The following is a 57,029-nucleotide window of genomic DNA, read 5'->3' on the forward strand; positions in this document are numbered from 1 at the left end:
AACCTTGCCGCCGGCCACGGATTGGCCGATGTGCTGGCCGGGCGCGCCGGCCTGGAGCCGCTCGCCGTGGCCGAATCGTTCGCCGACCTGTCGTTGCTGCCTGCGGGAGCTGCGGTGCCCAACCCCCAGGAATTGATCAACCGCTCCAGCTTCAATGCCTTGAACCAGACCTTGCGCAGCCGCTTCGACGTCATCCTGTACGACACGCCGGCCAGCGCCAGCGCGGCTGACGTGCTGACCATCGCCGCCCGCGCCGGCGGCGTGCTGCTGGTGGTCCGCAAAGACCATACCCGGGTAGCCGATCTCAATGCTTTCAGCGATCAGCTGCGGCGCAGCGGCACGGAAGTGGTCGGATCGGTCCTGGTGAGCTTCTGACAAGGGAGACGGAACACATGCAGAGCTTTGCCAGCATCAGGGATTTCATTTTTCCGCGTTCTGTCGGCGTGTCGGTGCCGGCCGAACGGCTGACGTTCTGGATATTGATTGCGGCGCTGCTGTACCAGGCTGTCCTGTGCGCGATCCATACCAACGTCCACGCCATTTCCACCGCCGGCGTGGTGTTTTCGGAATTTGTCATCTACCTGCTATGCATGGTGGTGCTGAGCAAGAGCATCCGGCTGGAGCTGGTCGCCCTGGCGGCCCTGGCGGCGGCTTACCTGTTCTTGCTGGCGATCATGCGCAACCAGCTGGACCCGAAAGGATTCCGGGATGTGATGATTCCCATCCTGTTCTACGGGCTCGGGCGGCAGATCGGCGATATCAAGTATGCCGACCGTCTGCTCAAGCTGGCGGCGCTGCTGGTGCTGGCTTTCGGCTTCATGGAGTGGTTTTTTCTCGATTTCTATTCGCGCATCTTCAATATCTTTTCCTACTACGTCAACCAGGGCGGCCTGGCCGCCGGCTCCAACTGGGCAAAAGACAGCGTGCTCGGGCTGAACGGGATGCGGCCGGAGGGGATAGGGCGGACGATATTGCCGGCGCTGCTGGGCAGCCACCGTATATCCTCGATTTTCCTGGAACCGGTGTCGCTCGGGAATTTTGCGGTAATCCTCGCAGCCTGGGGCCTGGCGAAGCCGCGCGAAGAGATCAAGGACATGCTTTTCTTCCTGCTGGCGGCGGCCGTCATGATTGTCATGAGCGATTCGCGCTACGGCATGATCACGGTCGCGCTGCTGATCGTGCTGCGCTGTTCGCCGCTGGCCAGGAGCCGCAATTCCTGGCTGATCGCGCTGCCCTTGCTGAGCGCGCTGATGCTGCTGCTGATCGGAGCGTTCTTTGGCGGCGGCTATAGCGACAGTTTCATCGGCCGGCTGTACGCCAGCGGGCGCGTGCTGCTGAATCTGGATGCCGGCATGTTGCTGGGCCTGGACGGCTACAACACCACTTTCGGCGACATGGGCTATCCGTCTCTGCTGACGCGGCTGGGCCTGCCGCTGTGTTTCCTGCTGTGGTGTCCATTCTGGATGCTAAAGATGGAAGACCAGCGCGGCGACCGCTTCCGCACCTATATCACGCTATACATTTCCCTGATCCTGTGTGTCAGCGGTACTTCGCTGTTTGCGTTGAAAACCGCCGGCATCCTCTGGTTTCTGGTCGGCTGCGCAGTGAGCAAAGCGACCGATTCTTCCTCATTTCCTGCCGGCTCGGCGACGCGGCCGGCGGGCAAAACAAAGGAGTAAAAAAATGCCTATTAAAGTCGTGCACATCGTGCGCCAGTATTCTCCCTCCATCGGCGGCATGGAAGACGTGGTGCAGAATATCGCCAGGCAGCAGCGTGAGCACCACGGCCAGCTGCCGAAAGTGGTCACGCTCAACCGGCTGTTCAGGAATTCAGCCGAATACCTCAGTGCCGAAGCCACGGTCAACGGCGTGGCCGTGGTGCGCCTGCCGTTTCACGGCAGCAGCAGATATCCCGTGTGTCCCAGCGTGCTGGAACATGTCGCCGATGCCGACGTGATCCATGTGCATGGCATCGATTTCTTTTTCGACTACCTGGCGCTGACCCGCCCCCTGCATCGGCGGCCGCTGGTGGCGTCGACCCATGGCGGATTCTTCCACACCAAATTCGCCTCCAGGCTCAAGAAAATCTACTTCAACACGGTCACGCGCGCTTCCTCCATGGCGTATGACAAGATCATCGCCACCAGCGACAACGACGGCGACATGTTTGGCGGGATCGTCAAAGCGCCCAAGCTGGCCGTGATCGAAAACGGCGTCAACGTAGAAAAATACAGCGGCCAGTCGGCGCTGGAGGCAACGCGCACATTGATCTATTTCGGCCGCTGGTCGATCAACAAAGGTTTGCTGGAAACGCTGGCGCTGTTCCAGCAGCTGGCGCAGCGTCAGCCAGGCTGGAAGCTGATTATCGCCGGCCGTGAATACGACCATAGCGCGGACGAGCTGCGGGCGTGGGTAAGCCAGCAGCAACTGGGAGACGCGGTACAGATCGTGCCCAATCCCGCCGATCATGAGCTGGCGGCGCTGATCGCGCAATCGAGTTATTTCATCTGCCTGTCAAGGCACGAGGGTTTTGGCATCGCGCCGATCGAGGCGATGAGTGCCGGCCTGACGCCGGTATTGAGCGATATCCCGCCATTCAGGAATCTGCTTGAGCAATCCGGCGCAGGACTGCTGCTGGCGGCGCAAGACCAGGAACAAAACATCACGCGTCTGCTGGCCCTGCACGAACAATTGCAAGCGAATTACCCGCAGCGGCGCATGCAGATGCAGCAGTTCGTGGAACGCTACAACTGGCGCCACATCGCAGAGAAATATATCGACGTCTACAAGGAGCTGGTGCCTTGAGGCGGTCGCCGAAAGCATCTGGTGCATTCCATGGATAGAGAAAAAATCGATGCAATCACGGGCTTGCGCGGACTGGCGGCCTTGCTGGTGGTGTACGGCCACTCGCTGGACTGGTTTGCGCTGCCCTGGAAAAACCATCTTTCCGGCGAAGTCGGGGTGGCGATTTTCTTTTCATTGAGCGGCTTCCTCATGGCCTATCTCTATCTCGGCAAGAGATTTTCGGCGATCAACGCGGTCGACTATGCGATTTCGCGCTTTTCCAGAATTGCGCCGGCTTATCTGGTAATTCTGTTGCTTTCTTTTTTTATCTACGTCAACGTCGATCCGAATTTTGTCTACGGCATATCGGCGAAGAATATCCTGCGCCACATTTTTTTCTCCGGCAATGTTTCGGTATTCTGGAGCATCACTCCTGAGGTGGAGTTCTATTTCCTGTTTGTGCTGGCCTGGGCCGCGGGCAGTCGCTATCTGAACCGCTCGGATCTGACAGGCTTGCTGTTCCTGGTCCTGGGCAGCATGATCTTGCTGTCGTACCGGGATATTTTCCCCGGCACCTTCATCGGCTCGAAACTGCATTATTTCCTGTTCGGCATGATTGCCGGCCTGATGCGCTCGCACATCCAGAGCCAGGATCAGAACCGCAAGCTGCTTGCCGTCCTGCATGCGCTATCGATCGCCGCGATCATAGCGATGACAGCGGGCTGGCTGCCTCTTCCGTTTTCCAGCAACCAGGATTTTTACAACAGCATCCTGACTGCCGTATTCGGCGCCTTCCTGGTGTTCAGCCTGTCTTTTCCATCCGCTGTCGGAAATCTGTTTTTCGCAAACAGAGCCATGGTCTTGTGTGGCGAATGGAGTTTTTCCATCTACCTGCTGCATATGCCGCTCATCTATCTGTTCAAGAAAATTCATCCGGAACCGTTCCAGATCTTCATCTTGCTTCCTTTGATAGTTCTTGTTCTCTTTTTTTCATGGCTCAACTTTCAGCTGATCGAGAGACCCGGAGCGCGTTTGATCAGATCCGTCGGTGCTGTATTCAAGCGGAAATTCCTTGCAGTGTCTCCGGCGGCGGCCAGCCCTCGGGCCATGCCTTTAGGAGGTGATACCAGATGAATAAATTCCTGTTTTCGATCGTGACCCTGTTTGCGGCCTTGTTTTGCCTGCCGTCGATGGCGGCTTGCCTGGACGGCAAGCCGCTGGCCGGCGTCAACCTCAGCGGCGCCGAGTTCGCCGCGGAGAAACTGCCCGGCAAGGTGTTCACCGACTACGTGTATCCGGACCTGGACGAAATGCGCCTGTTCCAATCCATGGGCATGAATACCTTCCGCCTGCCGTTTCTGTGGGAGAGAGTGCAGCCGCAGCTGTTCGGCGAGCTTGACCAGGCCGAGCTGCAGCATATCAAGGATAGCGTTGCGGCCGCCAGTTCAATCGGCGTTTGCCTGATCCTCGATGTGCACAACTTTGGCCAGTATCGCGGCAACCCTATCGGTTCGCAGCAAGTGCCGCGCGCTGCCCTGATTGACCTCTGGCAGCGCCTGCTGGGCAATTTCCAGGATCCGTCCAACGTCGCTTTCGATCTGATGAACGAACCGGCCAAGCTGCCAACAGCGGAATGGGCGGCAACCGCGCAGGCGACCTTGAGCGCCTTGCGCAGGAAAGGCTCGCGGCATCTGATCATGGTTCCCGGCGGCAGCTGGAGCGGCGCTCATTCCTGGTACGCAAAAGACGGCCTGGTGTCGAATGCCGAAGCCTTCCGCTTCTTTCACGATCCCCTCGACAACTACATGATCGAAGTCCACCAGTACGCAGACGCGGATTTTTCCGGCACCGGCAACGATTGCGTGGCCCCGGCCCGCCTGAGTGCAATCATGGCCGACGTCGCTCTCTGGGCGACCTCGACCAGGCGGCGCCTGTTCCTGGGCGAATTTGGCGTGCCGGCCAATCAGCCGTGCCTGGCGGCCTTGGCGGCGATGACGGATGCAATCAAGGGCAATCCCGCCTGGGGCGGCTGGACCTATTGGGCAGCGGGGCAGTGGCTGGCGACCTATCCGTTCAGCGTACAGCCTGACGGCAACGGCGAACGGCCGCAAATGTCTGTCCTGAAAAAAGCCATGCCGTCGCAGGACAAACAATGAGCAAGACTGAAAGGAAGGCAATGAAATTTTCGCTGGTGTTAGCTACGGTAGGGCGGTTTGAGGAAATCGTACGGTTTCTGGAATCGCTCGACGCACAGGATTACCGCAACTTCGAATTGATCGTGGTCGACCAGAACGGCGACGACAGGCTGGTAGCGTTGCTGCTGCGCTACCGCCAGAAATTCTCGCTGCGCCATGTGCGGGCGCCGGCGCGCGGCGTATCGCGTGCGCGCAATCGCGGCCTGGAACTGGTGGACGGCGACGTGATTGCCTTTCCCGACGACGATTGCTGGTATCCGGCCGGCTTGCTGCAGAAAGTCGCAACTGTACTGAACAGCAATCCGGAACTGGATGGCATTACCGGCCGTTTCACCGATGGCGAGGGCAACACCGAGGGCCGCTGGCTGGAAAGCAGCGTATTGCTGAATCGCTATAACGTATGGCGCGGCGCGATTGAATTCAGCATCTTCCTGCGCCGACGCGTGGTCGATGCGGTAGGGCCGTTCGACCAGACGCTGGGCGTCGGCGCCGGTACGGTGTGGGGCGCCGCCGAAGGCACCGATTATCTGCTGCGCAGCCTGCAGCATGGCTTCAAGCTGAAATTCATGGCTGACATGACCTTGCATCATCCGGTAAAGACCAGCCACTTCGATGCCAACGCCTGTCTCCGCCAGCAGAAGTATGAGGCCGGGATAGGGCGCGTGATGCGCATCAATCACTATCCGTTCTGGTATTTCCCTGTCACTTGCATGCGGACTTGCTGCGGCGTCCTGCTGGCGCTGGCGGGCGGTAATTTTCTCAAGGCCAGGTTCAAGTACCTGAGCGTGCTGGCGCGCATGCGCGGCTGGCGCGCTTAGCAAATGACTATGGAAATGCTATGAATCAGAAGAGCAGTGGGCTGGCGTCCGGATCGATGTGGTCGATCGTCGACAATCTCGCCCAGCAAGCCATTTCATTCGTGATCTTTGCAGTGCTGGCGCGCTTTCTGGCGCCGGATGCGTTCGGTTTGCTGACCGTCGCCCATCTCTTCATCCTGTTCACCCGGCTGGTGGTGTTCGACGCCATCGCCATGCCGGTGATACGCGGCGGCGCCCCGGACGACAGGCTTTATTCCTGGGTGTTTACCTGCTGCGCCGTGATTGCCTTGCTGCTGACCGCGCTGATGTTTTTTTCCGCGGGCGTGGTTTCTTCCATGTACCGGGCGCCGGAACTGAAGCCGGTATTGCAGGGCATGAGTCTTTCGGTGCTGTTTTTCGGCTTGATGCGAGCCTACGAAGCGAGGCTGGTGCGCAAGATGATGTTCCGCCAGCTGGCGCTGCGTTCGATCGGTTCGGTAGTGACCGGCGGCGTGGTCGGCATTACGCTTGCCGCCAGCGGCTGGGGGCCGACGTCGCTGGTGGTGCAGCAGGTCACCGCCTCCGGCCTGGCGCTGATGCTGGTGGTGGCGCAAAGCCGCTGGCTGCCGCGCATCGTGTTCGACCGCGGGCTGAGCAAAAAATACTGGAATGACATCCGCCAGGTCGGATTGAGCGGCGTTCTCAGCTTTGCCAATACCAATGGCGATTCGCTGCTGGTGAGCATTTTCCTGGGGCCGTACGCCACCGGTCTGTATAACCTGGCAAAAAGAGTGACCTCGTCGGTGTACCTGGTGATCGCCAGCTCCATGCAGAAAGTCGCGTTGCCGGTATTTTCCGATGCCGGCGCCGACCTGCCGGCGCTCAGCCGCGGCTACCTGAAGATTGTCGGCATCACGCTGTTTTGCGTGGCGCCCTTGCTCTGCTTCCAGGCCGTGCTGGCGGAACCTCTGGTGGCAGCCGTATTCGGCGCCAAATGGCTGCCGGCGGCGCCGATAGTCGGCGTGCTGGCCTTGCTGTACCTGCTGTCGTCCATCGTCCATCTGAATGACTACCTGTTTTTCTCGCTGGGCAGGAATCGCGTGCCGGTGCTGCTCGGCATCGCGCAACTGGCGCTGGCGACCCTGTTGGCGGTCAATTTCTATCGCTTCGGCCTGTTCGGCATGAGCTTGTCTTTCTGCGGCGCCTACCTGCTGGTGTTTCCGGCGTCCCAGATCCTCTTGAACCGCGCCCTTGGCCTCAACCTGCGGGCGATGTGGTACGCGCTGGCGCCGCCGCTGGTGGGCAGCTTCATCCTGGTTTTGGGGCTGCTGCTGTATTTGTCGCTGATTCCGCCAAGTCTTGGCAACGCAGCGCTGGTTGCGGGCGGTGTTTTTATTGCCTGTTTTTTATACCCGTTCATGGTGGCCGTCACCGGCTGGCGGATCAGGACGGTTAACGCTTCCTGGCACGGCTTGCTGCTGTCAGCCATGCGCCTTGGCCGTATGCGATAAGCAGCGGCACATTGCAGCCATGAGCATTCCCGCGTTGTCAGAGCGCGTTTTAGGAGAATTTTTCATGAACACAAAGAAGACAATTCCGATTGCTGGCTTTCCTATAGTGACCACCACGTCTCCTGTGCTGGCCAGGTATCTGCTGTACGCGATGTGGCTCAACAAGAAGATCACGCTGTTTTTCGCCAACACGAATTTCATCGTCCAGTGCAACCACCTGCTGGACAAGATGAAGAACAGTTCGGTGACGATCGTCAATGACGGCGTCGGCATGGATATCGCCGCATTCCTGTTCCGCCGCCACGCCTTCAAGGAGAACCTGAACGGCACCGATTTCATACCGCAACTGCTGTCCGGCGCAGACGGCCCCAAGCGCGTGTTCATGGTGGGCGGAAAGCCGGAGATCCTGCCGAAGGCGGTCGAGCATGTGCGTGCGACGCTGAAGCAGATAGTGGCCGGCAGCTGCGATGGCTATGCAGGCATGAAACAGCGGCGCGCCGGCCTGGTTGAGGAGATCAACCGGGCGCAGACGGATATCGTGCTGGTCGCGCTTGGCAATCCGTTGCAGGAAGAATGGATACTCGCCAACCGTCAGGCGCTGGATGCAAAAGTCGTCATTGGCGTCGGCGCCCTGTTCGATTTCTGGGGAGGCTACAAGCCGCGGGCGCCGCAGCTGGTGCAGAAGATGCGGCTTGAGTGGCTGTATCGCCTGTGTCTTGAACCGCGCCGCCTGCTGCGCCGCTATACCGTCGACATTCTGAAATTCCTGCTGTTGTGCCGCAAATATGACAGCAAGAACGCAAAAACCTGAAGCAAATCCCCGGCAGGGCTGCCGCAGGGCAGCTGTCCGGCCAAATTTTGATGACATTCATGCGAGGTAAAAAATGAAAGCAATGATTCTGGCAGCAGGCAAAGGAACACGTGTCCGTCCGCTGACCTACGACCTGCCCAAGCCCATGATACCGATCCTGGGTAAGCCAGTGATGGCCTACCTGGTTGAGTACCTGGCCAGCTACGGGGTGCGCGAGATCATGGTCAACGTCAGTTACCTGCATCACAAGATCGAAGAGTATTTCGGCGACGGCAGCCAGTACGGCGTGCAGATCGGCTATTCCTTCGAAGGCTATACCAACCAGCGCGGCGAAGTGGTGGCGGAGCCGCTGGGATCGGCCGGCGGCATGAAGAAGATCCAGCAGTTCGGCCATTTTTTCGACGACACCACCATCGTCATCTGCGGCGACGCCTTGATCGACCTGGATCTCAGTTCTGCGCTGTTCGAGCATAAGAACAAGGGCGCCATGGCCAGCGTGATCACCAAGGAAGTGCCTTGGGACAAAGTCAACAACTACGGCGTGGTAGTGATGGACCAGGACGGGCGGGTGCAGTCGTTCCAGGAAAAACCGCAGCAGCATGAAGCCTTGTCGAATTTCGCCAGTACCGGCATTTACATTTTTGAACCGGAAGCAATCGACCTGATTCCGGCTGACACGATGTTCGATATCGGCTCCGAACTGTTTCCGCTGATGGCGCAGAAAAACCTGCCGTTCTATGCCCAGCAACGGTTTTTCAACTGGACCGACATCGGCACCGTGACTGATTTCTGGAGCGTCTTGCAAAGCGTATTGCAGGGCCATGTCGCGCAGCTGGAGATCCCGGGAACGCAGATCGCCGACGGCTTGTGGGCTGGCCTCAACACCAGCATAGACTGGCATGGAACGACCATCGAGGGGCCGGTGTATATCGGCTCTGGCTGCCGCATCGACGCCGGCTGCAAGATCGTCGGCCCGACCTGGATAGGAAACGGCAGTCATATCTGCAGCGGCGCGCAAGTGGAACGCAGCGTGCTGTTCGAATACACCCGCATCCTCGGCGATGCGCGGCTGGACGAGGTGATCGTGTTCAAGGAATACAGCGTGAACCGTGCCGGCGAGATGCGCCGGCTGGCCGAAGTCGATAACCAGGACTGGGGCGATGCGCGCGACCGCTTGCTGGAACCGGTCACTTCCTTGGAATGAACTGACATGAAAATATATCCTGTAATCCTGGCCGGAGGTTCCGGCACCCGCTTGTGGCCGCTGTCGCGCGAAGCCATCCCCAAGCAGCTGCTGGCGCTGCGCTCGCAATATTCGATGCTGCAGGAAACCTTGCTGCGTCTGTCCGACTGGCCGGAACTGATGCCGCCGCTGCTCACCTGCGGCAACGAACATCGCTTCATGGTGGCGGAGCAACTGCGCGGCATCAGCATCGAGCCGCTGGCCATTCTGCTGGAACCGGAAGCCCGGAATACCGCGCCGACGGTCGCGGTGGCGGCGCACTATCTGGCGCAGCATGACAAGGACGCCATCATGCTGGTGCTGCCGGCCGACCACGTGATCGGCGATCCGCAGGCCTTCCATGCCGCGGTCCGGCAAGCTGCGCAGGCGGTCGAGAAGGGCGCCCTGGCGACCTTCGGCATCGTGCCGACCGCAGCCGAAACCGGCTACGGCTATATCCGCCGCGCCAAGGCTGCGTTCAACGGCATCGATGGCTGTTATGCGGTCGAACAGTTCGTGGAGAAGCCGGACCGCGCCAAGGCCGAGGCTTTTCTGGCCGACGCCGCGTATAGCTGGAACAGCGGCATGTTCCTGTTCCAGCCGGCGCGCTACCTGGCTGAGCTGCGCGAGTACCGGCCGGCCATCGCCGCCAGCTGCCAGCAGGCTTTCGATGCCTCTTACCGCGATCTCGATTTCTGCCGGCTGGATGAGGCTGCTTTTGCCAAGTGCCCGGCCGAATCCATCGATTACGCGGTCATGGAAAATACTCGGCACGCGGTGGTGGTGCCGGCGGCGATCGGCTGGAGCGATATCGGATCCTGGTCCGCGCTGTGGCAGATCATGGACGGCGACGACGATGGCAATGTCTTGCGCGGCGACGTGTATACAGACGGCGTGAGCGATTCGATGATTCGCGCGGAAAGCCGCTTCGTGGCGGTGATCGGGGTCAAGGACACGGTGGTGGTGGAAACCAAGGATGCGGTGCTGGTGGTGCACAAGGACCAGGTCCAGGGCGTCAAGAAAATTGTCGAGGCGCTGCGCAAGAACAGCCGTACCGAGCACATGAATCACATGCGCGTCTACCGTCCGTGGGGCTGTTATGAAGGCATAGATGCCGGCGACCGCTTCCAGGTGAAACGGATTACCGTGAATCCGGGCGGGAAACTCTCGCTGCAGATGCATCACCACCGTGCCGAGCATTGGGTGGTGGTCAGCGGCACGGCGCGCATTGTTTGCGGCGAAGAAGAGAAATTCCTTACCGAAAATGAATCTACGTATATTCCGATCGGCGTCAAGCATCGCCTGGAAAATCCCGGGAAATTGCCGCTGCACCTGATCGAGGTGCAGTCAGGCAGTTACCTGGGAGAGGACGACATCGTGCGCTTCGAGGACATTTATAAACGCTGTTAAGGCATTCATTTTGGGGAATAACATGCTGCAATTATCCAGATCCATTTTCAAGGCTTATGACATTCGCGGCGTCGTCGGCGCCACGCTCGATGAAGGGATTGCGCGCCAGATCGGCCGGGCCTTCGGCATCGCTGCTCGCGCCAAAGGCGAAAGCGTCGTGATTGTCGGGCGCGACGGCAGGTTGTCAGGACCGGAACTGAGCGCCGCCTTGGTCACGGGCTTGCAAAATGCCGGCGTGGGCGTCATCGACCTTGGCGTGGTGGCGACTCCCATGGTGTACTTCGCGACCCATGTACTTGGCGCGCAGTCCGGCATCATGGTCACCGGCAGCCATAATCCACCCGATTACAATGGCTTTAAGATGGTGCTGGCGGGGGAAGCGATTCATGGCGAGACTATCCAGCAGCTTTATCAAGCCATCGCCAATGGCAGCGCCGGGGCGACCGTGGCCGCGTGCAACGGCAGTTACCGGCGGCACGACATCAAGGATGCCTACCTGCAGCGGATTGTCAGCGATGTCAGGCTGGCGCGGCCGATGAAGATCGTGATCGATTGCGGCAACGGCGTCGCCGGTGCGTTTGCCGGCGAGCTGTACCGTGCGCTCGGCTGCGAAGTCGAGGAACTGTTTTGCGAAGTGGACGGCACTTTCCCTAACCATCATCCCGATCCTGCCCATCCGGAAAACCTGCAGGATGTGATTCGCGCCTTGCAGAATTCCGATGCAGAAATCGGCCTGGCCTTCGACGGCGATGGCGACCGCCTTGGCGTGGTCACCAAAGACGGCCAGATCATCTATCCGGACCGCCAGCTGATGCTGTTTGCCGCCGATGTGCTGACGCGCCACCCGGGCCGCGAAATCCTGTATGACGTCAAATGCACGCGCCACCTGGCGCCGTGGATCGCCAGGCATGGCGGCAAGCCCCTGATGTGGAAGACCGGTCACTCGCTGGTCAAGGCCAAGATGCGTGAAACCGGCGCGCCGCTGGGCGGCGAAATGAGCGGCCATGTCTTTTTCAAGGACCGCTGGTATGGCTTTGACGATGGCATGTATGCCGGCGCGCGCCTGCTGGAGCTGCTCAGCCGGGAAAGCGATCCGTCGGCAGTGCTGAACGCCTTGCCGCAATCCTCCAGCACGCCGGAGCTGCAACTGGAACTGGCGGAAGGCGAGAACTTCTCACTGATCGAGAAATTGCAGGACGAGGCGAGATTTCCCGGATCAGAAGAGATCATCAAGATTGATGGCTTGCGTGTCGAATATGCCGATGGCTTCGGCCTGGCGCGCTCGTCCAATACCACGCCGGTGATCGTGATGCGCTTCGAGGCGGAGTCGGAACAGGCGCTGGCGCGGATTCAATCCGAATTCATGCGCGTAATACTGAGCGCCAAACCGGATGCGATCTTGCCGTTCCCTGCCACCGTCTAGATGAAGGTTTTGCCGATGCACGATCAGCGACCGCCCGCCAATGATCCGTCCGGGCGCCATGTATTCATCGACAACGCCAAGGCAATCGGCATCGTCCTGATCGTCATCGGCCATAGCAAGGGCTTGCCGGAGTACCTGACGCGGCTGATATTCAGCTTTCACGTACCGCTGTTCTTTTTCATTTCAGGTTTTTTGCTCAAGCCGGAGAAGCTGCAGCAGAGCGTGCATGGCAATGTAAAGAGAACGCTGCGGACCTTGGCCGTGCCTTATCTTTTCTTTTTCTGTTTCGCCTTCGGCTACTGGCTGCTTACCCGCAATATCGGTGAAAAAGCCATATTGTCGGCCGGCCGCGCCTGGTATCAGCCTCTCATCGGCTTGCTGACCGGCCTGGAGACGGATCTCTATATCGATCCGCCGCTCTGGTTTTTCCCCTGTCTGATCATGACAGCCATCCTGTACCAGCTGGTACGCAAGCGGCTGACGGCGGCAGTTGCGGCTTGCTGTTTCGTCGCGCTCGGGATTGCCGTCACGCTGTTCTGCAATCAGCCGTCCTACAGGCTGCTGCTGGGATTGGACAGCATGTGGGTGGCGCTGTCCTTTTATGCGCTCGGGCAGCTGGCGCGCGAGCATGGCTGGTTCGGCAGGGCCGGGATCGGGCAGCTGATCCTGCTCGGGCTGTTTGCATCGCTGCTGCTGGTCTGGGCCGGCTCCTTGAATGACCAGGTTGACCTCGCTACCATGTATTTCGGTTCCCGGCCGGCGCTCTACCTGCCGGTTTCGCTGCTGGGGATCGGCGCGACGCTGGCAATCGCAAAATTATTGCCAGCATCGAGAATCGCCAACTGGCTTTCGGAAAACACACTGATCATTTTCCCAGCGCATTTCGTTTTCCTGGGACTGGTGCGCGGCATGGCCTTGTCCTTGCACGCCATTCCACGCGACTATCATTACGCCTTGGGCTGGAGCGTTGCCAGCAGCGCCATGGCCATTTTCCTTTGCCTGCCATTGCTGCATGTTTTGCGGGTCTTGCGGATTCGCCTGTAGTGCCACCGGGGGAAGCTGGTGCTGCCCGCCGCTGGACGCCTCCTGTCCGGATGCGCTACAGTACGTCTCATGAACCTCTTGCCCGCCGACCTGGAAAAAATTGCCGCTCTCACGCTGGAGCATTACAACCTGCGCGCCGAAGATTTCCGCGAAGGCACGCGCGACCATGACGTCAGCCAGAATATCGCCGCCTTGCTGCGCCATATCGACGGCGCCGCGCCGTTCACCATCCTCGATGTCGGCTGCGGTCCGGGCCGCGATCTGCGCACCTTCAGCAAGCTTGGCCACACGCCCATCGGCGTCGAGGGCGCTGTCCGCTTCGTCGATATGGCGCGTGCCGATAGCGGCTGCGAGGTCTGGCATCAGGACTTTCTTCATCTGGATCTTCCCGGCGATCGCTTCGACGGTATCTTCGCCAACGCTGCGCTGTTCCATATCCCGAGCCAGGAACTGCCGCGCGTGCTGCTGCAGTTCCATGCCGCGCTCAAGCCCGGCGGCGTGCTGTTCAGCTCCAACCCGCGCGGCAGCAATGAAGAAGGCTGGAATCACGGGCGCTACGGCAGCTATCACGATCTCGCTGCCTGGCAGGGCTTCATGACGACTGCCGGATTCGTCGAACTGGAGCATTACTACCGGCCTGCCGGCTTGCCGCGCGAACAGCAGCCATGGCTGGCGAGCGTCTGGCGCAAGCCGCTGTGAGAGCCGGCTGACGCAACAGCCGGCGGCGCTTTCCTGAGCGCTGCGACGTCACGCGCGTATCCCCTTGGTTCAGGCCGGCGAAGCAGCCGGCGCCTGCTGCTGTTTGTTGCAGCGCAACCGGCAACGATGCCGAAACCGGTATTCATGCGCAGCAAAAATTCATTGGATTGATTGCCGCACCCTGACTACTATCTGCAGTCATCGGGACCGCGTGCCGGCATTGCCATGGGCGCTTGATTGTTACCACGGCGCTGCTGCAGTCTGGTTTTACATTTGCAAGGCATGCGCAGTGTCGCGACAATAAAAAGGAGACCTGCAATGAAGAGAAGAGATTTTCTGGGCTATGCCGTAGTCACTCCCTTGCTGACCGCCTGCGGTGTTGGCGGCAGCGACAGCAGTTCATCTGGCGCGCCGACGGCGAAGGCGCTGGCGGCTGCAGCGGCGGGCAGCGGCAATGCGGTGTTCGCCAGCGGCGGCAATCATTCCCTGAGCTGGAACGGCAGCGGCAACTGGTTCATGGATGGCGCGGCGTTCCAGTTCTTCGGCGGCGAAATCCATCCGGCGCGCGTGCCGTCCCAGTACTGGGACCACCGCATCAAGATGATCAAGGCGCTCGGCTGTAACACGATCTCGCTGTACGTCATGTGGAATTTCCACGAATTGTCCGACGGCACATTCGACTTCACCTCGGCCGACAAGAACATCGGCCACTTCATCGACCTGTGCGCGCAGAATGGCATGTGGGTGCTGTTGCGTCCGGGGCCCTACGTGTGCGCCGAATGGGATTTCGGCGGACTGCCGCCGCGCATGCTGGCCGATCCGCAGTTCCGCGACGGGTCCGGCAATTTGCAGATACGCGGCAATTTCCCCAATTACATGGCGGCGGTCAACAAGTGGAACAGCGCGCTGTACAACAATGTGGTCAAAGGCCGCACGCTGTCGGCCGGCGGCCCCATCATGCTGGTGGCGGTGGAGAATGAATACACTTCCTGGTCACCTGACGATGGCACTTACCCGAACGCGATCGCGCAGCAATTGACGGCGCTGGGCTATGCGGAAAAATTCTGCGTCTGCGACGGTTGGGCCAGCGGCTTCAAGAACAACAACATCACCTTGCCGGCGAATACTGCGTATGGCATGACGGCGGACGGTTCCTCGGCCGGCAACTATGTCACAGCCGCGAGCAATTACGGGGTCGGCGCGTTTGGCGCGGAATGCTATCCGGGCTGGATTTGCGCCTGGGGGGACGCCAAGCAAACCGTGCACGTGGGCGATTTCGTCAACCAGGTCACGTCCCTGACCACTGCCAAATGCTCCTTTGTCTTGTATGTTGCGCACGGCGGCACCAACTTCGGCTTCACCGCCGGCGCCAACGGTGTCAGCGATTCGTCCTGCCAGCCGCCGATGACTTCGTACGACTATGGCGCGCCGGTGTCCGAGTCCGGCGCCGCCAATCCCAACTTCTATCCGATCCAGGGAGCGTATGTCGCCAACGCCTCCTACAGCGTTCCATTTGCCGGCGCGCCAGCTGGCATCGCCCATATCAATGACGGCGACGTGGCAGCGGTGGCAGCCAGCCAGCTGAGTTTCAGCAGTTTGCTGTCCGGCATGAGCCTGAATATCCAGAATGCGCAGCCGCTAACGCTGGAAGCGATGGCGCTGGCGCTCAACAAGAACCAGCCGGCCGGCGCCGGCATCTATCCCTCCGGGGTCGCGGTCTACCAGACCACGCTGCCGGCCGCCGGCGGCAACATCAAGATCACCTTTGACCGCGCGCCTGACTATGCCCTGGCTTTTGTCAACGGCGTGCGGGTGCCCGGGGCGGTGCTCAGCACGATTGCCAATGGCGCGCTGGCGGCGAATACTTCGCTGACGATCAGCAATGCGGCGTCTAACGCTACGCTGCAGATCGTCTGTCTGCCGTTCGGCCGTGTCAACTATGGCGCGGCAGGGATGAATGCAGAGGGCAAGGGCCTGTCCGGCAATGTCTACGCCAACGGCGTCGCACTCGCCAACTGGAGCATGACGCTGTCGCCGCTGTCGGCCAGCCAGATCGCCGCGCTGGCTTTCAGCACGGCGGCGCCGGCGGCTGGCCAGCCCTTTTTCGCCAAGGCCAGCATCAGCATCGCGACACCGCAAGACATGTATATCGACATGTCGGCCTGGGGTACCGGCTATGTATTCGTTAACGGCCGCAACCTCGGCCGCTACTGGCCTGCGGCCGGTCCGCAGACGCGCCTGTACTGCCCGGGCGTATGGCTCAACAGCGGCAGCAATGCCATCGTGGTGTTTGAATTAACCCAGGGCAACGCCGGCGGCCTGAGTTTCTATGGCAGCAGCGCCTTACCGCAGAATATCACCAGCCCGGTCAGCAGCGCCGCGGTGCCGCCGCCGGTCGTCAACACCACTTACTTCCTGCAAAACGTCAACAGCGGCTTGTATCTTGACGTGCTGCCGGCGGTGGCGGGTTCTACTTACACCTATCCCGGCTTGCAGCCGCTCAGCGCGGCGGCCAGCCAAGGCTGGACCGTCACCACTGACAGCTACGGCAACCTGAAGATCGCCAACGCCAGCAGCGGTACGGTGCTGGACGTAGCCAACAACAGTTCAACGGCGGGGTCATCGGTGATCCTGTATGGCGCCAATGGCGGCGCCAACCAGAGCTGGCAGGCGAGCGGCGTCAGCACTGGCATCTACACCCTGACGGTCAAGCAAAGCCGGCTGTTGCTGGATGTGAACGGCGCCTCGAAATCTGCGACCACCATTTCTTCCTCCGGCGCGGTCGCCAATATCGTGGTCAACGCGGCCGACGATCCGACGCAGCAATGGCCGTTCAGTCAGCAGTGGCGCTTTATTCCCGCCCTCGTCAACAATGGCGTGTATACCATCACCAGCGCGATCAGCAGCCTGATGCTGGGAAGCTACCAGGGCGGCACCGCTGCCGGAACCCGGCTTGGCATTGCCGCTGCCAGCGGCGGCCAGGAGCAGCAATGGCGCCTGACCATCGCCGGCAACGGTTCCTGGCAGCTGGCCAATATCAAGAGCGGCCTGGTGATGGACGTGACCGGCCAGCAGACTGCCAACGGCACAGCGCTGGAAATCTGGCAGGGCAATGGCGGCGCCAACCAGCAGTTCGCGCTGGTGCCGCGCCCGGATGGCGTCAGCTACGGCATCCGCGGCGTGCAGAGCGGACGTGTGATCGACGACAATAACTCTGGCACCTCGCCCACCAGCTACGGCAGCAGCAACGTCTCCGCCATCACGCTGTGGGACGACAATGGCGGCGGCAATCAGAGCTGGAAGTTCACCAAGGTAGGCTAAAGGCAGTGGGGTAGGGTGGGCAGGTTTTCTGCCCACGCGTCATGCGGCAAGTCCGCGTGGGCACGCGTGCCCACCCTACGTCCGTTCTTGTTTCAATGCTGGATGGAGATCGCATCCCTCGCCGCGGCTCCCAGCGCCTTCATCATGCGCAGATAGGGATCCGGACCGTAGCTGAGGCGGGCAGCGCCGGCCTCCGCCAGGTTTTTCAATGACGGCGTCCTTTCATTGACCATGAGGTTGAGAGGAAGCGGCGAGGCAGCCGCCAGCCGCGCAATCAGTTTTTCGTCCGCCAGGCCGGGCACGAAGATGCCGTTGGCGCCGGCTTCGGCATAGGCCTGGGCGCGTTCGATTGCGCAGGCTAGTATTGCCTCATTTTGTTCTGCCGGCAGACCCTGGAAAAATACATCGCTGCGCACATTGATGAAGTAAGGCAGTTTCTGGCCGTCGGCGGCTATCCGTGCCTGACGGATCCTCTGCGCCTGTGCTTCGACTGAACGCAATTTCCCGTCTCCTGGCAGACTGTCCTCGATATTGCAGCCGATTGCGCCTGCGCGAATGGTCCGTTCTATCGATGCGGCCAGCTCGTCTGCCGTTTCACCATAGCCTCTCTCGAGATCGATGGTGACCGGCAGGTCGGTGGACAGCACGATTCTCTCCAGGTTGGCGATCACCGTATCGAGAGGAACATTCTCGCCATCGTCGTAGCCGTAGGCGCTGGCCACCGAGTAGCTGCCGGTAGCGATGGCCTTGGCGCCCGCTGCGGCCACCGCTTTCGCGCTGCCGGCATCCCAGATGTTGAACAGCACCAGGGGCTGGCGGGGGATATGCAGCTGGTGGAAGTATTCTGCTTTTTCTTTGTGGTTCATCATCGTTGATCTCTCTTCTGTGAAAATCCGGTTATCGGAGCGAGCTCCAGTGCTCACGCATTTCCCTGTTCAGCTCCCATCTGACCGCTGGGCAGCCTTGGCCGATTGTTCGGCCTGCCGCAGTTTAGTCGCGCATTCCTCGCAACAGACTTCGACCGGTTTGCCGCCGATGTAGACCAGGATCCTGGCATTGTCCAGTGGGTAATCGCATGCAGCGCAGGTTTGTTCGTTCATGATGCGTCTCCAGAAATACCCGAAAGCCGGGTAAGTGCATTGGACTACGCGGGGGAAAAGGCGGCTATCGAATTCTTTAGTGACATGGCGCGGACGAATGTGCGTCGGCCAGGCTTGCGCGCTAACGCTGTGCCACGGTTTGCTTGAAGGCAGACGGCGAGCTGCCGAAGGCCTGGCGAAAGGCCGCGCTGAAATGGCTGTGACTGGAAAATCCGAGGTCGAGGCCGAGGGCGGACAGGTCGTCGTACTGGTGCAGCAGATCGAGCGCGCGCGCCAGCCGCAGCTGCATCTGGTATTTATACAGCGGCATGCCTTCAACCTGCTGGAATACCTGCGTCAGGTAAACCGGAGAACCGCCGGTTTCCGCCGCGATTTCCGCCAACGTCCAGCGCCGCGACAGATCGCTGGTCAGCACCAGCTTGGTTCTTTCGGCCAGCTTGCGCTGCCCATGGCTGGCGCTGGAAGCGTACTTGGCATTCAAGCCCATGGCCCGCCGCACCAGCGTGAACATCAGGGTCTCTGCTTCCAGCGTTTCGATGGCGCCGTTGCGCAAGCTGTGCCTGAGCAGCGCCACCAGCGCCTGGGCGCGTGGATCGATGCGCTGCTGCTGACGTTTGAAGGAAGGCTTTTGCCGTGTTTCCAATAATTCCGCAGGCATCAGCTCCAGCAGCAGGGGGGCATCGATCGAGATCGAGAGGCAGGCGTCGCCGCCGGCCACCGGATGGCTGACCTGGTACTCCTGGCCGGCATTGAAGAACAGCACCTGGTTGGCGTCGGCGATGGCGTTGTCGCTGCCGACATGGCGCATGTAGACGCCGCGGTAGGGAAACACCAGCTGCGTGGCGCTGGCGCATTCCGCTGCGCTTCTGTGCTTGCAAGTGCCGAGGCAGCAAACGTCCCTGACAGCGATCGTCGGCGTATTCAGCAAGGTATCGACGGTGACATCCGGCATGTTTATCCCGCGGCTTTTATCGTGCGTCCGGCCAGAGCGCACATCGATTGACATGTGTTGCCATTCTTGCAGTAAATCTTGCTGGCCGTCCCGATAGATTACAGCATCCCGGCCCGCCGGGAGACAGCATGCCAGGATATTGATGACATGATTGGACTACAGCGGGCGGCAAGCGGCTATCGAAATCTTTAGCGATCTTCCCGCCAGATGAGGCAGGACACGACACTAGAGCGGCTTGCTGCAAACAAAACTGGCGGCATCGTCGCGGCTGCCCTGGCCGCGATACTTTGCTGTCTGCGGATAGGCGCAGATGGGCCGGGTCTTGCCTTGCGCCTGCTCCGGCGCACCGCTCGCCAGGCCGCCGGTGCCATCGGTGGCGGCCGATTTCAGCGCGATCATCTTGGTCGGAGGCTGGCCGCTTTCGACCCATTGATCCAGCGTGCCGATGGCGTCAAATGCGTTCGGTCCGACGCCGCCGCGGCAATGGCCCATGCCTGGCATCAGGAACAGCCGCGCAAAGCTTGGCGCATCGTGGGTCTTGGCTGCCATCTTTTCATAGTAGTTGATGGTGTCGTAGGCGTTGCCGATCGGGTCGGCCCAGCCGTGATAGAGGATCAGCTTGCCGCCATGTTTCTTGAAGGCGCTCAGATCCGGATCGGTCGCGTCCACGGTGCGGCCGATGACGGCGTCGACGATGCCGAGGTCCTTGTCCCAGTCGAAAGTGCGCCAATCCCACTGGCTGTCCTTGAATACCCAGTCGCGGAAAAATTCCAGCCGGAACGGCTGCGGCCCTTCGATGGCATAGCCCCAGCCGCCGGCGTAGCCGAATTCGCTGCCGACCGGCCAGCCCGGATAGACCTGTTCGCCGCTGCGGGCGTTGACCGCGCCGCTGTACATTTTCTTGAGCGTGGCGATCTGCGCGCCGGTCAGGCAGGACGGCCCGTCGACATCGTTCTTGCACTGCATTGCCGCCGGATCGAAGCGGCAGCGGCGCGGATCGTCAATCACGCCGTCGCCGGCGCCGCAGGCAGCGATGGCAGCCTGGTTGATGAAGGGCAGTTTGGCCGGAGGAATATAGCCGGCCGCCGATTTCATGTTTTGCGTCGCCATCCAGAGAAAGCCCTCGTTCAGTCCGCTGCGGCGGAAGCCGGGTGCGCCGGCGATGATGCCGTCGAAATCCTGTGGGTAGCGCTGAGCCGCCATCAGCGCCTGGCCGCCGCCGGTGGAGCAGCCGAAAAAGTAGGATTTGCCGGCGTTCCTGCCTTCAAACTGCTTGACCAGCGCCTTCGCTGCTTCAGCCGCAACGTGGGTGGAACGCTCGGCCCAGTCGGCGATCTTTTCGGGATGGTCGGCGCCCCACTGCAGGGTCTCATGGCGGTAGGCTGAGGTATCGACATGTCCGCTGTCGCTGGAGACGACCGCGTAACCGCGCCGGATGGCTGGCTCCAGTTCGTGATATTGAATTGCGCCGACATAGCCGCCGTTGCCGACTACCAGCAACTTGCCGTTCCACGCCGCCGCCGGCGGTATCCATAGTTCAAAGCCGATGCTTGAATTTTTTCCCGCCGCGACTGTTCCGACCACTCGGCAAAACGCAGGGAGCGCGGCGTTGGCCTTGACGTTTTCCGGTTTGCCGGGGATCTGGAATGCGCCGGCGGCCTGGGCGCTGGCGGAACTGATGACAAGGCTGGCTTTCTGGAATTTGCCCAGCGCCTCGCAGCTTTCTGCGGCCTGGGCAGTAGCCGGGATGATGGCTGCAATGCCAATGACGGTCAGCGCCAAAGCCTGACAGGACAAGAATCGAGAGATGGCGGGAAAATGCATGCGGAAGACCTCCGGCGATATAAGTATTGGGTGAACTTCTCTGCTCGGCGCGTTCTTGTAGGGACAGCTACGGCGGCATTGCTTGCTGAGCGGAAGCTGTATATTGTCATCCTCGCTTTGGAAAAAGACTAGTTTATTTTAGTTTGCAGTAGCTAAAGAAAAGGTTTAGGTTATGTAACCAATAAAACTTTCAGGCAAGGTGGCGCCATTGAGCACGATCCGTTTTCTGCGTACTTTCCTGGCGGTCGAAAAGCATGGCTCTTTTGCCGCAGCCGCCGACCGCATGGCTCTGACCCAGGCCGCGGTCGGCCAGCAGATGCGCGCACTGGAGGTCGAATTCCGGCGTAGCCTGTTTGACCGCTCGCGCCGCGTCATCAAGCTTAATTCCGCCGGCCGCGACCTGGTGCCGCATGCGCAACGGGTGTTGGCTGCGTATGAAGCCATGCTCGCCGATGCGGACGCCGGAGCAGAACTGGCCGGCGCGATTACCGTGGGTGCGATCATCTCGGCCATGGGTTTTCTGTCGGAAAACCTGGTGCATCTGAAGCAGCGTTATCCGGCGCTCAAGGTGCGGCTGTTGCTTGGTCCGAATGACGACCTTGCCGAGCAGGTGCGCAGCGGCGCCATCGACGCCGCCATCGTGGTCGAGGTCACGCGCGAAGCATCCGACGGCATGCGCTGGACCCCTTTGTATGAAGAGCCGCTGGTGCTGGTCGCCAGTGCAAGGGTGGCGGGACCGCGCGCCGAGGTGACGCCGCTGCTGAAAAGCCAGCCCTTCATCCGCTTCAAGCGCCAGGCGCCGACCGGCGCCAAGATCGAGCAGGCATTGCGGCGGCTGCGGGTGAAGCCGGATGAGATCATGGAAGTCAATTCGGTGGCGGCCATCGTCGACCTGGTGCGGCAGAACGTCGGCATCGCGATTCTGCCGCTGCTGAAGCATGCCGACTGGATGCGCGATCCGGCGCTGGCAGTTCTGCCTTTGCCTTACCGCGCGCCGGCACGCGTGATCGGAATGATCGAGGGCGAACGCCAGCCGCAGATGACGGCGGCGGTGCGGCAGCTGTTGCTGCAGGCCTTGCAATGAAGAGGTGAAAGCTCGCTGGCCGCGAGAGTGCTCGACCACACCAAAAATGTGGTCGAGCCTGCTTCGAACTAGCTGGTAGAAGCCGTTGCAGATTTGTCAGAAGCCCCAGGTGCCGACCAGAGCTGGTTTATCTGCGCCGGAATTGTCTGATCCGTAGGCGGGACACCGCTGTTACATGAATAAATCGCGACCGTCGAAGCAGGCGTGAGCCGGCCGTAAGAAATATCCAGGCATTGTGTGCTGCCAATTGGCGGATATGGCGGAACTGCTGCTCCAGTGGCCGGAACGGCATTGACCAGCATGCCGTTGAGATAATAAGTAAAATCCTGGCCCTGATTTGTCAAGTCTAGTTTTGCCAATACTGCCTGCCCTCTATCTGCAGTCAGGCAGGACGCTTGTCCAAGCAGGCAGATGCGGTGATTTTTCAAATCTCGCTGCCATATTTGCTGTTGTCCGCCGTTGCAGCTTTCAATTGTGAGTGAATTGCCGTCGCCATGGCCGGAAAGGCAAAGGTTTGTCGCTTCGTTGACGAATATGGGGCCGGTCGGCGCGATGCCGGCGGCGGCCCGGTTAACGCTGACCGATATCCGATACATGGCATTGCCGTGTGCCGGCAGGGACGGTACGTTGAACGTATTCGCGACGGAAGAAACACTGGTCCCCGACCAAAGATCCTTGATGACCACGTTCGTGCCCGCGGTTCCGGCCGTCTGATAGCCAAGTGTGGCCAGGTTGAACGTTGCGGCGGGCGACGGGCTTGCCCCCTTGTTCAAGATGACAACTGCGGTATCGCGGTTGTTAAGTGGCTTCACCACGATGTCCATTCCAGAATCGGCGGCCGCGGCAGATTGCCAGGCAATATAGCCGCCGGCTCCAAGCGGATCTTGATCCACCTTGATAATTTCTGTATTGGAAAGAGTTTTCAGCGCGGAGCGGAAATGATCGTCAAGATGCTCCTTCGCGTTGTACATCGGAGCGTGTCCGATGTCGTTCAGGTTGGCGGTCGTCAGTTTCCTGATGTCGGTACTTAGAATCAGGGGCGCGCCCAGGATCGACCACAACGCAAATTGACTACGTTCTTCGTCGGCAGTTTGCCCGTTGTCGCCAATCAGCAATTGATCGGGATCGTTCCAGCGTGCCGGTGCAACATACCGGGCAAGATTTGCCGCTTGCCGGAAGCTGGGATAAATGCCGGCGTCATAGCCGCCCGATGTGGTCCACGGGTCTACTGCGTAACCGGTTGCCGGGTCAACCGAATAATTTGCGATGTCGCCGCTGACGCGCCACATTTGCCCGTAGCCGCGGACGAAATCCATGACGTCATAGAACTGCGAGCTTTGCTGGTCAAACGCTGCAGGCAGTGAAATGTCGAATAGAATTTGCGGGCTATTGCCGGCGGCCGGCTTGGCGGCCAGTGCCGCAGCCATCGTCTGGACGTTCGCTTTGGTTCCGCCACCGCCTGCGCCGCAGTTGTCATACTTTAAAAAATCTATCCGCCATTTTTTAAACGCGGCAGCATCATTTGATTCATTGCCGCCGGAAGCGGGATAGACCTGACAGGTTGTCTGGCCGGAACTGCTATACAGGCCGACCTTCATTCCCAGGTTATGGATGTAGGCAACATAATTGCTCAGGTCACTGTCAAATCCGGGCTGATTCGCTTGCAGAAAATTACTGTAGTTATTGGACGGGGATTGCGGTTGAGACGGATTATTCAGGGTCCACCAGTTGCCATACACCCATGCCCGTCCACCCTGGAGAGCGTGGGCGCTGCCTTGTTCTTCCTTGTCCATCCAGCAGTCATCGACATTCAGTTGCGTATAACCTTTATCTTTCAATCCGGTGTCGACCAAGGCCTGCGCCTGGTCGAGCATGAAATGCTGGAACGAGTAGTGTGATTTCCTGGGATTGCCAAGATCCTGATTGAGAGGCGCATTCGCCGGCAGCGGCGTAGCGGCCGGCAACGCAGCCTGGGCATTGCACATGAAACGGGCCCAGGTGGTGAAACCCATTGGCGGCCTTGCGGCGAATAGGGTTTGTCCCTGTGCGCCGCCCACAACCGATTGCGAAATCAAAGGCGTGGTGGCCGCCGCACCGTGGCCGGATAGCGCCGCCAGCAAGCCAATGAGCAGTGCCGCGCTTCCACCCTGTTTGCATCCGGCGACTTTTTGAAGGACTAGCTTTGGTCGACAGAGGCCGTCGTGATTACCGATTTTCAGATTTTCAGCTTTCATTTATTTCCCTCTTTAATGGTCAGCCGGCGATCCGATGGCTGACGTTGTGGAGCCGTCCCGGCGGGCGGCTAATTCATGTTTCATTTAGCTGGCTTGGCCGACAAATAATATTGATTCATGAAAGCCGATACGCTCATGCAGGATCGGACTCCTTGGGAAACGCCCTATTATTTGTGGACGTCGGCGCCGTGCCTGCTCAGGAAGCGTCCGCTGCGGCGCGCTGTCACGCCAGTTTTCGATTCGTAGGAAACCTGGCCATTGACAATCACAAGGTCGATGCCGTCCGCCGTTTGCAAGGGGGCTTCGAAGGTCGCCCGGTCCTTGATGCGGGCCGGGTCGAATACCACAAGATCTGCGAATTTTCCGGGAGCGAGGAGTCCTCTGTCGCGCAGGCGGAATTCGGCGGCTGGCAGGCCTGTCATCCGGCGCACCGCCTCTTCCAGCGAGAATAGCCCCAGGTCCCGCGAATAATGGCCTAGCACACGGGGGAAGGTTCCCCACAGGCGCGGATGCGGATGCTGGTCGTGCGGCAATCCATCGGAGCCGATCATCGTATGCGGATAGGAGAGCACGCGCTGGACGTCTTCTTCGCACATCTGGAAATAGCATCCGCCGCCTGGCTGGAGCTGATCGCAGGCTTCCTTCTGGGTGCAGCGCCATTCGGCTGCAATCGCACCCAGGTAACGTCCGGTCATTTCGGGGTGCGAGCTTGACCAGGTCACCATGATGTCGGTGATGTCGTCGACGTAATTGCTGTCGAGCACGGTCGAGCCGGCGATATAGGGGTAGGCGTCCAAGGCGACGCGCTGTTCGCGGCGGGCATCGTCGATTTTCGCCAGGGTCTGGACCGTGCGGCCCCAGTTTGCATGGCCGGCGCACTTGTGATGCGACAGGATGACTGGGATGTCCGCCCGCCGCCCTGTTGCAAAAGCCTCGTCCATTGCTTCGAGAATATCTTCGAACTCGCTGCGCATGTGCGTCGCGTAGATGCCGCCTGCCTTCGACGCGATCGTCGCCAGCGCGACTACTTCGTCGATGGTTGCGGCAGAATTTGTCGGATAGTACAGGCCGGAACTGAAGCCTGCGGCGCCTGCGGCCATGGCCTCTTCCAGCAGGGCGCACATGGCCGCCAGCTCCGCGTCGCTGGTTGCGCCATAAGGATCGGCCATGGCTGAAACACGCAGTGTGGAGTGGCCGACCAGTGCGGCGGCATTGATGGCAGGGCCGGCCGCTCTGACGGCCTCGACATACGAACGCATGGTTGGATAGATGTGCTTGTCGGTACCGCCCAGCAGGCTCAGCGGGGAGGGCGCGTTGGCATGCACCAGCGGCGCAAGGCTGATGCCGCAGTTGCCGATGATGACCGTGGTCACTCCCTGGCTGATTTTCGGCAGCATTTCCGGTGTCGACAAGAGCGCCTGGTCGTCGTGGGTATGGGCGTCGATAAAGCCTGGCGAGACGATCTGGCCATGCGCCTGGTGTACGGCGGCGCCGGACACCGGCAAGTCCATGCCGATTTCGGCAATCCGATCTCCGACGATCCGGATGTCTGCCTGATATCTTGGTTTGCCTGTGCCATCCACGATGCTGCCGCCGCGGATAAGAAGGTGGTGATCAGCGTGGCTCGGGGTCAAAGTATTCATGGCTAAGGTTTTTTCTTGTTTTTAGGCTGCGGAAAAACGTCCAGCCCGTGCGGAGAAAGAATATCCTGCAAGCGCTTGAGCTGGCCGACGCCGGCCGCGCCGCGTCGAAAGGCGACGCCAACGATGAGCACGTCCAGGATCGACAGGTGGGCGACGCATGAGTCGCTGCCGACGTAGACGTTGACCGACGGTGGCAGGGAAAATGTGAGGGGCAGGTCGCAGGCGCTTGCCAGCAGAGTCCCGGGCTGGGTAATGCCGATCACCGTGGCTCCCTGTTCGCGGGCAACGGCCACGGCTTCCAGCAAGAACGGCATGCGTCCGAAATGGGAAACCGCGATCACCACATCATTGCTGCCAAGCGTGGCCGCCGAAAACAATTGCATGTTGGCGTCTGTATACGATTGCGCATTCAGTCCCAGCCGGAACAGCCGGCCTTGCGTGTCGGCAGCAATGTAGCCGGAGGTGGTGCCGGCGCCGTAGCAATCCACGCGCGTCGCATTGGCAAGTTTTTCTATGGCTTGCTCGACCAGGGCAGGCGATAACTGACGTTCGACGTCGAGCAGTATGTCGGCCGAACTATGCAAGACTTTGCCGATCAGTTCTGCCGCGGAATCGTCTGCAGTGACCGTCCGGTGCAGCGCGGAACTGCCAAGCGCGACCTGCTGCGCGATGCGCAGCTTGAAGTCGCGCAGGCCGCGAAAGCCTAGCGCCTGGCAGAAGCGCACGATAGTCGGGTCGCTGACTTCAGAGCGCCGGGCAATTTCCGAGACATGCGCTTGCATGGCCCATTCGGGGTCGTTCAGGATCGTGGTCGCAACGCGCTGTTGCGCATCCGCCAGTTCGGGCAGGCGCGAGCGGATCAGGTTGAACAGGTCGGAAGAGGTGTCGGAAAATGTCATGATCAAAAAAAGGTCCGGATGGCGGAAACGGCATCATAATTGTCATTGACTAGAGCGATCCACTGCCGTTTGTCAAATGTGCTGTAAGGATGGGAAATGCCGCAGCCGACCAGGTCGCCCACGGCGAGGGGACAGCTTGCGGGCACGCGCATATGCGCCTGCTGCTCGCTCAGCTTTTCGATGGCCCAGCCGCTGTCGGCGGCTATAGGCAAGCCGACGTCCTCGCACAGGGCATTCCACCCCTGCTCGGCGATATCGCGCACACGCAGTGCCGTGGCCCCCAGCGGCCAGCCCTTGAACTGGCTGTTGAGCCAGGAGCTTTCCAGCGGTTCCAGCCGCAGGGGTTGATGTGTCGCTTGTATCATGTTGCCGGTGCTCAGAATGCGGCGGAGGTGATTTCGGCGGCCATGACGCCGTTGCCGGCGGTAAGCCCGGCGTCCAGCACCAGCTCGGTGCCGGTGATCGTGCGCGCGGCGTCGGATGCCAGGAAGTAGGCAGCGTGCGCGACGTCTTCGGGCGTGCAGATGCGGCGCAATGGATACCACTTCAAGAGCTGCTCGAACACGCCCGGGTTGTTTTTTTCCATGGTTTCCCATGCATCGGTGCGCACGGTGCCGGGGAGGATGGTGTTGGCGCGGATGTTGTATTGCCCGAACTCGGTCGCCAGCGCGCGCGTATAGCTGGCCAGGCCAGCCTTGGCCGCACTGTATGCCGGGCAGCCAAAAGTCATCAGCGAATTTACGGAACCGATGTTGATGATGACGCCGCCGCCCTGGGCGATCATGCCTTGCCGCACCGCCTCAACGCAGTGGAAGGCGCCGTTCAGGTTGAGGGCGACGTCTTGCGCCCACACCTCAGGCGTCATTTTTCCCAGACTCAGAGACGCGCCACTCGACAGGCCGGTCAGGCCGCCGGCATTATTGATCAGCACATCGACCGGGCCGGTTTCACGCATGGCCGGCTCAAGCGCGGCCATGACACTTGCCATGACAGTGATGTCGGCCACCGCTCCGGTAGCGGTGGCGCCTTGCGCGTGCAGGGCAGTGCACACGGCGGCAACCGCGTCCTGGTCGCGGTCAAGGACGATGATCCGGTTTTTTTCACTGCCGAAGAGCTGGCAAAGCGCCTGGCCGATGCCGCCGCCGGCGCCGGTTATCAGGATGGTTTTTTCGCGCACAGCAATCATTGTGTTACCTCTTGTGGGTTGTCCTTGCCGCGCATGATCCGGCATGCCTGGCGCATTCTCGGCGCTGATTTGAGTGTAAATTATTTACTTTAATGTGGTCAAGAAAAATATAATCACCAAATAAAATCGTGAATTATCGATAAATCATCGACTTTTAGTCGGTTACAAAATTTAATTTGACTATTTATGTAAATAATTTACGATTCGACCGGGTGTATCGCAATTGCTCTGAGATATGCGATAGCCGCATATGCCGTTGATATTCGGCTAATTCCGGCACTGAGGAGGCATGGCGGGAAGGGCAATCAGCCCCCGCGCCACAGCTATCAGCACCGTATTTTTACAACAATGTGCTGGCGCCGCGGGATACCCCCGGGCGGGCGCAATTCAGGGGGAGATGAGCCGATGTTAAAGCTAAACCGTAGAGTAGCAACGCACATCATGGGGGCATTGATGGTGTGCCTGACGGCGCAACCGGCATTTGCCGCGACCAGGCTGGTGTATTGGTCGATGTGGAATGAGGCTGAGCCGCAAGCGCAAGCACTCAAGACCATTATCGGCCGCTACGAAAAATCGAATCCGGGCGTGACTTTCCAGGTGGTATGGAACGGCCGGCAGAATCAGACCAAGGTCCGCGGCGCGATTGCCGCCGGTTCGCAAATCGATCTGGTCGACCAGGACGCCGACCAGATTGCCGCCGGCCTGGTGCGCGAAAACCAGGCCTTCCCGCTCAATACGCTGTTCGATGCCAAGGCGCCGGGCGATTCGGTAGCGTTGCGCAATGTCTTGATGCCAGGGACGGTAGATCTGTTCTTGAAGGACGGCAAGCCTTACCAGGCTCCGTATATCTATAACACAGTCAATTTCTGGTACAGCAAGGATGCCTTGACCAAGATCGCCGCCGCGGTGCCGCAGTCATGGGACGAGCTGCTGACGATGTGTCAAAAAGCCCAGGCCAAGAAGCTCGACGGGCTGGCGATCGAGAGCAATGTCGCATCCTATAACGCGCTCTATTTTTCCTATCTGGTGGAACGGCTGAAGGGCTCCGGCGCCATTTCCAGAATCCTCGACGACAAGAGCGGCGCGGCATGGGCGGATCCGGCAATCCTTGCTGCTTCGGGCATGGAGCGTGAACTGTGGGACAAGAAATGCATCAGTGCCGACGCCAGGGGCTTTCAATACCCGCAGGGGCAGCAGACCATTGCCATGGGCGAGACGGTAGCCGAACTGGTGGGCTCGTGGCTGCCGACCGAGCTGGCCGACTCGGCCGGCAAGGATTTCGCATGGGGCAGTTTCCCGTTCCCGACAGTCAAGGGCGGCGTCGGCAAGGCGACTGATCTGCAGGCGGCGCTGCTGAGTTTTGTGGTGCTGAAGAATTCGAAGAATACGACGCAGGCAATCGATTTCCTGAAGTTCGTGCTGAGCGAGCCTTCGCAAAAAACCATCGCCGAAATCGGCAACGTCGGCGTGACGCGCCAAGGCGTCAAATGGCCGGGTGCGCTTGCTTCCGCATATGCCCAGGCCAGCAAGGCGACCGCGCTGACGCCGCTGGTCGGCGGCATGCAGACCAAGCTGCCGGATTTTTACGCCACGATCTTCGAGCCCTTGCACAACCAGATGTTCCTTGGCCAGATCACGCCGGAAAATTTTGTCAAAACGCTGCAGGCTAAAACCAAGGAATACTGGAATGCGCGCGCCAGCGGCCAGGCAGTCGCACAGAACCAGCGGAGCGACGCTAAATGATGCGAAAGCGGATGATTGGCTTGTTTCTGCTGCCTGCGCTGGTCTTCTATATAGGATTTGTCATCGCCCCGGCGATACAAGCCATCGTGCTGAGTTTTTTTGATACTTCCGGTTTCAGCGACGCCAGGCGCTTTGTCGGCCTGGGCAATTACGCCAAGCTGCTGGGCGACGAGGTGTTCTGGAAGGCCGGCGCCAACACGCTGCTGATCATGGTGATCGGCGGCGTTGCCGTGTTCTTGCTGGCGTTCGGCTACACCATGATGATCAATTCAGGGATCCGCTGGCGCAAGCTGTTTCGGGCGGCGATTTTCATGCCGAACATTGTCGCCGTGGTCGCCATCACCAGTTTCTGGTCCTTCTTGTTCATGCCGCGCTATGGCCTGCTGTTCAGCCTGCTGAAGCACTTGCAGCTTGATACGCTGGCCGGCATTGCATGGACCGCCCCGGAAAACGTGTTCTGGTCGATGCTGCTCGGGCTGGTCTGGCTCTCTTCAGGCTTCTTCATGATCCTGATCATGGCGGGAGCAGACAAGATACCCAGCGATATCTACGAGGCCGCGCGCCTTGACGGCGCCGGCCATGTCGAGACATTCCGCCACATCACCTTGCCGATGATCTGGGATGTGCTGGCCATCACCTATGTGCTGTGGCTGATCCAGGCCTTGAAGACCATGGAATTTCCATATGCCTTTGGCGGCCCCAATATCGACAGCAATCTTTACACCACCGCGATCTACCTGTATGTCCAGGGCTTCGGCCAGCGCCAGCCGATCTACGCGCTCGGCTACGCCACGGCGATTGGCGTTGTCATGCTGGTGGTCACGACGGTCATCGTGCTGGCATGCAGGCGCCTGATGCGGCGCGAACGGCTGGAGTACTGACATGAGCCATTTACAGCAAACTCCTGGCCAGCCTGGGATCTCGTCGTCGAAAAAAGCGCGCTGGACCGGCAACCTCAGCGTTGCGCAAGCCATATCGTACTTGCTGCTCGCTGTGTCTAGCCTGTTTACGGTGTTCTTCTTCGCCTGGGTCGTGATTGCCTCTTTCAAGAAAAACCGTGACCTCTTCAAGTTTCCCTGGCGCCTTCCGGATACCTGGAGCATCGATAATTTTGTGAAGGTCTGGACCACCAACCAGTTCGGCGTCTATTTTTCGAACAGTATTGTGGTGGTGTGCCTGTCCGTCATCCTGCTGCTGATCGTCGCCACGCCCGCGGCATACGTCCTTTCGCGGTCGCGCTTCCGCGGCAGGGAAGGGATCACGAATTTCTTTATCGTCGGCATGGGAATTCCTGTGCCGCTGCTGTTCGTGCCGCTCTTCGTGACCTTATCCTATATCCACCTGGCCGATACCTTGACCGGTCTCATCGTCGTCTATATTGCGCTGTCGATCCCGTTTACCGTTTATGTATTGACGAGTTTCTTTTCCTCGTTGCCGCATGAACTGGAAGACGCGGCGATCCTGGACGGCTGCCGCGACTGGCAGGTTTTCTGGCATGTCATGTTGCCTTTGGCCATGCCGGGCGTGGCGACCGTGGCTTTGCTGAACTTCGTCTGGCTATGGAACGAGTACCAGCTGTCGCTGGTGCTGATCAACAGTCCTGAGAACAGGACCTTGTCCCTGGGACTCTATGCACTCATCAATTCCATGCAGTACTCCGGCGGCGACTGGGCTTCGCTGTTTGCCGGCGTCACGATCGTTACGGTTCCTACCGTGATCCTGTATCTCTTCCTGTCGGAACGGATGATAGGCGGCATGACGATGGGCGGCGTGAAGTAGGCTGGCGCAGCAAAACATGATGGACTGAAGACTCGCTAAATATAAAGCAACGTGGAGAAGAAAAGATGGTCTCGGTGGTGTTGAAAGATATAAGAAAGACATATGAGCAGGTTGAGGTGCTGAAAGGCGTGGACCTCGATATTCGCGAAGGCGAGTTTTGCGTCTTTGTCGGCCCTTCCGGGTGCGGCAAATCTACCTTGCTGCGGATGATTGCCGGCCTCGAATCGATTTCCAGCGGGGAGCTGTGGATCGATGGCCAGCTGGCCAACGATATCGCACCGGCCAAGCGCGGACTGGCAATGGTGTTCCAGTCTTATGCGCTGTACCCGCACATGACAGTGGCGGAAAACATGGGCTTCGGGCTGCGTCTGGCAGGCAAGACCAAAGCTGAGATTGCGCAACGGGTGCGCGACGTGGCAACGATTCTCCAGCTCGAAACGCTGCTCGATCGCAAGCCTAAAGCGCTGTCAGGCGGCCAACGCCAGCGGGTAGCGATTGGACGTGCCATCGCGCGCGATCCCAAAGTCTTCCTGTTTGACGAGCCGCTCTCGAATCTGGATGCGGAGCTGCGTGTCAGGATGCGGATCGAACTGGCGCGCCTGCATGAGCAGCTTGGCACGACCATGATTTATGTGACGCATGACCAGGTAGAAGCGATGACGCTGGCCGACAAGATCGTGGTGCTTGACGGCGGCATCGTACAGCAGGTCGGTTCGCCGCTGGAGCTCTACACGCGGCCGGCCAACCGCTTTGTCGCCGGTTTCATCGGCTCGCCAAAGATGAATTTCATCGAAGCCGAGGCGATCACCCAAGGGAATGACGCCTGTTCGACTATTTTGCTGGCGAACAAGCGCCAATTGAAGGTCAGGACGCCTGCTTCAGGTTCGCTCAAACAGGGCGAGGCCGTCACCCTCGGCATCAGGCCGGAGCATCTGACCTTGTCCGAACATGGCGCAATTCCCGGCGAGATCGAGGTGGTCGAGCGGCTCGGCAGCGAAACCTATATCCACTTGAACATCGGCTTGCCGCTGCCGCTCGTGATCAAGGTATATGGCAATCCAGAGGTGCGTCTACACCAGGCTATTGCGGTTGACGTGATGGAGGATCAATGCCATTTGTTTGATTCGAACGAACACAGCCATTCGAGATAGCAATCGGCAAGCAATGCAGCGAGTGTGAAAACCACTGCGCGAGGCCTGCGCACAAAGTTGGATATTTACGAGAATTAAGTAGCAGCCTTGACGTGACGGTTGGAAGCTCCGTCGTCGAGAGGTAAAAAGGGCGGGCGCCTTTGTCGATGGGGCCCACCCTGTTCATATCTTGCCTGAATACGCAAGGGACATGATCTATATGTCGTTTGCGTTAGCTTCCGTGCAGCCGGCATCCTTCGTTGTTGCAAATAAGCTGATTTACGCTAATATACTGTATATATATACAGTAATTGGTGTTGCCATGTCAGACAGTCAAGCTAAGCGTTCTCCACAGATAATCAAGTTCCAGGGCGTCGCCGTGGTGCGCAAAGGCCGAGGTGCGACCAGCAATATGCAAGGCCGCTACGAAACCGACCAGCGCGAGGATTTCGACGACGGCTGGAGCGGCGAGGGCGAGGATGAGACGCTTGGGCCGCCGCCGGTGCGCACCATCGTGACCGAGGAGCAGGCCAAAAGCATCCTCAGCCGCAATGCGTCGCCGGATCTGCCGTTCGACGTTTCCCTGAATCCTTACCGCGGTTGCGAGCACGGCTGCATCTATTGCTTTGCGCGGCCCACGCACAGCTACCTGGGCTTGTCGCCGGGCCTGGATTTCGAGAGCCGGATTTTTGCCAAGGTGAATGCGCCGCAGCTGTTGCTGCGCGAGCTGGCCAAGCCGTCTTACCTGCCGGCCACCATCGCCATCGGCGTCAACACCGATGCCTATCAGCCGTGCGAGCGCGAGTTCGGGCTGACGCGCCGCATCTTGCAGGTTTTGCACGATTGCGAGCATCCGCTGGCGCTGATCACCAAGTCGTCGCTGATCGAGCGTGATATCGACTTGCTGGCGGCGATGGCGGCCAAGAACCAGGCAGTGGCGGCGGTCACGATCACCACGCTCGACCCCGCCATTGCGCGCACGCTGGAGCCGCGCGCCGCTGCGCCGGCGCGTCGTTTGCGTACGATCAGGACCTTGGCCGAGGCCGGCATCCCGGTCAGCGTCAGCATTGCGCCGCTGATCCCCTTCATCAACGAACCGGACCTGGAACGGATTATCGAAGCGGCAGCGGAGGCCGGCGCGGTGTGCGCCAACTACATCGTGCTGCGCCTGCCGTGGGAAGTGAATCCCTTGTTCCAGGACTGGCTGAATGCCCATTTTCCGGATCGCGCAAAAAGGGTCATGAACCATATCCGGGAAATGCGCGGCGGCGCCGACTACAATGCGGATTTCGCCACGCGCATGCGCGGCGAAGGCATCTGGGCCGATCTCCTGCGGCAGCGCTACAAGAAAGCGACGGCGCGTTGCGGGCTGGTCCAGCGCGGCTCGTTCTCCAAGCTGGACAGCTCTCGGTTCAGGCCTCCGCAGCTGCCTTTGGAACGGAAGCCGACGCCACAGATGGATTTGTTTTAACGATGATATTTGGTGTGAGCATGGGGGCGACAACGAGTGATGAAATGTGCGGTGGATGGAGGGCGGGCGTGAGGGATTACCGGATTGAACAGGCGTCGATAGAGGATGTTGCGGCTTTGGCCGCGGTGGAGCAGGCGGCCGCCACGCTGTTTCCTGAACGGCTGCTGCCGCTGCATTTGCGCGGGGAGACGGTGGCGCCTGAAAAGCTCATGGCTGCGCAGGCAGCCGGCATGTTGTGGGTGGCAAAAGATGGCGCGGCCAAGGTGCTGGGTTTTGCCTGCGTCGCCATGCATGGCCGGGTGGCGTTGCTGGCGGAGCTCGATGTCCTGCCTGCCTACGGCAAGCAAGGGATAGGCAGCGGCTTGCTGGCGGCTGTCGTCGCCTGGTGTTATGCGCGCGCGATCCCGACCTTGTACCTGACGACTTTCCTGGAGTTCGCTCCCAGCCAGGCGTTGTATCGAAAATTCGGCTTTGTCACGCTGGGCGCGGCGCCGGATTTCCTGGCGGCCGCGCTCAGGCAGGAAACTGCGGCGGGCCTGGGGCAGCGGGTGGCGATGCGGCTGACTTTCCCGCGCAACAAGGCAAGCAAATGTTGCCTGCCGCGGGATTGAGGCTGGAGCGGCGCGAAAGGATTTAGAGCTGGCCTTTGAGCAGCACCAGCAAGGCGCCGGAGCCGCCCTCGGATGCGGTGGCCTGGCAGAAGGCTAGCACTTCATCCTTTTGCACCAGCCAGTTGCGCACCTTGGATTTCAGCACCGGCTCCTTGTTGACCGAACCCAGGCCCTTGCCGTGGATGATGCGGACGCAGCGCCAGCCACGCTTGGCGGCCAGGCGCAGGAATTCGGCCAGCGCTTCGCGCGCTTCTTCGCGCCGCAAGCCGTGCAGGTCAAGCTGCTGCTGGATGGTCCAGTGGCCGCGCCGCAGCTTGCGCATGACGTCCGGGCCGATGCCGTTACGGGCGAAGCTGAGCGTGTCGTCGGTATCGAGCAGGGTTTCGATGTTGAAATCGTCCGACAGCGATTCTTCCAGCGCGGCTTGCTCGTCGGCCAGGTGCTGGCGGGCGATCGGCAACGGCCGCGGGATGGCGGGGGTGAACTTGGGCGGCACCGCTAGCGGCTTGACGTCGCCGATGCTGCTGCGGAAGATGTCGGCGTCGCGCCGTGCTTCCTGCGCGCGGCGCTTGGCTTCAGCCGCGGCAGCCTGGCGTGCTTCGTCCTGCGCCTTGATTTCCTTGCGCAGCGATTTGAGGGCGCTGAAATCTTTGATCGGGCCGGCCATGATATATGCGTCTGCTGATGGTAAAAGGCGGCGGGATGCAGCAAGCCGATGTTGGCGACGAGGGAATCATCGTCGTCAACATCAAGCAAGGCCTTAGTCTTCCAGGAAGCGCTGGGCGTCGAGCGCCGCCATGCAGCCGGTGCCGGCGCTGGTGATGGCCTGGCGGTAGATATGGTCCTGCACGTCGCCGGCGGCGAACACGCCTGGCACGCTGGTGGCAGTGGCCATGCCTTCCAGGCCGGTCTTGGTCTTGATATAGCCGTTATGCATTTCCAGCTGGCCGTCGAAAATGCCGGTGTTCGGCTTGTGGCCGATGGCGATGAAAACGCCGTGCAAGGTGATCGGCGTGATGCTGCCGTCGGCCACCGACTTGATGTTGATGCCGGTAACGCCGCTGGCGTCGCCGGTGACTTCGTCCAGCGTGTGGTTGTACTTGATGACGATCTTGCCTTCCGCCACTTTGGCGTTGAGGCGGTCGACCAGGATAGGTTCGGCGCGGAACTTGTCGCGGCGATGGATCAGCGTGACCTTGCTGGCGATATTCGACAGGTACAGCGCTTCTTCGACAGCGGTATTGCCGCCGCCGACCACGGCCACTTCCTGGTCGCGGTAGAAGAAACCGTCGCAGGTGGCGCAGGCGGACACGCCTTTGCCCATGAACGCCTCTTCCGACGGCAGGCCGAGGTACTGGGCCGAAGCGCCGGTGGCGATGATCAGGGCGTCGCAGGTGTATTCGCCATTGTCGCCGATCAGACGGAATGGCTTTTCCGACAACTTGGTGGTGTGGATGTGGTCGAAAATGATTTCTGTGTTGAATTCTTCCGCATGCTTGAGCAGGCGCTGCATCAGTTCAGGACCTTGCACGCCATGCGGATCGCCCGGCCAGTTTTCAACGTCGGTCGTGGTCATCAGCTGGCCGCCTTGCTCGACGCCGGTGATCAGCACCGGTTTCAGGTTGGCGCGCGCGGCGTAGACGGCGGCGCTGTAGCCCGCAGGTCCGGAGCCGAGGATCAGTACGTGGGCGTGCTTGGCGGGTTTGGTAGTAGTCATGGAAGGCCTTAGGTAACAAATGTCGGGAGCGTCATGGGCTCGATGAGTGCCGTTTTATACACGCTTATGGCGGATAAAAATTGTCAAGATCATCAAAATGCGCTCAAAAACTCGGTAAGATTATAGTCGAGCAAGCCTTGGAGCGTGTGCAGCGCATCAAAATTCGTACGCGCCCGGCTTGTTTTTTACGCATGTTTCAATTGGAAACAGCAAACACTGGTTATATATATAGGTATTGGGTGCATAATTTCAACTTGCCATGCATGATTGAGCCACAGGTTTTTGATGGAACTTATGCTGGGTACAAGGTCTTAAACCATTTTCAAGAAGCAACACTAAAGCAACAGCAACCGGATTTATGACTAGAACAAGCCAAGCCTATACCCGCAACGCCAAACCGCAGGACGCGGCGCCTTTGCCAAGCCGCCTGGTGCGGCTGTTGTATGAAGCGCGCTGGATCATCTACGCGGTCGTCACAGCCTATCTGATCATCATTTTCGCCACTTATTCCAAGTCTGACCCGGGCTGGTCGCACGGCGCTCTGGTGCCGCGCATGCATAACTGGGGCGGCCGCATCGGCGCCTGGATGTCGGACCTGATGCTGTTTGTCTTCGGCGCCTCGGCCTGGTGGTGGTGTGCGCTGCTGCTGCGCACCCTGTGGCAGGGTTACCGCCGCATTTCGCAGCGTTTCGTGGTCGAGAAAAACGCCGAACCCGAGCACCGCCACGAAGGCCTGATCCGCGGCGCCGGCTTTGTCCTGATCCTGGCTGGCAGCCTTGGTCTTGAATATACCCGCATGCAATGGCTGGCCGGCCACGTGCAGCTGCCGCGCGCGCCCGGCGGCGTGCTGGGCCAGCTGATCGGCAGCGGCGCCCAGAACGCGCTTGGTTTCACCGGCGGCACCTTGTTCCTGCTGCTGCTGTTTGCCATCGGCATCAGCCTGTTTTTCCATATGTCCTGGCTGACGGTGGCGGAGCGTATCGGCGCCGGCATCGAAAACGGCCTGCTGTGGCTGAAGAATTTCTACGTGGCGCGGCAGGACCGCAAGGTCGGCCAGGTCGCCGCCGTCAAGCGCGAAGAAGTGGTGGTGCAGGAGCGCGCCAAGATTGTGGTGGCGCCGCCGATCCGCATCGAGCCGCAGGTCGTCGCCGTGCCGAAATCCGAGCGGGTGCAAAAGGAAAAGCAAAGCGCCTTGTTCGAAGATTTGCCGGATACCAATCTGCCGCCTTTGTCGCTGCTGGATGAGGCGCCGCCGGCGCAACAGACCGTGAGTGTCGAAACGCTGGAGTTCACCAGCCGCCTGATCGAGAAGAAACTCTCCGATTTTGGCGTCCAGGTGACGGTGGTGGCGGCGCATCCGGGGCCGGTGATCACGCGCTATGAAATCGAGCCGGCCACCGGCGTCAAGGGCAGCCAGATCGTCGGCCTGGCGCGCGACCTGGCGCGTTCGCTGTCGCTGACCTCGATCCGCGTGGTCGAAGTGATCCCGGGCAAGATGTACATGGGCCTGGAGCTGCCTAACCCGAAACGGCAGATTGTGCGCCTGACCGAGATCCTCGGCTCCAAGGTGTACAACGACGGCGTCTCCAGCCTGACCATTGCGCTCGGCAAGGATATCGCCGGCCATCCGGTGGTGGCCGACCTGGCCAAGATGCCGCACTTGCTGGTGGCGGGCACCACCGGTTCGGGCAAGTCGGTGGGGATCAACGCCACCATCCTTTCCTTGCTGTATAAATCCGACCCGAACCAGGTGCGGCTGATCCTGATCGATCCGAAAATGCTGGAACTGTCGATCTACGAAGGCATTCCGCACTTGCTGGCGCCGGTGGTGACCGACATGCGCCAGGCCGGCCATGCACTCAATTGGGCGGTGAACGAGATGGAGCGCCGCTACAAGCTGATGTCGAAGCTGGGCGTGCGCAACCTGGCCGGCTATAACCAGAAGATCATCGACGCCGACAAGCGCGAAGAGAAAATCCCGAATCCGTTCAGCCTGACGCCGGACGCGCCGGAACCGCTGGAAAAGCTGCCGACCATCGTGGTCATCATCGACGAGCTGGCTGACCTCATGATGGTAGTCGGCAAGAAGGTGGAAGAATTGATCGCCCGCATTGCCCAGAAAGCGCGCGCGGCCGGCATCCACTTGATTCTGGCGACACAGCGCCCATCTGTAGACGTGATCACCGGCCTGATCAAGGCCAACGTGCCGACCCGGATCGCGTTCCAGGTCAGCAGCAAGATCGACTCGCGCACGATTCTCGACCAGATGGGCGCGGAAGCGCTGCTGGGCATGGGCGACATGCTGTATATGCCGCCCGGCACCGGCTTGCCGATCCGCGTGCACGGCGCCTTTGTCTCGGATGAAGAAGTGCACCGGGTGGTCGATTATCTGAAAGAGCAGGGCGAACCGAATTACGTCGAGGGCATACTGGAAGGCGGCGTGCTGGAAGACGGCGGCGACGGCGCTATCGGCGGCGCTGCCGTTGGCGGCACCGAAGGCGATGAACTTTACGACCAGGCGGTGGCAGTCGTGCTCAAGAACCGGCGGGCTTCGATTTCTCTGGTGCAGCGCCACCTGCGCATCGGTTACAACCGTGCAGCGCGCCTGCTGGAGCAAATGGAAACCAGCGGCCTGGTCTCAACCATGCAATCCAACGGCAACCGGGAAATCCTGGTGCCGGCGGGGAATAGCAATACGGAGTAAAAATATGCAAAAGAAAATTATCGCCAGCCTGAACGGCGCCGGCAAGCACAACATGTTCGCCCGCTTCAAGTCGGGGCGCCTGATCGTCGGCCTGTCGCTGAGCATGGCGCTGCTGCCGTCGCTGGCCAGCGCCAGCGCGCTGGAACAGTTCAAGACCTTCGTCAGCAGCACGCAGTCGGCCAAGGGCGAGTTCTACCAGCAGCTGGTGAAGATCGACGCCGGCACCAAGACGCCGAAGGTGTCCAGCACCTCTAGCGGCATCTTCATTTTCGCGCGGCCGGGCAAGTTCATCTGGACTTATCAGAAGCCATATGAACAGATCCTGCAGGCCGATGGCGACAAGCTGTTCATCTACGACAAGGATCTGAACCAGGTCACCACCAAGAGTCTGGGCAATGCGCTCGGCTCGTCGCCGGCGGCGATCCTGTTCGGCAGCAACGATCTGGAAAAGAATTTCATCCTGAAGGAAGGCCAGGCCAAGGATGGCATGGAATGGCTGGAAGCGACGCCGAAAGCCAAGGACACCACCTTCGACCATATCGGCATCGGCCTCAAGGACGGCGTGCCGCAGGCGATGGAGCTGCGCGATTCTTTCGGCCAGGTGTCGCTGCTGACCTTCAAGAATTTCGTCAAGAATCCGCCGTTGACGGCCGGCCAGTTCAAGTTTGTCGTGCCGAAGGGCGCGGACGTGCTGGATCAATAACCGGCAGGGTGGGCACGAGTGCCCACGCCGGTGTTCAGGCCAGCTTGAGGAATTCCAGCTTGTTGGCGACTGTACGCCAGTTTTCATGATCCGCCAGCGGCGCTTGCGAGCGGGTGATCGGCGTCCATTCGGGGTGCGCGGCCAGGCGGGCGTTGATTTCGATGAAGTGGCGCTGTTCCGGCGGCAGGTCGGTTTCGTTGTAGATGGCGCCGACCGGGCATTCCGGCACGCACATCGAGCAGTCGATGCAGTTGTCCGGCACGATCACCAGGAAGTTCGGACCTTGCCGGAAGCAGTCCATGGGACAGACTTCGACACAGTCGGTGTACTTGCACTGGATGCAGGAATCGGTGACGACAAAGGGCATGGTCGGGCAGGTCCGGGTTGGGGCTGGCGTGCAATGGCGTGGCTGGCGTTGGCGTCAAAATCGAGTGGGATTCTCTCACAGTTGCAGTTTTTGCGTAGGCAGGGGCTGATCCGCTGGCGTCACCTGCTTGCATTTTTCAAACAAAGTACATTTTTCGCAGAACCATCTTCATGTCCGATCTCTTTGCAGTAGCACCCACGCCGCCGCTGGCTGAAGCATTGCGTCCGGCAACCCTGGACGAAGTGATCGGGCAAAGCCATCTGCTGGGGCCGGGCAAGCCGTTGCGGCTGGCGTTCGAATCGGGCCGGCCGCATTCCATGATCCTGTGGGGGCCGCCGGGCGTCGGCAAGACCACGCTGGCACGCCTGACCGCGAATGCCTTCGATTGCGAATTCATCCCCTTGTCGGCGGTGTTTTCCGGGGTCAAGGATATCCGCGCCGCGATGGAACAGGCGCAGCAGTACCTGGCCCAGGGCAAGCACACCATCCTGTTCGTCGATGAAATCCACCGTTTCAACAAATCGCAGCAGGATGCCTTGCTGCCGTATGCCGAATCGGGGCTGGTGACTTTCATCGGCGCCACCACCGAAAATCCCTCGTTTGAAGTCAACTCGGCTTTGCTCTCGCGGGCCCAAGTGTATGTGCTGCAGGCGCTCACTGAAGACGAACTGAAGCAGCTGCTGCAGCGGGCGCAGCAGCGCGTGCTGATGCACCTGCAGTTTGACGAGGCGGCGGTAGACACCCTGATCGGCTATGCCGACGGCGATGCGCGCCGCCTGCTGAACCTGCTGGAGCAGATCGGCAGCGCGCTCCAGGCTTCCGGCGTGACCCAGGTGACGACGGAATTCCTGGAAAATGCCTTGAGCTTGAATGCACGACGCTTCGACAAGGGCGGCGACAATTTCTACGACCAGATTTCCGCCCTGCATAAATCGGTGCGCGGCTCCAGCCCGGATGGCGCGCTGTACTGGCTGTGCCGCATGCTGGACGGCGGCGCCGATCCCAAATACCTGTCGCGACGGATCATCCGCATGGCCTGGGAAGATATCGGCCTGGCCGATCCGCGCGCCATGCAGATCGCCACCGACGCCGCCGCCACCTTCGAGCGCCTGGGTTCGCCGGAAGGCGAGCTGGCGCTGGGCCAGGCCGTGATTTACCTGGCGATCGCCGCCAAGAGCAATGCCGGCTACAACGCCTTCAACCAGGCCATGGCATTCGTCAAGAAAGACAAGTCGCGCGAGGTGCCGGTCCATCTGCGCAATGCGCCAACCAAGCTGATGAAGGAACTCGGCTACGGCCATGAATATCGCTATGCGCACAATGAGCCGCATGCCTATGCCGCCGGAGAAACCTATCTGCCGGACGGCATCGAAGATCCGCACTGGTACCAGCCGGTGCCGCGCGGGGTGGAAGCCAAGATCGCCGAGAAAATGCAGTTCCTCCGCAGCCTGGACGACGATGCCAGGGGCGGCAGGTAGGCGGGCGCCGCGCTGACCGAGTCATGTGGGGCAGGGCGCCACGCAGACCGAGTCATCTGGGGTCGGAGTTTTTTTACGACGGCAGTATCGTCGTAAATTACTCTGACCCCAATTAGCTGCGTGTCTTAAGCGCGACGAAAATCCGGACCCCGCTGTCACAACATCCGCACCGGCGCAAACAGCTTGGCGAAATCTACTTCCTTTGGCGGCGTGGCCTCGGTCAGCAGTTCGGAAGCATACTCGCCCAGGTGATGTTCCATCAGCCTGGCCGCGCGTTCGCCGTCGCCTTGTTCAATCGCATCCAGTATCGCGCCGTGCTCGTCGGCCGAGCAGCTGTTGCGCTTTGGCGTTTCATACAAGCCTATCAGCAGAGAAGTGCGTGCAATCAGGGTGCGCAGGTAAGCGCTGACGATATTGTTCTGGTTCGCTTCGCTCAGCTTGATATGGAACTCGCCCGACAGCCTTATCCAGGCTCCCCAGTTGCCTTGCTCGCGCAGCGCGTGTTCGCGTTTCACCAGCGCCCGCAGTTCCGGCAGGACCTTGCGCTTGGCGGCCAGGCTCTTGACCGAACCGCTCTCGAGGATGCCGCGTGCCTCGAACACTTCGCGTGCTTCCTTGACGTCATGCGTGGCGATCACTGCGCCGCGGTTTGGCTGCAAATCGATGACCCGCTCATGCGCCAGCTTGACGAAGACGCGCCGCAAGGTGCCGCGCGTGACGCCGAAGGCTTCGCATAGCGGCGCCTCCACCAGGCGCGTCCCCGGCGGTAGCTGATGATCAAGGATGGCGTCGATGATGGATAGTTGGATACGCGCATCGATTTCATCGTTGCTCAGATCCTCTTGCGGAATCCTGGAAACGGCACTCATGGCAGGCTCTCTGCTGGTGGCTTAGGCTGTATTCCGAGAGCAAGGTAAGTCTGGATTGTGCACAATTTATACATGGGTCGAGGCAGATTCTTCAAGATATTGCCACAGTATAAATCCGAAGCCGCTTGCGTGCACGGCCCGCGGCTATTGTCGGACATAGTTATTTATTCTCCCATTTGAGCATGCACCCGGATCGTGCCCCAGGAGATTTTGTGCACAATACTGGCTATCCCTGCACGTAATTTGTGCGTCTTCCAGGCCGCTCGACCATCGTCTTGTCACCTCCAGGCAGCTTCTTTTCTCCCGTTTTTCCCTATGTCAGATGCGCAAAGCCCTTGCCACGTAAGCCGCTTGGCACGGTTCTGGCTTTATGCAAATTCATGATTGTGCGCAATCTTGAATTTGATTGTGCATAGATGAGGGCTGATGACCGCGGGGGGGGGGCGCGATGTCCCGTCGCCGATGACAATTTTATTTGCCGCCTACCCAATCACACACATACCGGATCAGGAGTAATGATGGAACAGCACAATGCGATCATCAAGCCGTCGTATCACGACAGGCTCACCAATGAAGACTTGGCGCCGCTGAAAAAGCAGACCTGGGGCAGCTACAATATTTTTGCGTTCTGGATGTCGGACGTGCACAGTGTCGGCGGCTATGTGACCGCCGGCAGCTTGTTTGCGCTGGGGCTGAGCAGCTGGCAGGTGCTGGTGTCGCTGCTGGTGGGGATCGTCATCGTGCAGTGTTTCGCCAACCTGGTGGCGAAGCCGAGCCAGATCACCAGCGCGCCTTATCCGGTGATCTGCCGCACGACCTTCGGCGTGCTGGGGGCGAATATCCCGGCCATCATCCGCGGCCTGATTGCGGTGGCCTGGTACGGCATCCAGACCTACCTGGCTTCCGGAGCCTTCCTGCTGATCGTGCTCAAGTTCTTCCCGCAGATGGCGCTCTATGCGGACGTCAGGCAATACGGCTTTGCCGGCCTGTCTTACCTCGGCTGGCTCGGCTTCATGGTGATGTGGGTGCTGCAAGCCATCGTGTTCTGGACCGGCATGGACGCGATCCGCAGATTCATCGACTGGGCCGGTCCCGCAGTTTATGTCGTGATGCTGCTGCTGGCCGCGTGGCTGATCAGCAAGGCCGGCTGGAGCAATATCGACCTCAACCTGGGCGGCATCAAGTACAGCGGCGCGGCGGCGCTGCCGATCATGATCAATGCGATCGCGCTGGTGGTGTCCTATTTCTCGGGGCCGATGCTCAATTTCGGCGATTTCTCGCGCTACGGCAAGGATTACCAGTCGGTCAAGCGCGGCAATTTCTGGGGCTTGCCGGTGAATTTCCTCGGCTTCTCGCTGCTGACGGTAGTCTGCATCGCCGCCACTCTGCCGCTGTACGGCAAGCTGATCACCGATCCGGTGGAAATGGTCGGCCATATCGACAACACCTTCGCGGTGGTGCTGGGCGGCCTGACTTTCATGATCGCTACGGTGGGCATCAACATCGTCGCCAACTTCGTCTCGCCGGCCTTCGATTTTTCCAACGTGGCGCCAAAGCAGATCAGCTGGCGCATGGGCGGCATGATCGCGGCGGTGGCGTCGATTTTCATCACGCCCTGGAATCTGTTCAACAACCCGCACGTGATCCATTACACGCTGGATATCCTCGGCTCTTTCATCGGGCCTTTGTTCGGTATCCTGATTGCGGACTTTTATCTGGTCAAGAAGCAGCAGGTGAGCGTCGACGACCTGTACAGCATGGATGAGCAGGGCGCCTACTGGTACAGCAACGGCTACAATCCGAAAGCCATCATGGCCCTGATTCCATCCGCCATCATCCCGATTCTGTGCGTGCTGGTGCCGGCGTTCGGCAGCCTGGCCAATTTCACCTGGTTCATCGGCATGGGCTGCGGCCTGCTGATCTACTGGACTATCAGCGTCCGGCAGGTGCTGCCGGCAGCCGCCATAGCCCGTGCTGAAATGCCCTAGTCCATGCAGCCGGCCTGGCACTGCCAGGCCGGCCATGCCGCTGCTGCGGCGATTTTTCCCTGTCTCTCATTTTGAAAATCAAAATCATCAATCCCAACACCACCTGGAGCATGACCAGGAAAATCGGCCAGTGCGCGCGCCAGGTTGCTGCCGGCGGCACCGAGATCGTGGCAGTCAGCCCTGGCATGGGGCCGGCCTCCATCGAGAGCCATTACGACGAAGCCCTCAGCGTGCCCGGCATACTGGAAGAAATCAGACTGGGCGAAGCGGCTGCCGTCGACGCTTATGTGATCGCCTGCTTCGGCGATCCCGGCTTGTACGCCGCGCGCGAGGCTGCGCGCGGCCCTGTGATCGGCATTGCGGAAGCGGCGATGCACGCGGCTAGCCTGATCGGCGCCAGCTTCAGTGTGGTCACCACCCTGGAGCGCACTTGCGGCATCGCCTGGCATCTGGCCGAGCGCTACGGCATGCAGCGCTTTTGCCGCAAGATACGCGCCTGCAAGCTGAACGTGCTGGAGCTGGAACAACCCGGGTCGGCGGCTTACCGCATCATCCTGGAAGAATGCCGGCAGGCGATGCAGCAGGACCAGGTCGACAGCATTGTGCTCGGCTGCGCCGGCATGACCGATCTCTGCCGGGCCATCGAGGAAGAGCTGGGCATCGCCGTGATCGACGGCGTGGCGGTGGCGGTGAAGCTGGCGGAAAGCCTGGTGCAGCTGGGCCTGAAGACCGGCAAGCGCGGCGATCTGGCCTATCCGCTGCATAAGCCTTACAGCGGCTTGCTGGAAAGTTTTACCCGGACCTAGTGTAGTGTTTCGCACATAATGACACTTAATAAACGGCGTCTTTGCACGCCATGCGTCGTTGCAAATCCTCGCGATAGCCCACTATCGCTCCGGTTAGCGCCTAGCCTGGCGCGCGAATACACCATTTCTTAAGCGCCATTACATGCGAAACACTACACTAGCGGCCCGGCGGCGCCTCTTGTCTACTCGCAGGGCGCAGAACTGGGCCTTGCACTCCTTGGTGCATCTCCATTGCACCAAATCCGGGCGTGTCGGCCTTGGCGCCAGGCACTTGTCAAAACAATTCTGTTTCTCACGGTTTGCAGCGGCCCCGCCCATCACGGTTTTTTAGATATGGATATGGCGTCGCTGCTGCTGGCGCGCCGGCGCCTGCATCAAAAGAGAAGATGCTTTTCTTTGTATAGATTTTTTTGTTCTATCTATATACGATTTTTGCGATAAGAAAAACCTAAGGGAATCTGCCGGCGCTTGGCCTCGATATTGCTTCTATCTGTGAAGTGAGGCGGCTTATGCGATTAGTCATTTATGGACACCGGCTCGCCTCATAGACAACCCTGTCTGGCTGATTGTCCAGTGGCGGCGATTGTGCAAGGTAACAGTGGAAATCGCCATTTTCCCACTTGTTAACTGCAAGCCAAGCAAATGTTCAAATAATTAAATGTTTAGTGAAAATTATGTTGCCTAGCCCCGTTTGTCTGGTTGACGGCCGACGCAAATTAGCCCTACATTTTGGTCTTGAATTAAGTAGAGCTAAAATTCGGTACGCGTCTTTCTTGCAATGTTTTCGTTTTGCAAAGAGACGTCGCAGGAGCGTCAGTACCGAAAAAAGCCAAGCTGTTTTTACGCAATTTTCGGCACCCCTGATTTTAAGCTTGGCTTTGCCAGCGGTTTGGCAAAGCTTATATCCCATAAGGAAAGCTGACAGTCACATGCCGGAAAATGCCGCGAAAGAGCAACATAGGAGAGCCGCTTATGCCCAAGGTTGAGGCTACATCGATACAGTCCTTATATGTTGAGCACCATAACTGGTTGGTAGGATGGCTGCGCCGGCGCCTCGGAAATATCGACCACGCCGCGGATATCGCCCAGGATACGTTTGTACGGGTATTGCTGAAATCGGCGATCGAAGTGATCGAAGAGCCGCGCGCCTACCTGACGGTCATCGCCAAGGGGCTGGTCGCCAACGCCCATCGGCGCGACGCGCTGGAACGCACCTATCTGGAAACGCTGGCGATGGTGCCGGAAGAGCTGGCGCCGTCGCAGGAATATCGCGCGATGCTGCTGGAAACCCTGTTTGAAATCGACGCCATGCTGGACCAGCTGCCGGCCAAGGCGCGCAGCACCTTCCTGCTGTCGCAGCTGGAAGGGTTGACCTATGCCGAGATTGCCGAGCGCCTCGACATTTCCGTGCGCACCGTCAAGCGCCACATGGTGCTGGGCTTTGAACAATGCCTGATGTTTTCCCTGCCATGAACGACACCCCTATCAATCCCGCCATCATCCGCGAAGCCGCAACCTGGCTGATGACCTTGCACGGCGGCGAGGCGACCGAAGCCGACCAGAGAGCCTGGCAGCGCTGGCGTTCGCGCAGCCCGGAACATCAGCGCGCATGGATGTGCGCGCAAAAGATCAATAGTGCGTTTAGCGACATCCCGGCCGAACTGGCCATGCCGGTGCTCGACCGTCCGGTATCGTACCAGCAGCGGCGCACCGCTTTGAAAGCCTTGTCGCTGCTGCTGACGGCAGCGCCGGCAGCGTGGCTGGCGACCAGGTTGCCGTGGGAAGAGTGGACCGCCGACTACCAGACCGGCACCGGCGAGCAGCGCGACGTGGCGCTGGCAGACGGTTCCCGCCTGATGCTGAACACGGCCAGTGCGGTCGACGTCAAGTTCGATGCCGCCCAGCGCCTGGTGCGCTTATATACCGGCGAGATGCTGGTCACCACCGGTCGCGACCAGCGCTTTCCGGCGCGGCCGTTCCTGGTGCAGACCCGGCACGGCATGCTGCGCGCGCGCGACACTCGTTTCGATGTGCGGCAGGAGGGCATGCGCAGCCACGTGGCGGTGTTCGAGGGTGCGGTCGAAGTAGTGCCGCAAAAATCCGCGGGCATGGCGCTGCTGCTGAAGGCTGGCCAGCAATGCGTATTTACAGCCAAGGGCGTGGAGCCGGTGCAGCAGGCCGACGGCAGCCTGGCGCTCTGGTCGCAAGGGGTGCTGGTTGCCGACAAAATGCGTCTTGCCGATTTTGTCGACGAGCTGGCGCGCTACCGGCACGGTCGGCTGATCTGCGATCCGGCGGTCGCCGAGCAACGGGTTTCGGGGGCGTTCCAGCTGAACGATACCGACCAGGTGCTGTCTTTGCTCAGTAAGGTATTGCCGGTGCGCGTGGAAAAAATCAGCCGCTACTGGGTGACGGTGACCAAAGCTTAAGCGATAGTGGACGCAGTTGAAGGCATACTTGTTTGCTTTGTGGCGCGATAGCGGTATATGGCGATGCCCTTTGTCCGGGCACGCCAGGCAGGTGTTTGTGACGGTTAACCGAGAAAGCAATTCGTATGGTTCTACAAAATTCTCGGCAACGGATTCTTGATACATCGCGGCCGCTCTCGATAGCCATGCGGCTGCACGTGGCCTGCTGGTGCCTGGCGTCGGCAGGCTTCGCCACCCCCCAGCTGGCATGCGCCCAAGCCATGCAGCTGGCGAAAAATTATACGATCGGCGCCGGCAAGTTAAGCCAGGTGCTGGCCGTCTTCGCGGCGCGCGCCGGCATTTCGCTTGTCTATGATCCGGCGCTGGTGCTGGACAAGGTCAGTCCTGGCCTGAGCGGCAATCATGCGCTGGGCGATGCGTTTGCGCGTCTGTTGAACGGCACCGGACTGGAAGCGGTCGCCAAGGCCGAGGGCGGTTACGCGCTAAGGCCGAAGCCGGCAGCGCTGCCGCTGCTGGCGCCGCGCCCGTTGGCAGCCGCCAACGCGCAGGCGGCCGCCGCTGGCGCGCGCGACGACGCGGTACTGATGGAACTGGTGGTGGTCCCGTCTAGCGAGCCGCCAGCCGCCGTCTGGGGCGTGGCCGCCGCCAGCAGCAGCGCCACCCGCACCAGCACGCCGCTTGCCGAAATTCCACAATCGGTGCAGGTGGTGACGCAAGACATCCTGGCCAGCCAGCAGTCGCAATCGGTGCTGGACGCCTTGCACGATGTCAGCGGCGTCAATATCTATAATCGCGGCGCCGCCACCGCGGTATACATCCGCGGCTTCCTGGCGCCGGCCCGCATCAACGGCCTGGCGCAGGGGCCGTCGCTGATCGACTATGCCAGCTCGCCTTTGCATACGCCGCTGGCGGCGATCGACAGGATAGAAGTCCTCAAGGGCGCCGACTCGATTGTCGCTAACGGCGACATGGAGCCGGGCGGGCTGGTCAACATCATCACCAAGCAGCCACAGGCCGAGCCGGTGCGGCAACTGACGGTGGAGACCGGCACCCAGGGGCACCAGCGGGTAGCGCTGGACCTGGCCGGAGCTTTGTCGGAGGATCAGGCCTGGACTCATCGCACCATCCTCTCCGCCAGCCGTGACGCCGATGCCATCGACCGCTACGACAGTGCGCGCGACCTGTATTTCGCGCCTTCGCTAGGCTATCGCCATGACGGCACCGTGGCCGTGGCCGGCATCAGCTATCAGCGCAATCAGCAGGCCAATGAAGGCCTCGGCCCGATCGGCCTGGTGGACGACGGCTTGCTCAGCACCAGCCTAGGCGCCAGCTTCGATCTGCAGCAGAAGCTGGGCAGCGGCTGGGGCTGGCAGAGCAAGGGCAACTATATGCGCACGCGCCTGTCTTCGCGTTCCTACGATTGCATTGCCAGCGATGCGTCCGATGCCGGCAACGCCTTGCGGGATTGCCAGTCGACGGCGCTGGAATCGACATCCTATGGCTGGAATCTGGAAAACAGCCTGCATGGCAGTTTCCATACCGGTGCGCTCAAGCACACGGTGCTGGCGGGCATGGCGCTCAGCTACAGCTGGCGCGCGGCGCCGCTGGTGGATACTGGCCAGCCGATGATGGCCACGCTGGAGCGCAGCAGCCTGCCGGAAGTGCCGGCGGGTAATCTGGCGCCGTCCGGCCCGGCGGTGACGCTCAACTATAACAACTGGTTTGTGCAGGATCAGATGGCCTGGCGGCGCTGGCATTTCCTCGCCAATCTCGGTTATACCCGCGCCTGGTCGCACTCCACCGATGCGCAAACGGCGGCAATGACCTCCCAGCATCCGCTCAGCAAGCCGGTCTACAATGTCGGCCTGTCTTATCAACTGAGCGATAAGCTCACGCTGTATATCAACAGGCAAAAGAGTTTTGTGCTGCAGGCGCCGACTGCGCCCATACGCTACGACGGCGGTCCCCCCGGGTTATACAACCTGCCGTCGACCGACGGCAAATCGCTGGAAGCCGGCCTCAAACTCAGCATGTTGGATGAACGTTTGCTGCTAACCGTCGCAGCATTCCGGGCATCCCATGCCGGCGTCCTTTACAGCGACAGCAGCTCGTCGCCGTTGCTGCAGGCGCCCACCATCAGCCGCGGCATGGAGTTCGACCTGAACGGCAGTCCGCTGCCGGGCTGGAATCTTACCGCGGCCTACAGCTATACCGATTTTTCCTATGGACAGATACCTGGCTATGAGGTCATATCTTCGCTGATCGCGCGCCACCAGGCCAGCTTCTGGAGCAGCTACGATCTGCAGACGCCGGCCTGGCGCGGCTGGGGCTACGGCGTCGGCGCGACTGCCCGCAGCGGCTATCCCAACAACAGCGGCGACCATATCGGCGGCCAGGTCGCGCTGGACGGCAACCTGCGCTATGCGAACAAATTGTGGTCGTTGACCCTGGGCGTGCGCAATCTCTTGAACCGTCGCCTGTACGGCAGCTTCGCCGATCTGCAACAAGGTATCGGCTTTGAGCCGGGGCGGGTATTTGTGCTGACCGGCCGCTATAATTTTTAGCGCCAGACGCGGGCCGCAAACAAAGTAGGCGCATTCGCTGCGCCATTCAGCGTCTTCAAGCAGGGCCGGCAAGATCTACCGGCCCGGTGGGCCGAGCTATCGCTTAGCGCACCTTTTCCTGCGCCGGCATCAGCGTCAGGTTTTCACCCTGAGGCGTGCGCAGCGCCTTGCCGGCCATCTTGCGGACCGCCTTGGCGCTGCCGACGGTGACCGGCAGCGACACCGCCTTGGTGCGGTCGCCCAGCGTGACGAACACATTCAGCTCATACACGCCATCGGCCGCGGCGCGGACGTTGGGCGTATCGGTGACGACGCCATCCTGGTTGCTGACCAGGTTGGCGCTGCCCAGCGTGACCACGGACAGGCCTGCAGTGCTGCGATATTCAACGTGCAGAGGCGTATTCGGCTGATCGGTGGTGAATTGCAGCAGGATCGGCAGGATTGCGTTCTTGCTGGTGGCGCTGCCGGACGCCAGTTCGACCGTGACCGGCGCGCTGACTTTTTCGCCATGGCTGGCGACGCCCGGTTTCTGCGCGATCTCCGGCAGGGGTTTGGCGATGCCATGCTGCATGCCGCAAGCCAGTACTGCCAGCGCCAGGAGGCGGGTTTTCATTACGATGGTCATTGCATTTCTCCGGTTTTGACTTGCGCCAGCAAGATCTTGAAGCAGCCGCTGTTGGCGCTGGCGTTGATGGTGGCGACATAATCGTCCTGCGCCGGCAGGTCGTAATCGACGTTGTAGGTATCGCCGAGGTTCGGATCTTTCACCAGCTTGCCGGCAATCGGCTGACCCTTGCTGTATAGCTGGAAGGAAGGAGACAGGCCGCCGTCGGCGCTGATGCGCACCGTCTGCTTGCCGCTCTGCGGCAGGCTGAAGCGCAGGTAGCGGTAGACCCCCAGCTTGTTGCTCTTGCCGTAAGCGGTGGTGGTGCATACCGTCGCATCCTTGCCGACCGTGCCGGTCTTTGATTTTACGCCGGCTTCCAGCGCGGTATACACCGGCAGCACAAAATCCTTGTTGGCGGCGATCACCGCTGGCGGCAAAGCGCTTTGCCCGAGGCCGAACATGTCGAGCTTATCCTGGTTGGCGGTATTGATTTCCGCCAGCAGATTGTCGAGCGTGGCTCGGCCGCCGGCATTGATATTGCCGCGCAGCGCAGTCGCAAAGGAATACAGGCTGGTGAAGGCCGGTGTTTTCTTTTGCGCCGCCATGGCCTGGTAGATCGGCAGGAAGCCGATATCCGGCGACTGATGCAGGCGATACAGCACAGACTGTATGGCGACTTCGCCGAACCAGCCTTTGGCGACATTGTCCGGGATCTCGTCCACCTTGAACACTACGCCGACATTGGCTTGCGCCGGTCCCTGGGTGTCGACGTACATCGGATCGTTGCGCGCCATGCTGGAAAAAGCGTTGCCCCAGCCTTCGCTGAACGCCAGCCGCATGTCGAGCAGGTTGGCGCTGCTGTGCGAGCCGCCGATGCTGTCGTCGCGCGAGAAGCTGGCCTGGAAATAGTGGCCCCATTCATGGGCGATGACGCCGGCATCGTATTCGTCGGTGTCGACATCCTCATGGCCGAGGATATGCAGCCCGCGCAAGGTCTTGTCGCCGGCGCCGCTGAAGTAGGTGCCGTCGTCGCTGCCCGGACTCCAGAAGACATTCAGCGGCGGGAAACTCAGGTTCTGGTCGGCTTCCAGCACCTTGTGGCTGGCGCTGTAGACCGTATCGAGAATGGCGAACGGCCCGGCGCTGCGTGCATTGGCGTAGCTGGCCGTCGCCGCATCCCAGCCCGAGGCGGCATTGAGATCGTGGATGCTGGCTTTCTTGCCGCTGTTGAAGCTGGCGCCATCCATCGCAAACAGGGCGGCGCCGTCGACCGAGACGCCGTAGCCATCGGATGAACTGTCGCGCACGGCGAAATTCCAGCTAGGCCCGGCAACCTTGCCGGCGCTGCGCAGCATCTGCGCCTTGGCGCGCACGTGGACTGCGGTGTCCAGCGGCGCCTGGAAGCTGTAGTTGCCGAGCGTGTCGGTCGTGGTCGACAGCAAGACCTTGCTGGTCTTATCGTTGATCAATTCGACCACGACATTGCGCGCCGGCTTTTGCACAGTCTTGGCGTAGTCAAGCTTGGCCAGCCATTGGCCTTGCCGGTCCTTGCTCGCCACCGCCGGCACGAAATCGTAGCTGATGCGGCCGGATACGGTGGCCGCCGCAGCTGTGCCGCCTGGCGCTTGTGCGGCCGGCGCCATGCTTTGATTTCGCGCACTCTCCAGGCTGGCGGCCGTGCCGGAACTATTGCCGTCGCCGCAGCCTGCCGCCAGCAGCGCGGCCAGGGTCGCCGCGGCCGGATCCAGCCATTTTCTGTAACTGCCCATATGCAAAACTCCCGATTTATAGTTTAGAAGCGAGCACTCGGTCGTTGATAGAGAACCCTTCGTGAAGGTTTTATCAACAGTCCTTATTCATGTTGCCCCGCGAAAATTTAAAAGAGGCCATGCGCGGCAACTATTTTTTGCTCCGGCCGCAGTTTGCCGATCATCGATATCAAAGCCGTGGCGGCATTTTCTGTCGCAAACAGTTACAAATAATCGGGCCCGGATGTGGCCCTTTTTCTTTTCTGGACGGGCATCTCTAGTGAAAGCGCGGCAGGCCGTTGCGGCAGCGTGTCCATAACATTTGGGGAGTAAACCGGTGAGATCAAAGTCTGGAACCTATTCGCTGTGCATGGCTTTTCTTGGCTGCATGCTGACCGCCTGCGGCGGCGGCAGCGATGCGCCCAGTTCCGCGCCAAGCAATGCCGCAAACAATCCGGCGCCGACACCGGCGCCGGTCACAACGCCGGTGACAACGGTGCCGCCGACAGTAGCGCCGCCGGCGCCGGCAGTCGCCGGCAGCAAGAAATGGGTCTTCGATACCAAAGGCTTGTCGGGCTTTTTCTCTCCCGCGCTCGGCGCCGACGGCACTATCTACATAGGCGCTAACAATGCGCCGCTCAACCAGGTCACCGGCAAGCTGTACGCGGTCAAGCCGGACGGCAGCGAGAAATGGGAATACCCGGGCGGCAGCGCCACCATCGGCGGCATCAGCTCTTCCGCCGCAGTGGCGGCGGACGGCACCGTGTATATGGGTTCCTACGACCAGAAGCTGTATGCATTGAATGCGGACGGCACCTTGAAATGGACCTTCCAGAGTACCGGCGTGGTCAGTTCGACGCCGGCCGTGGGCGCCGACGGTAGCGTGTATGTCGCCGCCGCCAATGTGGTCTACGCGCTGGACGCCGTCAGCGGCGCCTCCAAATGGTCGGTGAAACTGGGCGGCACCGTACGTTCTTCGCCGGCCTTGAGCGCCGCCGGCGTACTGTATGTGGGATCCGACGATGGCCACCTGACGGCGCTGGCGATGGCGGACGGCAGCAAGAAGTGGGATCACGATTTCGCCGCGGACGGTTATTTCAACCGGGATGCAGCCGGCAACCTGAGAACGCCTTCGAAGAATCCGGCGGTGTCGTCTTTGCCCTCGATCATCCAGGTGGATTCCTCGCCTGCCATCGGGGCTGACGGCACGGTGTATGTCGGCGTCGACGGCTACGCCGGACCTTTCTATCAATCGCTGCCGGTGGGCCTGGTGTGCGCGCTGGATCCCGCCAGCGGCGCGCTGAAATGGAAGTACGGCACCAATGACTGGGTCCAGGCCTCGCCCGTGATCGGCGCCGACGGCACGGTATATGTCGGCGCCAACGGCAGCGACGGCGTGTTCTACGCCCTCAACCCGCTGACCGGCGCAGCGGCCTGGGCCTACAGCGTGGGCGGCGGCGTCACCGACGCCAGCCTGGCGGCCGATGGCACGATCTACCTCGGCCTCGGCAACAACGCACTGACTGCATTGACGGCGCCAGCCGCCGGCAGCAGCGACAGCGTGAGCTTGTCTTACCTGAATTATGCGCAGGCGCAGGAACATGGCGGCCTGACCACGCTGAAGGCAGGCAAGGCGTTGTGGAGCTTTGCCATCCCGCCGGCCAGCCCGCTCAATCCGAGCACGGTCGGGGCATCGCCGGCAATTGCCGCCGACGGCACCATCTACATCGGTTCCGAAGAAGGTCATTTGTACGCGATCAACGGCAAGGCAGCCCTGGCCACCAGCGCCTGGCCGAAATTCCATGGCGGCGCCGCTAACGGCGGCCGTTCTGTGCAGTGAGCGGTTGGCGCGCGCAAGGCAAGCAGTCCGGTGCGGCAGAGCTGCCGCCGACACATTCTTGAAAGGTAAGACAGCATGAGAAGCTATCCGACAAAATTTATCGCCGGCGCCTTGCTGCTGGCGGCAGCGCTGCCGGCCTGGGCGGTGCTGGGCGGCGCCGTCAGTTCGGTGGAAACCGACCGCATGGCCTTGCGCGGCACGCCCGCCGCTAGCGCGCAGGCAGCGGCCAAGGCCGGCGCCGTGCGTGACGGCAGCAGCGCGGCGCAATCCGCGCTTTACAGCGTGCAGGCTTTCGCGCTGCCGAACGGCACCGAAGTGCGCGAGTTCGTGGCAGGTGGTCAGGTCTTCGGCGTCGCCTGGCAGGGCGCCAGCCAGCCCAATCTGCGCCAGGTGTTCGGCGATCAGATGTATGGCGTCTATCTGCAAGCGCTGAAGGCGCAGAGCACCCCGGGAAGCCGCACTTTCGTGCTGCAGCAGAGCAGCCTGGTGGTGCGCTCCTTCGGGCTGCCGGGCAATTTCAGCGGCCAGGCCTATCTTCCACAGCAATTGCCGGCCGGCGTCAGCGCCGCCGCCATCAAGTAAGCGTAAGGGAAATGACATGCGAAAATTATTGACGATCGCGGCTTTGCACGGACTGCTGTTGATGACGGCGTGTTCCGACGGCGGCAGCTCAGGCTCCGGCGTTGCCGCCAACAGCGCGCCGCTGGCGATGGCGCCGGCGGCGGGCGCCCCGGCCGCCGCCAACGTAGTGCCGCTGGTGATCGATTCCGGTCCGAACAAGGCCACCAGCCTGCGGCCTTTCATCAGCGTCACCTTGTGCGCGCCGGGCGATCCGAGCAACTGCCAGACCATCGACCACGTCATGGTGGATACCGGTTCTTCCGGTCTGCACATTGCTTCTTCGGTCATCAACGCCAGGCTCAAGCAGGCGCTCAAGCCGATCGCCGATCCGAAAGTCAGCGGCAATGTGCTGGCTTTGTGCGAACAATACGTCACCAGTTTCAACTGGGGTTCGCTGGTCAGCGCCGACGTCCAGATCGGTGGTGAAAGCGCGGCTGCCGTGCCGACGCAGCTGCAGGACGATCCCAGCTTTAGCAAAGTACCGGCAGACTGTTCCGATGGCCACGGCAGCCAGTCCAACAGCGACCCGGCGGTGGCCGGCGTCAGCGGCCTGATCGGCGCCAGCCTGGAGGGCGTGGACACAGGTTCGTATTACTCTTGTCCTGCGGCCGGCTGCGCCGGCACTGAGCTCAACGCGCCTGTCGCCACGCCCAGCGTCAGCCCGCAGACCAAGTTCGCGGTGGACAATAACGGCGTCATCATCGACCTGCCGGCGGTGCCGGTGCCAGGCGTGACCACGCTGACCGGCAGCATGACTTTCGGCATCGGCACGCAGAGCAACAATCAGTTGCAGGGAGTGTCGGCAAAGGTCTATCCGGTGCTCGCCAATGTCTTCGGCAACGCCTTGCTGAAAACCACCTTCAGCGGCCATGACTACAATTACACTTTCATCGACAGCGGCAGCGCCTACTATTCGTTCAATACGCCAGACGTGTCGCTGCTGCCGCAATGCCCAAGCAACCTGGCGTCCTATGGCGGCGGCTTCTACTGCCCGGCGTCGGCGGTCGCGCTGTCGGCGGTACTGACCGGAAATGACGGCACCGTCAGCGTGCCGATGGACTTCTCGATCGGCAACGCCGAACAGATCCTGAGCACCAACAATGCCGCCCTGAACGGACTGGGCAGCGTGTCTTTCGACGGCGGTGCGCTTAACGTGTTTGACTGGCCGCTACAGTTTTTCTACGGGCGCAGGATGTATTTTTCCGTCAAGAACGGCAAGACCACCGCCGGACCGGATGGCACGCAGGTCGGCAATGGCTTCTACGCCTTCAAGTCTTGATGGCGAGTCCGGCTCGCCGGACTGATTTCCATGGCTGTCCTGGGCGAGCCGGGCAGCCTTCTTTGTCCAGAACGTAGAGAAAGGAGTCGAGCATGACTGCTTATATGGACCGGTCGGACCGGCTTTCATTGCTGACCCAGGCGGCCGCCGAGGCGACTGGCAAGCGCTTTTGTTCGCATCACCAAGGCCAGGTGGCGGCCGGCGAGGGCGATTTCGTCATGCGCAATAAAACCCGGCGCTGGGTCTGTTTCCGTTGCCAGAAAAATATCCAGAGCCAGAATGCGGCCCTGATGAAACGGCGCGCCTGATTGCCGTCGCCACGGTAAATTCCGCTGTTACAAATTATTTTGGGCCGAAATGGCCCTTTTTTGCATGCTCGCGGGGCAAGCAAGGTAGGGGAGTTGAAAGTAGTCATGTCGTGACCGAAAAGAAGTGA

General features: G+C 60.5%; 49 protein-coding genes (1 of these 49 running past the window's edge). 34 read left to right on the forward strand and 15 right to left on the reverse strand.

What is annotated here, in order from left to right; translation table 11 throughout:
- The 14 genes from epsG to VNZ65_RS01430 all read left to right on the forward strand — a co-directional run.
- A protein-coding gene (gene epsG / locus VNZ65_RS01365; RefSeq protein ID WP_325665307.1) for a chain length determinant protein tyrosine kinase EpsG crosses the window boundary here: on the forward strand, positions 1-375 show its 3' end. 498 nt of this gene lie to the left of the window's left edge; 375 of the gene's 873 nt are visible here — the last part of the coding sequence; its start codon lies off the left edge, out of view; the stop codon is at positions 373-375.
- Positions 376-392: 17 nt separating this feature from the next.
- Positions 393-1,679 carry a polysaccharide polymerase gene (locus VNZ65_RS01370; RefSeq protein ID WP_325665309.1) on the forward strand — a complete coding sequence of 429 codons (1,287 nt, stop codon included), beginning with the start codon at positions 393-395 and terminating at the stop codon, positions 1,677-1,679.
- A gap of 4 nt (positions 1,680-1,683) precedes the next feature.
- Positions 1,684-2,805: a glycosyltransferase family 4 protein gene (locus tag VNZ65_RS01375; protein WP_325665311.1), complete on the forward strand. Its 1,122-nt coding sequence runs from the start codon at positions 1,684-1,686 to the stop codon at positions 2,803-2,805.
- Positions 2,806-2,835: 30 nt separating this feature from the next.
- Positions 2,836-3,918 carry an acyltransferase gene (locus VNZ65_RS01380; RefSeq protein WP_325665312.1) on the forward strand — a complete coding sequence of 361 codons (1,083 nt, stop codon included), beginning with the start codon at positions 2,836-2,838 and terminating at the stop codon, positions 3,916-3,918.
- Entirely contained in the window at positions 3,915-4,940 is a 1,026-nt protein-coding gene (locus tag VNZ65_RS01385) for a glycoside hydrolase family 5 protein (protein ID WP_325665314.1), read from the forward strand. Before VNZ65_RS01380 ends, VNZ65_RS01385 begins: the two co-directional genes overlap by 4 nt.
- A complete protein-coding gene (locus VNZ65_RS01390; protein ID WP_325665316.1) occupies positions 4,937-5,797 on the forward strand; it encodes a glycosyltransferase family A protein in 861 nt (286 codons plus the stop codon). The genes VNZ65_RS01385 and VNZ65_RS01390 overlap by 4 nt, the downstream gene beginning before the upstream one ends.
- A gap of 20 nt (positions 5,798-5,817) precedes the next feature.
- Positions 5,818-7,287: a lipopolysaccharide biosynthesis protein gene (locus VNZ65_RS01395; RefSeq protein ID WP_325665318.1), complete on the forward strand. Its 1,470-nt coding sequence runs from the start codon at positions 5,818-5,820 to the stop codon at positions 7,285-7,287.
- 64 nt (positions 7,288-7,351) lie between these two features.
- A complete protein-coding gene (locus tag VNZ65_RS01400; protein WP_325665320.1) occupies positions 7,352-8,098 on the forward strand; it encodes a WecB/TagA/CpsF family glycosyltransferase in 747 nt (248 codons plus the stop codon).
- Between the two features lie 73 nt (positions 8,099-8,171).
- Positions 8,172-9,302 carry an NDP-sugar synthase gene (locus tag VNZ65_RS01405; RefSeq protein ID WP_325665322.1) on the forward strand — a complete coding sequence of 377 codons (1,131 nt, stop codon included), beginning with the start codon at positions 8,172-8,174 and terminating at the stop codon, positions 9,300-9,302.
- Positions 9,303-9,308: 6 nt separating this feature from the next.
- Positions 9,309-10,730, forward strand: coding sequence for a mannose-1-phosphate guanylyltransferase/mannose-6-phosphate isomerase (locus VNZ65_RS01410; RefSeq protein ID WP_325665324.1), 1,422 nt, complete (start codon positions 9,309-9,311; stop codon positions 10,728-10,730).
- Between the two features lie 22 nt (positions 10,731-10,752).
- A complete protein-coding gene (locus VNZ65_RS01415) occupies positions 10,753-12,153 on the forward strand; it encodes a phosphomannomutase/phosphoglucomutase (protein WP_325665326.1) in 1,401 nt (466 codons plus the stop codon).
- A gap of 15 nt (positions 12,154-12,168) precedes the next feature.
- Positions 12,169-13,197: an acyltransferase family protein gene (locus tag VNZ65_RS01420; RefSeq protein ID WP_325665328.1), complete on the forward strand. Its 1,029-nt coding sequence runs from the start codon at positions 12,169-12,171 to the stop codon at positions 13,195-13,197.
- A gap of 69 nt (positions 13,198-13,266) precedes the next feature.
- Positions 13,267-13,896: a class I SAM-dependent methyltransferase gene (locus tag VNZ65_RS01425; protein ID WP_325665330.1), complete on the forward strand. Its 630-nt coding sequence runs from the start codon at positions 13,267-13,269 to the stop codon at positions 13,894-13,896.
- A gap of 318 nt (positions 13,897-14,214) precedes the next feature.
- A complete protein-coding gene (locus VNZ65_RS01430; protein WP_325665332.1) occupies positions 14,215-17,217 on the forward strand; it encodes a beta-galactosidase in 3,003 nt (1,000 codons plus the stop codon).
- Positions 17,218-17,309: 92 nt separating this feature from the next.
- Here VNZ65_RS01430 and VNZ65_RS01435 read toward each other — a convergent pair whose 3' ends face one another.
- The 4 genes from VNZ65_RS01435 to VNZ65_RS01450 form a co-directional block, all read right to left on the reverse strand.
- Positions 17,310-18,086, reverse strand: coding sequence for an isocitrate lyase/phosphoenolpyruvate mutase family protein (locus tag VNZ65_RS01435; RefSeq protein ID WP_325665334.1), 777 nt, complete (start codon positions 18,084-18,086; stop codon positions 17,310-17,312).
- A 66-nt stretch (positions 18,087-18,152) separates the two neighbouring features.
- The gene (locus tag VNZ65_RS01440; RefSeq protein ID WP_325665336.1) at positions 18,153-18,317 is read right to left on the reverse strand and encodes a hypothetical protein; all 165 of its coding nucleotides are present in this window, start codon (positions 18,315-18,317) and stop codon (positions 18,153-18,155) included.
- Between the two features lie 121 nt (positions 18,318-18,438).
- Positions 18,439-19,269 (reverse strand): AraC family transcriptional regulator, encoded by an 831-nt coding sequence (locus VNZ65_RS01445; RefSeq protein WP_325665338.1) that lies wholly within the window; start codon positions 19,267-19,269, stop codon positions 18,439-18,441.
- 225 nt (positions 19,270-19,494) lie between these two features.
- Positions 19,495-21,093 (reverse strand): tannase/feruloyl esterase family alpha/beta hydrolase, encoded by a 1,599-nt coding sequence (locus VNZ65_RS01450; protein WP_325665340.1) that lies wholly within the window; start codon positions 21,091-21,093, stop codon positions 19,495-19,497.
- Between the two features lie 208 nt (positions 21,094-21,301).
- On the opposite strand from VNZ65_RS01450, the gene VNZ65_RS01455 reads away from it, so the two are divergent.
- A complete protein-coding gene (locus VNZ65_RS01455; protein ID WP_325665342.1) occupies positions 21,302-22,177 on the forward strand; it encodes a LysR family transcriptional regulator in 876 nt (291 codons plus the stop codon).
- Between the two features lie 68 nt (positions 22,178-22,245).
- On the opposite strand, the gene VNZ65_RS01460 is transcribed toward VNZ65_RS01455, so the two are convergent.
- The 5 genes from VNZ65_RS01460 to VNZ65_RS01480 form a co-directional block, all read right to left on the reverse strand.
- Positions 22,246-24,411, reverse strand: a complete 2,166-nt coding sequence (locus tag VNZ65_RS01460; protein WP_325665344.1) for a hypothetical protein — start codon at positions 24,409-24,411, stop codon at positions 22,246-22,248.
- Positions 24,412-24,578: 167 nt separating this feature from the next.
- Entirely contained in the window at positions 24,579-26,054 is a 1,476-nt protein-coding gene (locus VNZ65_RS01465; protein ID WP_325665346.1) for a D-aminoacylase, read from the reverse strand.
- Positions 26,055-26,056: 2 nt separating this feature from the next.
- Positions 26,057-26,953 carry a MurR/RpiR family transcriptional regulator gene (locus VNZ65_RS01470; RefSeq protein WP_325665348.1) on the reverse strand — a complete coding sequence of 299 codons (897 nt, stop codon included), beginning with the start codon at positions 26,951-26,953 and terminating at the stop codon, positions 26,057-26,059.
- A 2-nt stretch (positions 26,954-26,955) separates the two neighbouring features.
- The gene (locus VNZ65_RS01475; protein ID WP_325665350.1) at positions 26,956-27,318 is read right to left on the reverse strand and encodes a hypothetical protein; all 363 of its coding nucleotides are present in this window, start codon (positions 27,316-27,318) and stop codon (positions 26,956-26,958) included.
- Positions 27,319-27,329: 11 nt separating this feature from the next.
- Positions 27,330-28,139, reverse strand: coding sequence for an SDR family oxidoreductase (locus VNZ65_RS01480; RefSeq protein WP_325665352.1), 810 nt, complete (start codon positions 28,137-28,139; stop codon positions 27,330-27,332).
- A 405-nt stretch (positions 28,140-28,544) separates the two neighbouring features.
- Here VNZ65_RS01480 and VNZ65_RS01485 point away from each other — a divergent pair, with 405 nt between their 5' ends.
- From VNZ65_RS01485 to VNZ65_RS01510, 6 genes are all read left to right on the forward strand, one after another.
- Positions 28,545-29,882, forward strand: a complete 1,338-nt coding sequence (locus VNZ65_RS01485; RefSeq protein ID WP_325665354.1) for an ABC transporter substrate-binding protein — start codon at positions 28,545-28,547, stop codon at positions 29,880-29,882.
- Between the two features lie 11 nt (positions 29,883-29,893).
- Positions 29,894-30,763, forward strand: coding sequence for a sugar ABC transporter permease (locus VNZ65_RS01490; RefSeq protein ID WP_325665356.1), 870 nt, complete (start codon positions 29,894-29,896; stop codon positions 30,761-30,763).
- Between the two features lies 1 nt (position 30,764).
- Entirely contained in the window at positions 30,765-31,661 is an 897-nt protein-coding gene (locus VNZ65_RS01495) for a carbohydrate ABC transporter permease (protein ID WP_325665358.1), read from the forward strand.
- 65 nt (positions 31,662-31,726) lie between these two features.
- Entirely contained in the window at positions 31,727-32,812 is a 1,086-nt protein-coding gene (locus VNZ65_RS01500; RefSeq protein ID WP_325665360.1) for a sn-glycerol-3-phosphate ABC transporter ATP-binding protein UgpC, read from the forward strand.
- Positions 32,813-33,113: 301 nt separating this feature from the next.
- On the forward strand, positions 33,114-34,262 hold the full coding sequence (locus VNZ65_RS01505) for a PA0069 family radical SAM protein (protein WP_325665362.1): 1,149 nt from the start codon (positions 33,114-33,116) through the stop codon (positions 34,260-34,262).
- A 68-nt stretch (positions 34,263-34,330) separates the two neighbouring features.
- Positions 34,331-34,873, forward strand: coding sequence for a GNAT family N-acetyltransferase (locus VNZ65_RS01510; RefSeq protein ID WP_325665364.1), 543 nt, complete (start codon positions 34,331-34,333; stop codon positions 34,871-34,873).
- Between the two features lie 22 nt (positions 34,874-34,895).
- Here the strand turns inward: VNZ65_RS01510 and VNZ65_RS01515 are convergent, their stop codons facing one another.
- Positions 34,896-35,540 (reverse strand): Smr/MutS family protein, encoded by a 645-nt coding sequence (locus VNZ65_RS01515; RefSeq protein WP_325665366.1) that lies wholly within the window; start codon positions 35,538-35,540, stop codon positions 34,896-34,898.
- Positions 35,541-35,633: 93 nt separating this feature from the next.
- The gene (trxB, locus tag VNZ65_RS01520; RefSeq protein WP_325665368.1) at positions 35,634-36,590 is read right to left on the reverse strand and encodes a thioredoxin-disulfide reductase; all 957 of its coding nucleotides are present in this window, start codon (positions 36,588-36,590) and stop codon (positions 35,634-35,636) included.
- An 80-nt stretch (positions 36,591-36,670) separates the two neighbouring features.
- Here trxB and VNZ65_RS01525 point away from each other — a divergent pair, with 80 nt between their 5' ends.
- The 3 genes from VNZ65_RS01525 to lolA are packed head-to-tail and all read left to right on the forward strand — an operon-like array spanning position 36,671 to position 39,997.
- Entirely contained in the window at positions 36,671-36,952 is a 282-nt protein-coding gene (locus tag VNZ65_RS01525; RefSeq protein ID WP_325665370.1) for a hypothetical protein, read from the forward strand.
- Positions 36,949-39,294, forward strand: a complete 2,346-nt coding sequence (locus tag VNZ65_RS01530) for a DNA translocase FtsK (protein ID WP_325665372.1) — start codon at positions 36,949-36,951, stop codon at positions 39,292-39,294. The genes VNZ65_RS01525 and VNZ65_RS01530 overlap by 4 nt, the downstream gene beginning before the upstream one ends.
- Positions 39,295-39,298: 4 nt before the next feature.
- Positions 39,299-39,997, forward strand: coding sequence for an outer membrane lipoprotein chaperone LolA (gene lolA, locus VNZ65_RS01535; protein WP_325665374.1), 699 nt, complete (start codon positions 39,299-39,301; stop codon positions 39,995-39,997).
- A 34-nt stretch (positions 39,998-40,031) separates the two neighbouring features.
- On the opposite strand, the gene fdxA is transcribed toward lolA, so the two are convergent.
- Positions 40,032-40,364 carry a ferredoxin FdxA gene (gene fdxA, locus VNZ65_RS01540; protein ID WP_325665376.1) on the reverse strand — a complete coding sequence of 111 codons (333 nt, stop codon included), beginning with the start codon at positions 40,362-40,364 and terminating at the stop codon, positions 40,032-40,034.
- A gap of 170 nt (positions 40,365-40,534) precedes the next feature.
- On the opposite strand from fdxA, the gene VNZ65_RS01545 reads away from it, so the two are divergent.
- Positions 40,535-41,842: a replication-associated recombination protein A gene (locus VNZ65_RS01545; protein WP_325665378.1), complete on the forward strand. Its 1,308-nt coding sequence runs from the start codon at positions 40,535-40,537 to the stop codon at positions 41,840-41,842.
- 155 nt (positions 41,843-41,997) lie between these two features.
- Here VNZ65_RS01545 and VNZ65_RS01550 read toward each other — a convergent pair whose 3' ends face one another.
- Positions 41,998-42,711, reverse strand: coding sequence for a GntR family transcriptional regulator (locus tag VNZ65_RS01550; protein WP_325665380.1), 714 nt, complete (start codon positions 42,709-42,711; stop codon positions 41,998-42,000).
- A gap of 518 nt (positions 42,712-43,229) precedes the next feature.
- On the opposite strand from VNZ65_RS01550, the gene VNZ65_RS01555 reads away from it, so the two are divergent.
- The 5 genes from VNZ65_RS01555 to VNZ65_RS01575 all read left to right on the forward strand — a co-directional run bounded on the left by VNZ65_RS01555 (position 43,230) and on the right by VNZ65_RS01575 (position 50,498).
- The gene (locus VNZ65_RS01555) at positions 43,230-44,699 is read left to right on the forward strand and encodes an NCS1 family nucleobase:cation symporter-1 (RefSeq protein ID WP_325665382.1); all 1,470 of its coding nucleotides are present in this window, start codon (positions 43,230-43,232) and stop codon (positions 44,697-44,699) included.
- A gap of 71 nt (positions 44,700-44,770) precedes the next feature.
- Positions 44,771-45,505 (forward strand): aspartate/glutamate racemase family protein, encoded by a 735-nt coding sequence (locus VNZ65_RS01560; protein ID WP_325665384.1) that lies wholly within the window; start codon positions 44,771-44,773, stop codon positions 45,503-45,505.
- Between the two features lie 972 nt (positions 45,506-46,477).
- The gene (locus tag VNZ65_RS01565; RefSeq protein WP_061939416.1) at positions 46,478-46,978 is read left to right on the forward strand and encodes a sigma-70 family RNA polymerase sigma factor; all 501 of its coding nucleotides are present in this window, start codon (positions 46,478-46,480) and stop codon (positions 46,976-46,978) included.
- Complete coding sequence (locus VNZ65_RS01570) at positions 46,975-47,934, forward strand: FecR domain-containing protein (RefSeq protein ID WP_325665387.1); 960 nt, start codon at positions 46,975-46,977, stop codon at positions 47,932-47,934. The genes VNZ65_RS01565 and VNZ65_RS01570 overlap by 4 nt, the downstream gene beginning before the upstream one ends.
- 125 nt (positions 47,935-48,059) lie before the next feature.
- On the forward strand, positions 48,060-50,498 hold the full coding sequence (locus VNZ65_RS01575; RefSeq protein WP_325665389.1) for a TonB-dependent receptor: 2,439 nt from the start codon (positions 48,060-48,062) through the stop codon (positions 50,496-50,498).
- 103 nt (positions 50,499-50,601) lie between these two features.
- On the opposite strand, the gene VNZ65_RS01580 is transcribed toward VNZ65_RS01575, so the two are convergent.
- Together VNZ65_RS01580 and VNZ65_RS01585 are read right to left on the reverse strand one after the other, a co-directional pair.
- Entirely contained in the window at positions 50,602-51,111 is a 510-nt protein-coding gene (locus VNZ65_RS01580; protein ID WP_325665391.1) for a hypothetical protein, read from the reverse strand.
- 8 nt (positions 51,112-51,119) lie between these two features.
- Positions 51,120-52,874, reverse strand: coding sequence for a hypothetical protein (locus VNZ65_RS01585; protein WP_325665393.1), 1,755 nt, complete (start codon positions 52,872-52,874; stop codon positions 51,120-51,122).
- 316 nt (positions 52,875-53,190) lie between these two features.
- On the opposite strand from VNZ65_RS01585, the gene VNZ65_RS01590 reads away from it, so the two are divergent.
- The 4 genes from VNZ65_RS01590 (at position 53,191) to VNZ65_RS01605 (ending at position 56,901) form a co-directional block, all read left to right on the forward strand.
- Positions 53,191-54,693 carry a PQQ-binding-like beta-propeller repeat protein gene (locus VNZ65_RS01590; RefSeq protein WP_325665395.1) on the forward strand — a complete coding sequence of 501 codons (1,503 nt, stop codon included), beginning with the start codon at positions 53,191-53,193 and terminating at the stop codon, positions 54,691-54,693.
- 75 nt (positions 54,694-54,768) lie between these two features.
- Positions 54,769-55,275, forward strand: a complete 507-nt coding sequence (locus VNZ65_RS01595) for a DUF2844 domain-containing protein (protein ID WP_325665397.1) — start codon at positions 54,769-54,771, stop codon at positions 55,273-55,275.
- Positions 55,276-55,291: 16 nt separating this feature from the next.
- Complete coding sequence (locus VNZ65_RS01600; protein WP_325665399.1) at positions 55,292-56,593, forward strand: DUF3443 family protein; 1,302 nt, start codon at positions 55,292-55,294, stop codon at positions 56,591-56,593.
- A 92-nt stretch (positions 56,594-56,685) separates the two neighbouring features.
- Entirely contained in the window at positions 56,686-56,901 is a 216-nt protein-coding gene (locus VNZ65_RS01605; protein WP_325665401.1) for a hypothetical protein, read from the forward strand.
- Positions 56,902-57,029: the final 128 nt, after the last annotated feature.

Source organism: Collimonas sp., assembly GCF_035566555.1.
Classification (GTDB): Bacteria; Pseudomonadota; Gammaproteobacteria; order Burkholderiales; family Burkholderiaceae_D; genus Collimonas.

What these genes read in the sequence shown, in the direction of transcription:
- VNZ65_RS01370 (WP_325665309.1), top strand. Translation starts at nt 393, where the DNA reads ATGCAGAGCTTTGCCAGCATCAGGGATTTCATTTTTCCGCGTTCTGTC.
- VNZ65_RS01375 (WP_325665311.1), top strand. Translation starts at nt 1,684, where the DNA reads ATGCCTATTAAAGTCGTGCACATCGTGCGCCAGTATTCTCCCTCCATC.
- VNZ65_RS01380 (WP_325665312.1), top strand. Translation starts at nt 2,836, where the DNA reads ATGGATAGAGAAAAAATCGATGCAATCACGGGCTTGCGCGGACTGGCG.
- VNZ65_RS01385 (WP_325665314.1), top strand. Translation starts at nt 3,915, where the DNA reads ATGAATAAATTCCTGTTTTCGATCGTGACCCTGTTTGCGGCCTTGTTT.
- VNZ65_RS01390 (WP_325665316.1), top strand. Translation starts at nt 4,937, where the DNA reads ATGAGCAAGACTGAAAGGAAGGCAATGAAATTTTCGCTGGTGTTAGCT.
- VNZ65_RS01395 (WP_325665318.1), top strand. Translation starts at nt 5,818, where the DNA reads ATGAATCAGAAGAGCAGTGGGCTGGCGTCCGGATCGATGTGGTCGATC.
- VNZ65_RS01400 (WP_325665320.1), top strand. Translation starts at nt 7,352, where the DNA reads ATGAACACAAAGAAGACAATTCCGATTGCTGGCTTTCCTATAGTGACC.
- VNZ65_RS01405 (WP_325665322.1), top strand. Translation starts at nt 8,172, where the DNA reads ATGAAAGCAATGATTCTGGCAGCAGGCAAAGGAACACGTGTCCGTCCG.
- VNZ65_RS01410 (WP_325665324.1), top strand. Translation starts at nt 9,309, where the DNA reads ATGAAAATATATCCTGTAATCCTGGCCGGAGGTTCCGGCACCCGCTTG.
- VNZ65_RS01415 (WP_325665326.1), top strand. Translation starts at nt 10,753, where the DNA reads ATGCTGCAATTATCCAGATCCATTTTCAAGGCTTATGACATTCGCGGC.
- VNZ65_RS01420 (WP_325665328.1), top strand. Translation starts at nt 12,169, where the DNA reads ATGCACGATCAGCGACCGCCCGCCAATGATCCGTCCGGGCGCCATGTA.
- VNZ65_RS01425 (WP_325665330.1), top strand. Translation starts at nt 13,267, where the DNA reads ATGAACCTCTTGCCCGCCGACCTGGAAAAAATTGCCGCTCTCACGCTG.
- VNZ65_RS01430 (WP_325665332.1), top strand. Translation starts at nt 14,215, where the DNA reads ATGAAGAGAAGAGATTTTCTGGGCTATGCCGTAGTCACTCCCTTGCTG.
- VNZ65_RS01435 (WP_325665334.1), bottom strand. Translation starts at nt 18,086, where the DNA reads ATGATGAACCACAAAGAAAAAGCAGAATACTTCCACCAGCTGCATATC.
- VNZ65_RS01440 (WP_325665336.1), bottom strand. Translation starts at nt 18,317, where the DNA reads ATGAACGAACAAACCTGCGCTGCATGCGATTACCCACTGGACAATGCC.
- VNZ65_RS01445 (WP_325665338.1), bottom strand. Translation starts at nt 19,269, where the DNA reads ATGCCGGATGTCACCGTCGATACCTTGCTGAATACGCCGACGATCGCT.
- VNZ65_RS01450 (WP_325665340.1), bottom strand. Translation starts at nt 21,093, where the DNA reads ATGCATTTTCCCGCCATCTCTCGATTCTTGTCCTGTCAGGCTTTGGCG.
- VNZ65_RS01460 (WP_325665344.1), bottom strand. Translation starts at nt 24,411, where the DNA reads ATGAAAGCTGAAAATCTGAAAATCGGTAATCACGACGGCCTCTGTCGA.
- VNZ65_RS01465 (WP_325665346.1), bottom strand. Translation starts at nt 26,054, where the DNA reads ATGAATACTTTGACCCCGAGCCACGCTGATCACCACCTTCTTATCCGC.
- VNZ65_RS01470 (WP_325665348.1), bottom strand. Translation starts at nt 26,953, where the DNA reads ATGACATTTTCCGACACCTCTTCCGACCTGTTCAACCTGATCCGCTCG.
- VNZ65_RS01475 (WP_325665350.1), bottom strand. Translation starts at nt 27,318, where the DNA reads ATGATACAAGCGACACATCAACCCCTGCGGCTGGAACCGCTGGAAAGC.
- VNZ65_RS01480 (WP_325665352.1), bottom strand. Translation starts at nt 28,139, where the DNA reads ATGATTGCTGTGCGCGAAAAAACCATCCTGATAACCGGCGCCGGCGGC.
- VNZ65_RS01485 (WP_325665354.1), top strand. Translation starts at nt 28,545, where the DNA reads ATGTTAAAGCTAAACCGTAGAGTAGCAACGCACATCATGGGGGCATTG.
- VNZ65_RS01490 (WP_325665356.1), top strand. Translation starts at nt 29,894, where the DNA reads ATGATTGGCTTGTTTCTGCTGCCTGCGCTGGTCTTCTATATAGGATTT.
- VNZ65_RS01495 (WP_325665358.1), top strand. Translation starts at nt 30,765, where the DNA reads ATGAGCCATTTACAGCAAACTCCTGGCCAGCCTGGGATCTCGTCGTCG.
- VNZ65_RS01500 (WP_325665360.1), top strand. Translation starts at nt 31,727, where the DNA reads ATGGTCTCGGTGGTGTTGAAAGATATAAGAAAGACATATGAGCAGGTT.
- VNZ65_RS01505 (WP_325665362.1), top strand. Translation starts at nt 33,114, where the DNA reads ATGTCAGACAGTCAAGCTAAGCGTTCTCCACAGATAATCAAGTTCCAG.
- VNZ65_RS01515 (WP_325665366.1), bottom strand. Translation starts at nt 35,540, where the DNA reads ATGGCCGGCCCGATCAAAGATTTCAGCGCCCTCAAATCGCTGCGCAAG.
- trxB (WP_325665368.1), bottom strand. Translation starts at nt 36,590, where the DNA reads ATGACTACTACCAAACCCGCCAAGCACGCCCACGTACTGATCCTCGGC.
- VNZ65_RS01530 (WP_325665372.1), top strand. Translation starts at nt 36,949, where the DNA reads ATGACTAGAACAAGCCAAGCCTATACCCGCAACGCCAAACCGCAGGAC.
- lolA (WP_325665374.1), top strand. Translation starts at nt 39,299, where the DNA reads ATGCAAAAGAAAATTATCGCCAGCCTGAACGGCGCCGGCAAGCACAAC.
- fdxA (WP_325665376.1), bottom strand. Translation starts at nt 40,364, where the DNA reads ATGCCCTTTGTCGTCACCGATTCCTGCATCCAGTGCAAGTACACCGAC.
- VNZ65_RS01545 (WP_325665378.1), top strand. Translation starts at nt 40,535, where the DNA reads ATGTCCGATCTCTTTGCAGTAGCACCCACGCCGCCGCTGGCTGAAGCA.
- VNZ65_RS01550 (WP_325665380.1), bottom strand. Translation starts at nt 42,711, where the DNA reads ATGAGTGCCGTTTCCAGGATTCCGCAAGAGGATCTGAGCAACGATGAA.
- VNZ65_RS01555 (WP_325665382.1), top strand. Translation starts at nt 43,230, where the DNA reads ATGGAACAGCACAATGCGATCATCAAGCCGTCGTATCACGACAGGCTC.
- VNZ65_RS01565 (WP_061939416.1), top strand. Translation starts at nt 46,478, where the DNA reads ATGCCCAAGGTTGAGGCTACATCGATACAGTCCTTATATGTTGAGCAC.
- VNZ65_RS01570 (WP_325665387.1), top strand. Translation starts at nt 46,975, where the DNA reads ATGAACGACACCCCTATCAATCCCGCCATCATCCGCGAAGCCGCAACC.
- VNZ65_RS01575 (WP_325665389.1), top strand. Translation starts at nt 48,060, where the DNA reads ATGGTTCTACAAAATTCTCGGCAACGGATTCTTGATACATCGCGGCCG.
- VNZ65_RS01580 (WP_325665391.1), bottom strand. Translation starts at nt 51,111, where the DNA reads ATGAAAACCCGCCTCCTGGCGCTGGCAGTACTGGCTTGCGGCATGCAG.
- VNZ65_RS01585 (WP_325665393.1), bottom strand. Translation starts at nt 52,874, where the DNA reads ATGGGCAGTTACAGAAAATGGCTGGATCCGGCCGCGGCGACCCTGGCC.
- VNZ65_RS01595 (WP_325665397.1), top strand. Translation starts at nt 54,769, where the DNA reads ATGAGAAGCTATCCGACAAAATTTATCGCCGGCGCCTTGCTGCTGGCG.
- VNZ65_RS01600 (WP_325665399.1), top strand. Translation starts at nt 55,292, where the DNA reads ATGCGAAAATTATTGACGATCGCGGCTTTGCACGGACTGCTGTTGATG.
- VNZ65_RS01605 (WP_325665401.1), top strand. Translation starts at nt 56,686, where the DNA reads ATGACTGCTTATATGGACCGGTCGGACCGGCTTTCATTGCTGACCCAG.